This window comes from Kitasatospora sp. NPDC048545, from assembly GCF_040651155.1.
GTDB lineage: Bacteria > Actinomycetota > Actinomycetes > Streptomycetales > Streptomycetaceae > Kitasatospora.
The window spans coordinates 57,321-112,949 of the sequence record NZ_JBEZIQ010000013.1 but is presented as its reverse complement, the minus strand read 5'-3'; the positions used below and the strand labels follow the sequence as shown (position 1 = coordinate 112,949).

Annotated in this window: 54 protein-coding genes and 1 pseudogene (2 of these 55 running past the window's edge); 27 read left to right on the top strand and 28 right to left on the bottom strand. The window is 72.5% G+C overall.

Annotated features, from left to right (window positions below; genetic code table 11):
* From tpiA to AB0D10_RS15300, 3 genes are all read left to right on the top strand, one after another.
* Window positions 1-592, top strand: partial view of a triose-phosphate isomerase gene (gene tpiA, locus AB0D10_RS15310; protein ID WP_360255882.1) — the 3' portion only. 194 nt of this gene lie to the left of the window's left edge; only the last 592 of its 786 coding nucleotides appear in the window; the start codon falls outside the window, past its left edge; it ends in the stop codon at window positions 590-592.
* An 87-nt stretch (window positions 593-679) separates the two neighbouring features.
* Window positions 680-916, top strand: a complete 237-nt coding sequence (gene secG / locus AB0D10_RS15305) for a preprotein translocase subunit SecG (RefSeq protein WP_189916417.1) — start codon at window positions 680-682, stop codon at window positions 914-916.
* Between the two features lie 157 nt (window positions 917-1,073).
* Window positions 1,074-1,409, top strand: coding sequence for an RNA polymerase-binding protein RbpA (locus tag AB0D10_RS15300; protein ID WP_030055963.1), 336 nt, complete (start codon window positions 1,074-1,076; stop codon window positions 1,407-1,409).
* Between the two features lie 70 nt (window positions 1,410-1,479).
* On the opposite strand, the gene pgl is transcribed toward AB0D10_RS15300, so the two are convergent.
* From pgl to tkt, 5 genes are all read right to left on the bottom strand, one after another.
* Window positions 1,480-2,268 (bottom strand): 6-phosphogluconolactonase, encoded by a 789-nt coding sequence (gene pgl / locus AB0D10_RS15295; protein ID WP_360255880.1) that lies wholly within the window; start codon window positions 2,266-2,268, stop codon window positions 1,480-1,482.
* Window positions 2,265-3,353: a glucose-6-phosphate dehydrogenase assembly protein OpcA gene (gene opcA / locus AB0D10_RS15290; protein WP_360255878.1), complete on the bottom strand. Its 1,089-nt coding sequence runs from the start codon at window positions 3,351-3,353 to the stop codon at window positions 2,265-2,267. Before opcA ends, pgl begins: the two co-directional genes overlap by 4 nt.
* On the bottom strand, window positions 3,350-4,906 hold the full coding sequence (zwf, locus tag AB0D10_RS15285; protein ID WP_360256020.1) for a glucose-6-phosphate dehydrogenase: 1,557 nt from the start codon (window positions 4,904-4,906) through the stop codon (window positions 3,350-3,352). Before zwf ends, opcA begins: the two co-directional genes overlap by 4 nt.
* Window positions 4,907-4,967: 61 nt before the next feature.
* Entirely contained in the window at window positions 4,968-6,110 is a 1,143-nt protein-coding gene (gene tal, locus AB0D10_RS15280) for a transaldolase (protein WP_360255876.1), read from the bottom strand.
* A gap of 87 nt (window positions 6,111-6,197) precedes the next feature.
* A complete protein-coding gene (gene tkt / locus AB0D10_RS15275; protein ID WP_360255874.1) occupies window positions 6,198-8,297 on the bottom strand; it encodes a transketolase in 2,100 nt (699 codons plus the stop codon).
* A 465-nt stretch (window positions 8,298-8,762) separates the two neighbouring features.
* Here tkt and AB0D10_RS15270 point away from each other — a divergent pair, with 465 nt between their 5' ends.
* Entirely contained in the window at window positions 8,763-9,710 is a 948-nt protein-coding gene (locus AB0D10_RS15270) for a heme o synthase (protein ID WP_360255872.1), read from the top strand.
* A gap of 71 nt (window positions 9,711-9,781) precedes the next feature.
* Here the strand turns inward: AB0D10_RS15270 and AB0D10_RS15265 are convergent, their stop codons facing one another.
* Window positions 9,782-10,423, bottom strand: coding sequence for a DUF2461 domain-containing protein (locus AB0D10_RS15265; RefSeq protein WP_360255870.1), 642 nt, complete (start codon window positions 10,421-10,423; stop codon window positions 9,782-9,784).
* A 149-nt stretch (window positions 10,424-10,572) separates the two neighbouring features.
* Between AB0D10_RS15265 and AB0D10_RS15260 the strand changes: the two genes are divergently transcribed.
* Window positions 10,573-10,908, top strand: coding sequence for a hypothetical protein (locus AB0D10_RS15260; RefSeq protein WP_360255869.1), 336 nt, complete (start codon window positions 10,573-10,575; stop codon window positions 10,906-10,908).
* A 70-nt stretch (window positions 10,909-10,978) separates the two neighbouring features.
* On the opposite strand, the gene AB0D10_RS15255 is transcribed toward AB0D10_RS15260, so the two are convergent.
* Window positions 10,979-11,926 (bottom strand): COX15/CtaA family protein, encoded by a 948-nt coding sequence (locus tag AB0D10_RS15255; RefSeq protein WP_360256018.1) that lies wholly within the window; start codon window positions 11,924-11,926, stop codon window positions 10,979-10,981.
* 576 nt (window positions 11,927-12,502) lie between these two features.
* On the opposite strand from AB0D10_RS15255, the gene AB0D10_RS15250 reads away from it, so the two are divergent.
* Window positions 12,503-13,216 carry an LAETG motif-containing sortase-dependent surface protein gene (locus AB0D10_RS15250; protein WP_360255868.1) on the top strand — a complete coding sequence of 238 codons (714 nt, stop codon included), beginning with the start codon at window positions 12,503-12,505 and terminating at the stop codon, window positions 13,214-13,216.
* Window positions 13,217-13,351: 135 nt separating this feature from the next.
* Here the strand turns inward: AB0D10_RS15250 and AB0D10_RS15245 are convergent, their stop codons facing one another.
* Window positions 13,352-14,167, bottom strand: coding sequence for an ABC transporter permease (locus AB0D10_RS15245; protein ID WP_360255866.1), 816 nt, complete (start codon window positions 14,165-14,167; stop codon window positions 13,352-13,354).
* Entirely contained in the window at window positions 14,164-15,090 is a 927-nt protein-coding gene (locus AB0D10_RS15240) for an ABC transporter ATP-binding protein (protein ID WP_360255864.1), read from the bottom strand. Before AB0D10_RS15240 ends, AB0D10_RS15245 begins: the two co-directional genes overlap by 4 nt.
* A gap of 170 nt (window positions 15,091-15,260) precedes the next feature.
* Between AB0D10_RS15240 and AB0D10_RS15235 the strand changes: the two genes are divergently transcribed.
* Genes AB0D10_RS15235 through AB0D10_RS15200 form a run of 8 tightly spaced genes read left to right on the top strand, consistent with a single transcriptional unit; the run spans window position 15,261 to window position 22,043 of the window.
* Entirely contained in the window at window positions 15,261-16,112 is an 852-nt protein-coding gene (locus tag AB0D10_RS15235) for a helix-turn-helix domain-containing protein (protein WP_360255862.1), read from the top strand.
* A 9-nt stretch (window positions 16,113-16,121) separates the two neighbouring features.
* Entirely contained in the window at window positions 16,122-17,537 is a 1,416-nt protein-coding gene (gene sufB / locus AB0D10_RS15230) for a Fe-S cluster assembly protein SufB (protein WP_360255860.1), read from the top strand.
* 57 nt (window positions 17,538-17,594) lie between these two features.
* Window positions 17,595-18,824, top strand: a complete 1,230-nt coding sequence (gene sufD / locus AB0D10_RS15225; protein WP_360255857.1) for a Fe-S cluster assembly protein SufD — start codon at window positions 17,595-17,597, stop codon at window positions 18,822-18,824.
* 5 nt (window positions 18,825-18,829) lie between these two features.
* On the top strand, window positions 18,830-19,147 hold the full coding sequence (locus AB0D10_RS15220) for a bifunctional 3-phenylpropionate/cinnamic acid dioxygenase ferredoxin subunit (RefSeq protein WP_360255855.1): 318 nt from the start codon (window positions 18,830-18,832) through the stop codon (window positions 19,145-19,147).
* 6 nt (window positions 19,148-19,153) lie between these two features.
* Window positions 19,154-19,918 carry a Fe-S cluster assembly ATPase SufC gene (gene sufC, locus AB0D10_RS15215; protein WP_063349527.1) on the top strand — a complete coding sequence of 255 codons (765 nt, stop codon included), beginning with the start codon at window positions 19,154-19,156 and terminating at the stop codon, window positions 19,916-19,918.
* On the top strand, window positions 19,915-21,174 hold the full coding sequence (locus AB0D10_RS15210) for a cysteine desulfurase (protein ID WP_360255852.1): 1,260 nt from the start codon (window positions 19,915-19,917) through the stop codon (window positions 21,172-21,174). The genes sufC and AB0D10_RS15210 overlap by 4 nt, the downstream gene beginning before the upstream one ends.
* A gap of 20 nt (window positions 21,175-21,194) precedes the next feature.
* Window positions 21,195-21,647, top strand: coding sequence for a Fe-S cluster assembly sulfur transfer protein SufU (sufU, locus tag AB0D10_RS15205; protein ID WP_360255850.1), 453 nt, complete (start codon window positions 21,195-21,197; stop codon window positions 21,645-21,647).
* 21 nt (window positions 21,648-21,668) lie between these two features.
* Window positions 21,669-22,043: a metal-sulfur cluster assembly factor gene (locus AB0D10_RS15200; protein ID WP_360255848.1), complete on the top strand. Its 375-nt coding sequence runs from the start codon at window positions 21,669-21,671 to the stop codon at window positions 22,041-22,043.
* 316 nt (window positions 22,044-22,359) lie between these two features.
* Here the strand turns inward: AB0D10_RS15200 and AB0D10_RS15195 are convergent, their stop codons facing one another.
* Complete coding sequence (locus tag AB0D10_RS15195; protein ID WP_360255846.1) at window positions 22,360-23,691, bottom strand: MFS transporter; 1,332 nt, start codon at window positions 23,689-23,691, stop codon at window positions 22,360-22,362.
* 326 nt (window positions 23,692-24,017) lie between these two features.
* Between AB0D10_RS15195 and AB0D10_RS15190 the strand changes: the two genes are divergently transcribed.
* Entirely contained in the window at window positions 24,018-25,646 is a 1,629-nt protein-coding gene (locus tag AB0D10_RS15190) for a hypothetical protein (protein WP_360255844.1), read from the top strand.
* 5 nt (window positions 25,647-25,651) lie between these two features.
* On the opposite strand, the gene AB0D10_RS15185 is transcribed toward AB0D10_RS15190, so the two are convergent.
* Window positions 25,652-26,128, bottom strand: a complete 477-nt coding sequence (locus AB0D10_RS15185; RefSeq protein ID WP_360255842.1) for a VOC family protein — start codon at window positions 26,126-26,128, stop codon at window positions 25,652-25,654.
* Window positions 26,129-26,264: 136 nt separating this feature from the next.
* Between AB0D10_RS15185 and AB0D10_RS15180 the strand changes: the two genes are divergently transcribed.
* Window positions 26,265-27,452 (top strand): hypothetical protein, encoded by a 1,188-nt coding sequence (locus AB0D10_RS15180; RefSeq protein ID WP_360255839.1) that lies wholly within the window; start codon window positions 26,265-26,267, stop codon window positions 27,450-27,452.
* Between the two features lie 305 nt (window positions 27,453-27,757).
* Window positions 27,758-29,248: an alkaline phosphatase PhoX gene (locus tag AB0D10_RS15175; protein WP_360255837.1), complete on the top strand. Its 1,491-nt coding sequence runs from the start codon at window positions 27,758-27,760 to the stop codon at window positions 29,246-29,248.
* Between the two features lie 56 nt (window positions 29,249-29,304).
* Here AB0D10_RS15175 and AB0D10_RS15170 read toward each other — a convergent pair whose 3' ends face one another.
* Window positions 29,305-30,906, bottom strand: coding sequence for a helix-turn-helix domain-containing protein (locus AB0D10_RS15170; protein ID WP_360255834.1), 1,602 nt, complete (start codon window positions 30,904-30,906; stop codon window positions 29,305-29,307).
* 143 nt (window positions 30,907-31,049) lie between these two features.
* On the opposite strand from AB0D10_RS15170, the gene AB0D10_RS15165 reads away from it, so the two are divergent.
* From AB0D10_RS15165 to AB0D10_RS15150, 4 genes are all read left to right on the top strand, one after another.
* Window positions 31,050-31,646: a PadR family transcriptional regulator gene (locus tag AB0D10_RS15165; RefSeq protein ID WP_360255831.1), complete on the top strand. Its 597-nt coding sequence runs from the start codon at window positions 31,050-31,052 to the stop codon at window positions 31,644-31,646.
* A complete protein-coding gene (locus tag AB0D10_RS15160) occupies window positions 31,643-32,734 on the top strand; it encodes an FAD-dependent monooxygenase (RefSeq protein WP_360255828.1) in 1,092 nt (363 codons plus the stop codon). Before AB0D10_RS15165 ends, AB0D10_RS15160 begins: the two co-directional genes overlap by 4 nt.
* A 245-nt stretch (window positions 32,735-32,979) precedes the next feature.
* Window positions 32,980-34,608: an L-glutamate gamma-semialdehyde dehydrogenase gene (gene pruA / locus AB0D10_RS15155; protein WP_360255826.1), complete on the top strand. Its 1,629-nt coding sequence runs from the start codon at window positions 32,980-32,982 to the stop codon at window positions 34,606-34,608.
* Between the two features lie 154 nt (window positions 34,609-34,762).
* A complete protein-coding gene (locus tag AB0D10_RS15150) occupies window positions 34,763-35,692 on the top strand; it encodes a proline dehydrogenase family protein (RefSeq protein WP_360255823.1) in 930 nt (309 codons plus the stop codon).
* Window positions 35,693-35,764: 72 nt separating this feature from the next.
* Here AB0D10_RS15150 and AB0D10_RS15145 read toward each other — a convergent pair.
* A pseudogene (locus AB0D10_RS15145) lies at window positions 35,765-36,355 on the bottom strand (Uma2 family endonuclease); the annotation flags it as partial.
* 159 nt (window positions 36,356-36,514) lie between these two features.
* Here AB0D10_RS15145 and AB0D10_RS15140 point away from each other — a divergent pair.
* Window positions 36,515-37,207 (top strand): RraA family protein, encoded by a 693-nt coding sequence (locus tag AB0D10_RS15140; RefSeq protein WP_360255821.1) that lies wholly within the window; start codon window positions 36,515-36,517, stop codon window positions 37,205-37,207.
* A 21-nt stretch (window positions 37,208-37,228) separates the two neighbouring features.
* Here the strand turns inward: AB0D10_RS15140 and AB0D10_RS15135 are convergent, their stop codons facing one another.
* The 4 genes from AB0D10_RS15135 to AB0D10_RS15120 all read right to left on the bottom strand — a co-directional run bounded on the left by AB0D10_RS15135 (window position 37,229) and on the right by AB0D10_RS15120 (window position 41,710).
* Window positions 37,229-37,717 (bottom strand): GNAT family N-acetyltransferase, encoded by a 489-nt coding sequence (locus tag AB0D10_RS15135; protein WP_360255819.1) that lies wholly within the window; start codon window positions 37,715-37,717, stop codon window positions 37,229-37,231.
* Window positions 37,718-37,810: 93 nt separating this feature from the next.
* On the bottom strand, window positions 37,811-38,776 hold the full coding sequence (locus tag AB0D10_RS15130; protein ID WP_360255817.1) for an SGNH/GDSL hydrolase family protein: 966 nt from the start codon (window positions 38,774-38,776) through the stop codon (window positions 37,811-37,813).
* A gap of 126 nt (window positions 38,777-38,902) precedes the next feature.
* Window positions 38,903-40,228 (bottom strand): TerD family protein, encoded by a 1,326-nt coding sequence (locus AB0D10_RS15125; RefSeq protein WP_360256016.1) that lies wholly within the window; start codon window positions 40,226-40,228, stop codon window positions 38,903-38,905.
* A 201-nt stretch (window positions 40,229-40,429) separates the two neighbouring features.
* Window positions 40,430-41,710 (bottom strand): hypothetical protein, encoded by a 1,281-nt coding sequence (locus tag AB0D10_RS15120; RefSeq protein ID WP_360255815.1) that lies wholly within the window; start codon window positions 41,708-41,710, stop codon window positions 40,430-40,432.
* A gap of 331 nt (window positions 41,711-42,041) precedes the next feature.
* On the opposite strand from AB0D10_RS15120, the gene AB0D10_RS15115 reads away from it, so the two are divergent.
* On the top strand, window positions 42,042-42,542 hold the full coding sequence (locus AB0D10_RS15115; protein WP_360255812.1) for an SsgA family sporulation/cell division regulator: 501 nt from the start codon (window positions 42,042-42,044) through the stop codon (window positions 42,540-42,542).
* A gap of 23 nt (window positions 42,543-42,565) precedes the next feature.
* On the opposite strand, the gene AB0D10_RS15110 is transcribed toward AB0D10_RS15115, so the two are convergent.
* From AB0D10_RS15110 to AB0D10_RS15100, 3 genes are all read right to left on the bottom strand, one after another.
* Entirely contained in the window at window positions 42,566-44,005 is a 1,440-nt protein-coding gene (locus AB0D10_RS15110) for a GAF domain-containing protein (protein WP_360255809.1), read from the bottom strand.
* A gap of 147 nt (window positions 44,006-44,152) precedes the next feature.
* On the bottom strand, window positions 44,153-45,271 hold the full coding sequence (locus AB0D10_RS15105; RefSeq protein ID WP_360255806.1) for a M56 family metallopeptidase: 1,119 nt from the start codon (window positions 45,269-45,271) through the stop codon (window positions 44,153-44,155).
* Window positions 45,268-45,723: a BlaI/MecI/CopY family transcriptional regulator gene (locus AB0D10_RS15100; RefSeq protein WP_360255804.1), complete on the bottom strand. Its 456-nt coding sequence runs from the start codon at window positions 45,721-45,723 to the stop codon at window positions 45,268-45,270. The genes AB0D10_RS15105 and AB0D10_RS15100 overlap by 4 nt, the downstream gene beginning before the upstream one ends.
* 170 nt (window positions 45,724-45,893) lie before the next feature.
* Between AB0D10_RS15100 and AB0D10_RS15095 the strand changes: the two genes are divergently transcribed.
* From AB0D10_RS15095 to AB0D10_RS15085, 3 genes are all read left to right on the top strand, one after another.
* Window positions 45,894-46,562, top strand: coding sequence for a DedA family protein (locus AB0D10_RS15095; protein ID WP_360255801.1), 669 nt, complete (start codon window positions 45,894-45,896; stop codon window positions 46,560-46,562).
* On the top strand, window positions 46,562-47,230 hold the full coding sequence (locus AB0D10_RS15090) for a phosphatase PAP2 family protein (protein WP_360255799.1): 669 nt from the start codon (window positions 46,562-46,564) through the stop codon (window positions 47,228-47,230). The genes AB0D10_RS15095 and AB0D10_RS15090 overlap by 1 nt, the downstream gene beginning before the upstream one ends.
* A 167-nt stretch (window positions 47,231-47,397) precedes the next feature.
* On the top strand, window positions 47,398-47,913 hold the full coding sequence (locus AB0D10_RS15085) for a pyridoxamine 5'-phosphate oxidase family protein (protein WP_360255797.1): 516 nt from the start codon (window positions 47,398-47,400) through the stop codon (window positions 47,911-47,913).
* A 139-nt stretch (window positions 47,914-48,052) separates the two neighbouring features.
* Here AB0D10_RS15085 and AB0D10_RS15080 read toward each other — a convergent pair whose 3' ends face one another.
* The 7 genes from AB0D10_RS15080 to AB0D10_RS15050 all read right to left on the bottom strand — a co-directional run bounded on the left by AB0D10_RS15080 (window position 48,053) and on the right by AB0D10_RS15050 (window position 53,865).
* Entirely contained in the window at window positions 48,053-48,544 is a 492-nt protein-coding gene (locus tag AB0D10_RS15080; RefSeq protein WP_360255795.1) for a hypothetical protein, read from the bottom strand.
* Between the two features lie 114 nt (window positions 48,545-48,658).
* Entirely contained in the window at window positions 48,659-48,979 is a 321-nt protein-coding gene (locus AB0D10_RS15075; RefSeq protein ID WP_360255793.1) for a multidrug efflux SMR transporter, read from the bottom strand.
* 7 nt (window positions 48,980-48,986) lie between these two features.
* On the bottom strand, window positions 48,987-49,721 hold the full coding sequence (locus tag AB0D10_RS15070) for an HAD family phosphatase (RefSeq protein WP_360255791.1): 735 nt from the start codon (window positions 49,719-49,721) through the stop codon (window positions 48,987-48,989).
* 50 nt (window positions 49,722-49,771) lie between these two features.
* On the bottom strand, window positions 49,772-50,857 hold the full coding sequence (locus tag AB0D10_RS15065) for an ABC transporter ATP-binding protein (protein WP_360255789.1): 1,086 nt from the start codon (window positions 50,855-50,857) through the stop codon (window positions 49,772-49,774).
* 54 nt (window positions 50,858-50,911) lie between these two features.
* The gene (locus tag AB0D10_RS15060) at window positions 50,912-51,655 is read right to left on the bottom strand and encodes an ABC transporter permease subunit (RefSeq protein ID WP_360256013.1); all 744 of its coding nucleotides are present in this window, start codon (window positions 51,653-51,655) and stop codon (window positions 50,912-50,914) included.
* Between the two features lie 65 nt (window positions 51,656-51,720).
* Window positions 51,721-52,695, bottom strand: coding sequence for an ABC transporter permease subunit (locus tag AB0D10_RS15055; protein ID WP_360255787.1), 975 nt, complete (start codon window positions 52,693-52,695; stop codon window positions 51,721-51,723).
* A gap of 6 nt (window positions 52,696-52,701) precedes the next feature.
* Complete coding sequence (locus AB0D10_RS15050) at window positions 52,702-53,865, bottom strand: extracellular solute-binding protein (protein ID WP_360255785.1); 1,164 nt, start codon at window positions 53,863-53,865, stop codon at window positions 52,702-52,704.
* Window positions 53,866-54,197: 332 nt separating this feature from the next.
* Between AB0D10_RS15050 and AB0D10_RS15045 the strand changes: the two genes are divergently transcribed.
* Window positions 54,198-55,022, top strand: coding sequence for a GntR family transcriptional regulator (locus AB0D10_RS15045; RefSeq protein ID WP_360255783.1), 825 nt, complete (start codon window positions 54,198-54,200; stop codon window positions 55,020-55,022).
* A gap of 43 nt (window positions 55,023-55,065) precedes the next feature.
* Here the strand turns inward: AB0D10_RS15045 and AB0D10_RS15040 are convergent, their stop codons facing one another.
* On the bottom strand, window positions 55,066-55,629 hold the final stretch of the coding sequence (locus tag AB0D10_RS15040; protein WP_360255780.1) for a TauD/TfdA family dioxygenase. Its footprint extends 1,032 nt past the window's final position; 564 of the gene's 1,596 nt are visible here — the last part of the coding sequence; the start codon falls outside the window, past its right edge; its stop codon occupies window positions 55,066-55,068.

The window sequence follows — 55,629 nt, the reverse complement described above, 5'->3', positions numbered from 1 at the left end:
CAAGTACGGCTCGCAGGACATCTCGCAGCACGACGGCGGGGCCTACACCGGCGAGGTCTCCGGCCCGATGCTGGCCAAGCTCCAGTGCACCTACGCGGTGATCGGCCACTCGGAGCGCCGGCAGTACCACGGCGAGAACGAGGAGATCGTCAACGCCAAGGTGAAGGCCGCCTACCGCGCCGGGATCACCCCGATCCTGTGCATCGGCGAGCCGCTGGACGTCCGCAAGGCGGGCACCCACGTCGAGCACACCCTGGCCCAGCTGGACGGCGCCCTCGCGGACGTCCCGGCCGACCAGGCCGAGTCGATCGTGGTCGCCTACGAGCCGGTCTGGGCGATCGGCACCGGCGAGGTGGCCACCCCGGAGGACGCGCAGGAGGTCTGCGCCGCCATCCGCAAGCGGATCGCCGAGCTGTACGACGCCGAGCTGGCCGGCAAGGTCCGTGTGCTGTACGGCGGTTCGGTGAAGTCGTCGAGCGCGGCCGGCCTGATGGCCAAGCCCGACATCGACGGCGGCCTGATCGGCGGTGCCTCGCTGGACGCCGACGAGTTCGTCAAGATCGTGCGCTACCGTGAGCAGGCAGTAGGCTAACGCCGCCGCAGCAACGTAGGCTTTGGGGCCGGACCGCCGTACGCGGCCCGGCCCCTTCGCCGAAGATACGAGAGAGTTGGTCCCGTCGTGGTTCTCGGGTTCTCGATTGCCCTGATCATCTTCAGTCTGCTGATGATCCTCCTGGTGCTGCTGCACAAGGGGAAGGGCGGCGGCCTGTCGGACATGTTCGGTGGTGGCGCGATGTCCACCGGCGGCGGCTCGGCGGTGGCCGAGCGCAACCTGGACCGCATCACCATCGTGGTCGGCCTGGGCTGGTTCGCCAGCATCATCGTGCTCAGCCTGCTGCTGAAGTACAAGAGCTGACACAAGCCTGACGCCCCGTCGCCCGAGCGCCTATCCTGGGACGGTCGGGTGCGGAGGTGGTGGTGGCGGAGGCTTAACTCCTGCTTACACTAGGACGACTTTCGCCACCGACGCGCACCGCGGCGGGTCGGCGCACCAGTACGCAGGGAGTCAGACCGTGGCAAGTGGCAATGCCATTCGTGGCAGCAGGGTTGGGGCCGGCCCGATGGGCGAGGCGGAGCGCGGCGAGTCCGCCCCGCGCAACCGGATCTCCTTCTGGTGCGCCAACAAGCACGAGACCCGGCCCAGCTTCGCCGCCGAAGCGGCGATCCCGGACACCTGGGACTGCCCGCGCTGCGGCTTCCCGGCGGGGCAGGACCAGCACAACCCGCCGGCGCCCTCGCGCAACGAGCCGTACAAGACCCACCTCGCCTACGTCCGTGAGCGGCGCACCGACGCCGACGGCGAGGCGATCCTGGCCGAGGCGCTGGCGAAGCTGCGCGGCGAGATCTGAGTCGACCGGACAACCGAGAAGGGCGCCACCGTCGAGTGACGGTGGCGCCCTTCGGTGTTCCCGGGAACCCCTAGGCCGAGGCCGGCGGGTAGAGCTGCGGCGGGATCCGCTCCGCGGCGGCACGGTCCAGCAGCATCAGCGTGCGGCTGCGACCGAACGCGCCGGAGGCGGGCGCCTGGATCTCGCCGGGGCCGGACAGGGCCAGCGCGACCGCGCCCGCCTTGTCCTCGCCGGCGGCCAGCAGCCAGACCTCACGGGCGGCCCGGATGGCCGGGAGGGTGAGCGAGACCCGGGTCGGCGGGGGCTTGGGGGCCCCGCGCACGCCGATCACGGTCAGCTCCCGCTCCCGAACGCCCGGGTGCTCGGGGAACAGCGAGGCGACGTGGGTGTCCGGGCCGACGCCGAGCAGCAGCACGTCGAAGGCGGGGACGCCGAGCCGGTCGCCCGGCCCGGCCGCCTTCTGCAGCTCCTCCGCGTAGCGGGCCGCGGCGGCCTCCACGTCCGAGCCGTCCACCCCGTCCGAGGCGGGCATCTCGTGCACCCGCGCCGGGTCGAGCGGGACGGCGTCCAGCAGCTCCGCGCGGGCCTGGACGGCGTTGCGGTCCGGGTCGGCGGCGGGCACGAAGCGCTCGTCGCCCCACCAGAGGTCCAGCCGGCCCCAGTCGACCGCGTCGCGCGCCGGGGAGGCGGCGATCGCGGCCAGCAGGGCGTTGCCGTTGCGGCCGCCGGTGAGCACCACCGAGGCGGTGCCGCGGGCGGCCTGGGCGTCCACGATCCGGGTGATCAGCCGGGCCGCGGCCGCCTGGGCCATCAGCTCCTTGTCCCGGTGGACGACCAGCTGCGGGGTCGCGTTGGTCATGCGCCTTCCTTGGTCCCGCGCTTGCCGGCGGCCTTCTTCGCGGCCTTCTTCTCCGACCCGTCGGCGGTGACCGTCTCCGCGTCGGGGGAGGTCACCGCGGCGACCGCCCCGGAGACCTCCCGGGCGACCCGCTCGGCCGCCGCCGTCTCGGCGTTGGCCGGTTCGTGCAGGCGGTCGACGGGCGTGCGCACGGCCGTCGCGTAGATGTCGTCCGGGTCCAGGCGGCGCAGTTCCTCGGAGATCAGCTCCGAGGTCTCGCGCCGCTTGAGCGCCACCTGGCGGTCCGGCGAACCGGGCATGGAGAGCGTGCCCATCAGACCGTCCGGGCGGTCCAGGGTGATCTCCCCCTCCTTGGTGCGCAGGTGCACCGCGGTGATGCCGGGGCCGCCGGTGACGACCCGCTCGACCGGCACGTGCAGCCGGTTGGTCAGCCACAGGCCGAGCAGCTCGACGCTGGGGTTGTAGGACTCGCCCTCGACCACGGCGGAGACTATCTGGGACGGCCGCTGGTCCAGTGCGGCGGCCAGCATCGAGCGCCAGCCGGTGATCCGGGTCCAGGCCAGGTCGGTGTCGCCCGGGGTGTAGCTCTGGGCCCGCTGGGCGAGCTGGCCGACCGGGGACTCGGCGGTGACGGCGTCGGTGATCCGGCGCTGGGCGAGCGAGCCCAGCGGGTCCTGCGCCGGGTGGAGCGGCGCGTTGTCCGGCCACCAGACCACGACCGGGGCGTCCGGCAGCAGCAGCGGCAGGACGACCGACTGGGCGTGCGCGGCGAGTTCGCCGTGCATGCGCAGGACGACGGTCTCGCCGGAGCCGGCGTCCGAGCCGACCAGGATCTCGGCGTCCAGCCGGGTCTCGGCGCGGGCCCGGGGCGAGCGCCCGGCCCTCTTGATCACCGCGAGGGTGCGCATCGGGTGCTCGCGGGAGGCGTCGTTGGCGGCCTTGAGGGCGTCGTAGGCGCTGCCCTCGTCGGTCACGATCACCAGGGTGAGCACCATGCCGGCGGCGGTGGAGCCGCTGGCCCGGCGCGCCTCCATGAGCGCGGCGTTGATCTTGCCGGACGTCGTGTTGGTGAGGTCGATCTTCATGGCCGGCGCCAGCTCCTGCCGTCTCGTGCAAGCATCTCGTCCGCCTCGACGGGGCCCCAGGTCCCCGCCGCGTACTGGGCGGGCTTGCCGTGGGTGTCCCAGTACTTCTCGATCGGGTCGAGGATCTGCCAGGAGAGTTCGACCTCCTGGTGGCGCGGGAACAGGTTGGCGTCGCCGAGCAGCACGTCGAGGATGAGCCGCTCGTACGCCTCCGGGCTGGACTCCGTGAAGGACTCGCCGTAGGCGAAGTCCATCGTGACGTCCCGGACCTCGAAGGAGGTGCCCGGCACCTTGGAGCCGAACCGCACCGTCACGCCCTCGTCCGGCTGGACCCGGATGACCAGGGCGTTCTGCCCCAGCTCCTCGGTCGCGTAGGAGTCGAAGGGCAGGTACGGGGCGCGCTGGAAGACGACCGCGATCTCGGTCACCCGGCGGCCCAGGCGCTTGCCGGTCCGCAGGTAGAACGGGACGCCCGCCCAGCGGCGGTTGTTGATCTCCAGCTTGATGGCCGCGTAGGTGTCGGTCTTGGAGTCGGGGTTGATCCCGTCCTCGTCCAGGTAACCGGGGACCTCCTCGCCGCCCTGCCAGCCGGAGGCGTACTGGCCGCGCACGGTGTGCCGGCCGAGGTCGGCCGGGAGCTTCACGGCGCTGAGCACCTTGAGCTTCTCGGCGACCAGCGCCTTGGGATGGAAGGAGGCCGGCTCCTCGATGGCGGTGAGCGCCATCAGCTGGAGCAGGTGGTTCTGGATGACGTCGCGGGCGGAGCCGATCCCGTCGTAGTAGCCGGCCCGGCCGCCGATGCCGATGTCCTCGGCCATGGTGATCTGCACGTGGTCGACGTACGACCGGTTCCAGATCGGCTCGAACATCTGGTTGGCGAAGCGCAGCGCCAGGATGTTCTGGACCGTCTCCTTGCCCAGGTAGTGGTCGATCCGGAAGACCTCGTCCCGGGGGAAGACCTCGTGGACGACCTTGTTGAGCTCCTGGGCGCTCTCCAGGTCGTGGCCGAAGGGCTTCTCGATGACGGCGCGGCGCCAGGAGCCTTGCGGCGGGTCGGCCAGGCCGTGCTTCTTGAGCTGCTGGACGACGGTCGGGAAGAACTTCGGCGGGACGGACAGGTAGAAGGCGAAGTTGCCGCCGGTGCCCTGGGCCTTGTCCAGCTCCACGATGGTCTCGCGCAGCTTGTCGAAGGCGTCGTCGTCGTCGAAGGTGCCGTGGACGAAGCGCATGCCCTTGGCGAGCTGCTGCCAGACCTCCTCCCGGAACGGGGTGCGGGCGTGGTCCCGGACGGCGTCGTGGACCTCCTTGGCGAAGTCCTCGTCGTCCCACTCGCGGCGGGCGAAGCCGACGAGGGAGAAGCCCGGCGGAAGCAGACCGCGGTTGGCCAGGTCGTAGATGGCCGGCATCAGCTTCTTGCGGGACAGGTCGCCGGTGACCCCGAAGATGACCAGACCGGACGGCCCCGCGATGCGCGGGAGCCGTCGGTCGGAGGGGTCACGAAGCGGGTTGACGGGGGCGGGCGGGAGGTCGTCCGCGTCCGACTCCGAAGTCAACTCTGGGAAATCAGTGCTCACTTGATGGGCTCCGCTTTCGTGCGCTGGCTGTGAGCGGGGGTCACTTCTCGTCGGCGAAGGAGGCGAGCGAGGCGGTGACGGTGTCGAGCAGCTCGTTCCAGGACTGCTCGAACTTCTCGACGCCCTCGTCCTCCAGCACCTGGACCACGTCGTCGTAGTCGACGCCGGCGGCGGCGATCGCGTCGAGCACGGCCTTGGCGTCGGCGTAGTTCGGGACGATGGTGTTGCCGGTGACCACGCCGTGGTCGCCGGTGGCGTCCAGGGTGGCCTCGGGCATGGTGTTGACCGTGCCGGGGGCGACCAGCTCGGTGACGTACAGGGTGTCCGGCAGGGCCGGGTCCTTGACGCCGGTGGAGGCCCACAGCGGACGCTGCGGCTTGGCGCCGGCGGCCTCCAGGGCGGTCCAGCGGGCGTTGCCGGCGGTCTTGCCGTCGACGCTGCCGAAGACCTCCTCGTACGCCTGGTAGGCGAGGCGGGCGTTGGCCAGGGCGGCCTTGGACCGCAGGTTCCTGGCGTCGCCGCCGACCTTGTCCAGGCGCTTGTCGATCTCGGTGTCCACGCGGGAGACGAAGAAGGAGGCGACCGACTCGATCTGGGAGAGGTCCAGGCCCTTGGCCTTGGCGGTCTCCAGACCGGTCAGGTAGGCGTCGATGACGGCCTTGTAGCGCTCCAGCGAGAAGATCAGCGTGACGTTGACGCTGATGCCCTTGCCGATGACCTCGCTGATCGCGGGCAGGCCGGCCTTGGTGGCGGGGATCTTGATGAAGACGTTCGGGCGGTCGACCAGCCACCACAGCTGCTTGGCCTCGGCCACCGTGGTGGCGGTCTCGTGCGCCAGGCGCGGGTCGACCTCGATGGAGACCCGGCCGTCGCGGCCGTTGGAGGCGTCGTACACCGGGCGCAGCACGTCGGCCGCGTCGCGCACGTCGGACGTGGTGATCATGCGGATCGCCTCGTCGGTGGTGACCTTGCGGACGGCCAGGTCGCGCAGCTGGCTGTCGTAGGAGTCGTCGCCGCTGCCGGCGATGGCCTTCTGGAAGATGGTCGGGTTGGTGGTGACACCCACCACGTGCTTGTTCTGCACCAGTTCGGCCAGGTTGCCGGAGTTCAGCCGCTTGCGGCTGAGGTCGTCCAGCCAGATCGCAACGCCTTCGTCGCTGAGGCGCTTCAGTGCGTCAGTCATGGTGCTTCAGTCCCTTGTTCTTCTGCTTCGTGGGGTAGGCGGAGGGGCCGCGCTCCCGCGTGCGGGCGGGTGCGCGGCCCCGGACGGCTAGCGGTTGACGGCTTCGAGGGAGCGCAGGGCGTTGTGGGCCTCGGCCACCACGCGCTCGGCGGTGATGCCGAACTCCTCGAAGAGCACCTTGTAGTCGGCGGAGGCGCCGAAGTGCTCCAGCGAGACGATCCGGCCGTGGTCGCCGACCAGCTCGCGCCAGCCCTGGGCGATGCCGGCCTCGACCGACACCCGGGCCTTGACCGACGGCGGCAGCACGCTGTCGCGGTAGGCCTGGTCCTGCTCCTGGAACCACTCGAAGGACGGCAGCGAGACCACGCGGGTCGCGATGCCCTCGGCCTCCAGCACCTCGCGGGCCTTGACGGCCAGCTGGACCTCGGAGCCGGTGCCGAGCAGGATCACCTGCGGGTCGCCGGTGGAGGCCTCGGCCAGGACGTAGCCGCCCTTCGCGGTGCCCTCGGCGGAGCCGAAGACCTCGCGGTCGAAGGTCGGGACGCCCTGGCGGGTGAGGGCCAGGCCGACCGGGCCGGGGTGGCTGGTGTGGCGCTCGACGATCGTGCGCCAGGCGACGGCGGTCTCGTTGGCGTCGGCCGGGCGGACCATGGCCAGGCCCGGGATGGCGCGCAGCGAGGCCAGGTGCTCGACCGGCTGGTGGGTCGGGCCGTCCTCGCCCAGGCCGATCGAGTCGTGCGTCCACACGTAGGTGACCGGCAGCTTCATCAGCGCGGCCAGGCGGACGGCCGGGCGCATGTAGTCGGCGAAGACCAGGAAGGTGCCGCCGTACACGCGGGTCCTGCCGTGCAGGGCGATGCCGTTCATGGTCGAGCCCATGGCGTGCTCGCGGATGCCGAAGTGGATCGTGCGGCCGTACGGGCTCGCGGACTTCAGCGGGTTGCCCTCGGGGAGGAAGGAGCTGTCCTCGTCGATGGTGGTCAGGTTGGACTCGGCGAGGTCGGCCGAGCCGCCCCACAGCTCCGGGATGACCGCGCCGATCGCCTTGAGGGTGTCGCCGGAGGCCTTGCGGGTGGCGACGTCCTTGCCGGCCGGGAAGGAGGGGACGGCCTTCTTCCAGCCCTCGGGCAGCTCGCCGGCCGTGATCCGGTCGAAGTCGGCGGCGCGCTGCGGGTGGGCGGCGCGCCAGGCCTCGAAGGTCTGCTGCCACTGGTCGCGGTCGGCCTTGCCGCGCTTGATGACCAGGCGGGCGTGCTGGATGACCTGGTCGCTGACCTCGAAGGTCTTCTCCGGGTCGAAGCCCAGGACCTTCTTGGTGGCGGCGATCTCGGCGCCGCCGAGCGCGGAGCCGTGGGCCTTGGCGGTGTTCTGGGCGTCCGGGGCCGGCCAGGCGATGATGGTGCGCATCGCGATCATCGACGGGCGGGAGGTCTCGGCCTTGGCCGCGGCCAGCGCGTCGGCGAGGGCGGCCACGTCGATGTCGCCGTTGGACTTCGGGGTGACCCGCTGGACGTGCCAGCCGTACGCCTCGTAGCGCTTGAGGACGTCCTCGGAGAAGGCCGTCTCGGTATCGCCCTCGATCGAGATGTGGTTGTCGTCGTAGAGCGCGACCAGGTTGCCCAGCTGCTGGTGGCCGGCCAGCGAGGAGGCCTCGGCGGAGATGCCCTCCTCCAGGTCGCCGTCGGAGACGATGGCCCAGATCGTGTGGTCGAAGGGGGACGCGCCGGCCGGGGCCTCGGGGTCGAAGAGGCCGCGCTCGTAGCGGGCGGCCATCGCCATGCCGACCGCGTTGGCGATGCCCTGGCCGAGCGGGCCGGTGGTGGTCTCCACGCCGGCCGTGTGGCCGTGCTCGGGGTGGCCGGGGGTGCGGCTGCCGGCGACGCGGAAGGCCTTGAGGTCGTCCAGCTCCAGGCCGTAGCCCGACAGGTACAGCTGGGTGTAGAGGGTCAGGCTGGTGTGCCCGGGGGAGAGGACGAAGCGGTCACGGCCGACCCAGGCCGGGTCCGTCGGGTCGTGGCGCAGGAACCGCTGGAAGATCAGGTACGCGGCCGGGGCCAGCGACATGGCCGTCCCGGGGTGTCCGTTGCCGACCTTCTGGACAGCGTCCATCGCGAGGACTCGCGCGGTGTCAACCGTGCGCTCGTCCAGATCGGTCCACTCGAATGCGTTCGTCGGCGCAGTGCTCACCCTGTCTCAGGGCTCCTTCCGTATTGAAGAGTGACCCCGTGAATGGGGACCGGGTCGGCCACGGCGCTGTGGTCCCGACGCTGGGTGGTGCCGGTCACGGAGGGTAGATCCCGCTTCTGCGTGCGAGCCTACCGTCCGGGCCGGGGCTCACCCTCCGTGCTGAGACAACCGGGATTTCCGCATGGTGATTCCCACTAGGCCGGTCTGACTGGTTTTGCCCCAGGCTCTCCTGTTTCGTGCCGCTCCGCCGCCGGGGTGGTCGGGACGGGCTAGCGGGGACCGCCGGGGACGGTTCGTGGCTTCACCCAGTCGGTTCACCCGGGGGTGTGCGGTTCGGCCTCGCCGGGGGACCCCGGAGCCGGATGGGATATATGGAACGTCTATGGTGTCGTGGTACGCGCAGAGCGGACGATTTCGGGACCCTTCGTTCCTGGGGACGCCTGCGAGGATTCATCTTCAGTTGGGGTGTTAGTGACCGCCGTCGAAACCCGTCCCGCCGGGGTCACCGGGGCGACGCCTGCGCACCGGCCGATCGGGGCCCGTGTCGGCGCGTTCGTCGCACTGACCAAGCCCCGGATCATCGAGCTGCTGCTGATGAGCACCGTGCCGGTGATGTTCCTGGCCCAGCAGGGCGTGCCGAACATGCTGCTGGTGCTGAAGGTCGTGGTCGGCGGCTACCTCTCGGCGGGCGGCGCCAACGCCCTCAACATGTACATCGACCGCGACATCGACGCGATGATGACCCGCACCGAGCGGCGTCCGATCGTCACCGGGATGGTGTCGCCGCGCGAGGCGCTGGTGTTCGGCGTCGTGCTCGCGGTCGTGTCGACGCTGCTGCTGGGCTTCGGCGTCAACTGGCTCTCCGCCGGGCTGGCGCTGGGCGCGCTGCTGTTCTACGTGTTCGTCTACACGCTGGGGCTCAAGCGGCGCACCTCGCAGAACATCGTCTGGGGCGGCATCGCCGGCTGCATGCCGGTGCTGGTCGGCTGGTCCTCCGTCACGAACTCGGTGTCCTGGGCGGCCGTGATGCTGTTCCTGGTGGTGTTCTTCTGGACGCCGCCGCACACCTGGGTGCTGTCGATGAAGGTGCGCGACGACTACCTGCGGGCCGGCGTGCCGATGCTGCCGGTCGTCAAGGGCAACGTGGCGGTCGGCAAGCAGGTCGTCATCTACTCCTGGGTGATGGTCGCCGTCTCCCTGGCGGTGTGGCCGCTCGGGCACATGAGCTGGCTGTACCCCGTCGCCGCGGTGCTGCTGGGCGGGGCCTGGCTGCGCGAGGCGCACGCGCTGTACTCGCGGGCCAAGGCCGGGATCGTGGGCGCCAAGCTCAAGGAGATGCGGCTGTTCCACTGGTCGATCACCTACCTGTCGCTGCTGATGGTGGTCTGCGCGGTCGACCCGTTCGTGAAGTAAGAGGTACGTGCGCGAGAGCCCCGGTCCGGTGGACCGGGGCTCTCGCGTTTCCGGGGCGGGCCCGGCGGGCTTCAGCGGGCGGGGAGCTCGGAGGGGCCGACGTGGCCGTCCAGCCAGTCCCGCAGCGGGCGGGAGGCGCGCAGGAAACCGGTGATCCGGGTGTGGGCGGCGCGGGTGCCCAGCCACGTCGCCGGCTCCCACTCCTGCCAGGCCACCAGGCCCTTGTGCCGCAGCAGCTCGATCCTGGGGTGGTCCTTGGGGTAGCCGCGCGGGGCCGTCTTGAGGGAGTCCCGGCCGAGCACCTGCGGGCCGTCCCGCTCCACCCGGGCGATCACCCGCTCCAACTCGGCGCCGGTGACGTCCTCGGCGACGGCGGCGCGGTAGCGCTCCAGCTGGTCCGGGGCGAGCCGGTACATGCCGTTGCCGCAGGCCAGGCCGTCGGCGGAGAGCTGGACGTAGCCGCCGCTCTCCAGGTGCGCGCCGATGTGCGTCTTGTAGGGGGACTTGTCGGCGCTGAAGCGGACGTCGCGGTTCGGGCGGAAGATCTTCCCCGGCCCGAACTCCGGCTCCAGGTCGGCGAGCAGGTGCTCCATGGGGGCGCGCACGGCGTGGTCGTACTGCCCCTTGTGGGCCTGCCAGAAGGTCTTCGAGTTGTCGGCCTCCAGGTGCTCGTAGAAGTCGAGCGCCTCGTCCGGCCAGCCTTTGAACGTCACGCCTCCAGTATGTGTCCCGGTGCACAGGGTGCTCCCGTCGCCAGTCGCACTACCGCTGGGTAGCATGCGGGCATGAGCGAGCGAAGTGAGCGAATCATCGAGAGGTGCGCACGGGTGAATGCCCCTGCCGAGCGAAGCGAGGCGGGCGCATGAGCAGCGCAGAGACCGCCGCCGCCGCGCCGGACGCCCGCACCGAGCGCCGCGCCAAGCGCATCGCCAAGAACCTGACCAGCTTCGCCAAGCAGCATGGCGGCAGCGCCGACGCGGTCGTCGAGTACGTCGGCGCCGTGGCCACCCGGATCGTCGTGGTCGGCGCGGACGGCGCCTGGGGCGACCAGGTGGCCCCCAGCTACGCCGTGGGCCGCCGGGCCGCGGAGCTGGCCGGGCTGACCCTGCACGACGACTTCGAGGGCGAGCTGGGCCTCAAGGTCAAGACCGGTCCGTACGAGTGGAAGCGGATGGCCGGCATCCAGCTCGGCGGCTGACGCCCCCGGACACCGCGAAGGCCCGGCTCCCTCCGTGCGGGGGAGCCGGGCCTCCGTCGTTCCGGGCGCCTCAGGCGGTCGCGGTCTGCGGTTCCCGGGCGGGCACCTGTCCGGTGACGGGCAGATCCCCGCGGGTGCGCAGGGCGAGCGGGATGCGGAGGGCGGCGATCCAGGTCAGCGCGGCGAGGAGCATGTGCAGGCCGACCATCAGCTCGGGGGCGTCGGTGAAGTACTGGATGAAGCCGAGTACGCCCTGGAGCACCAGGATGGCGAGCAGTTCCTTGGCGCGGGCCTTGGCGGGCCGGGGGGCCTTCACGGCGGCGAAGACGAAGATCACCGCGATGGCCAGGCCGACCGAGACGAAGGCGAGGTCGGCGTGGAACTGGGCGAGGCGGTCGTAGTCGATCGGGATGCGGGGGACGATCTTGTTGTCCTTGGGCGTACCCGGGTGGTGGCCGGCGCCGGTGACCAGGGTGCCGGCCGCGACCAGCAGACCGATGACCGTCACCAGGACGTACGACAGCTGGTGGATGGGCCGGGCCACCGAGAGCACGGCCGGGCCGTCGCCCTCCTTCGACCGCTCCCACATCAGTAGGGCGACCCAGACCAGGCCCATGGCGGCGATCATGTGCAGTGCGACGGTGTACGGGTTGAGGCCGGTCAGCACGGTGATGCCGCCGAGCACCGCGTTGCTCATCACCAGCCAGAACTGCGCCCAGCCGAGCTTGGTCAGGCTGCGCCGCCAGGGGCTGGGGGCTCCCCCGGCCGAAGGCTGGGGGCGGCAGCGGGCGGCCAGGATCGCCCACCCGACCGCGGCGCTCAGCACGTAGGTGAGCATCCGGTTGGTGAACTCGATGACGCCGTGGAAGCCCATCTCGGCGGTGGGCGTCAGGCTCTCGTCGGTGCAGCGGGGCCAGGTCGTACAGCCGAGGCCGGAGGCGGTGAGCCGGACGGCGCCGCCGGTGACGACGATCACCACGCTCATCACCAGCGCGGCGAACGCGGCGCGCCGGACCATCGCGGCGGAGGGCTGCCAGCGCTCGGCGAGCAGGGAGAAGGGGGTACGCACGGGGTCAATCGTAGGCGGCCTTACAGGCGATCTTGGGGCGGGGCGCGGTGGCGCGGGCGGTGGTGGCCGCGGAGCCGGTGGCCGGGGACGCGCGGATGAGGACGCGCGGACAAAAGAGGCATTCCGCTCGGCCATGATCAATGGTCTTGACGTCGCCGGTGGCGCGACCGTGGTGGCGGCCCGGCGCAAGTCGACCAAGAAGGCCTGATAAGCCTGAAACGCCCGGATGTTCGCCGAGTGACCGAAGCGGAGCCCGCGGTGATTGAACCAGATCACCGGGGGCGCCGTTCTGTCTTGAAGGTGACGAAGTTCATTCAAGTTCGCCGAACTCGCGTTCTGCGAGGTGGCGGCTGTGATGGGCTGGTCATGCACATCAAGGACCGGACGGACAGACGAAATCCGGTCGTGCGGCGGGGTGTGGCGGGATGCGGGGGTGCCGGTAGAGTCCCCCGGACAGTCGTAGCGGGCCACCGCGAACCAGTCAACACGCCTGCTGCACAAGACCGTTCTGAGGGGAACAGCGTAATGGCGCGACAGCAGCGGCACATCGGGATCGGCGCGGCGGCACTTGCCGGCACAGCGGCGGCCGGTTTTCTCCTGCCCCTGGCGCTGGCCACCAACGCCTCGGCGCACGTGCCGAGTTGGTCGGTGACCTGCGACAAGATCGTGATCGATCTGATCAACTACAGCCCCAAGTCTGACGTGAAGAACACCGTCAGCCTCACCATCGACGGCGACAAGGTCCTGGACGCCAAGGCCTTCCCCGCCGAGTTCCACGGCACCTTCCCGGTGAAGGACCACACGGCCCCGATCAAGGCGACTCTGGTGGTTTCCACCTCGGAGAACCCGAACGATAAGGGCTGGAACATCAACGAGACCAAGACCATCGAGCCGTGCCACACGCCGACTCCGACTCCGACCCCGACCCCCACCCCCACCAAGACCCCCACCCCCACGCCGACGCCGACGAAGACGCCGACGCCGACACCCACCGTGACGCCGACGAAGACGCCGACCCCCACGCCGACGCCCACCGCGCCGCCGACCGTGACTCCGCCGGCCACGCCGACCCCGAGCGACACCCCTGTCCCGGCGCCGACCACCAGCGGGCCGGTGCTCGCCCAGACCGGTAGCAACGACGCCACCCCGATCATCGCGGCGGCCGGCGGCGGCGTGCTGCTGGTCGGTGGCGCGCTCGTCCTGCTCGCCCGCAAGCGCCGTGGCAGCAGCGAGGGCTGACGCTCCCGACGGCCGTGAAGCCGCGACGCCCCCCCGGCCGGATGAGGCCGGGGGGCGTCGTGCGTCATGCGGCCCGGGTGCCGTGCGTGCGGCGTCGTCCGTCGCGGTGCCGGGCTTCGCGGGGCGCGGAGCCACTCACTCCCAGCGGAAGAAGCGGGCGGCCGCGGCCAGGCCGAGTACGGACCAGCCGGCCAGGATCCCGAGGTCCGCCCAGGGCACCCCGGCGCCGGTCTGCAGCACCGACCGCAGGCCGTCCGAGAGCGCCGAGATCGGCAGCAGTTCCAGCACCGACCGCACCGCGTCGGGGAACTTGGCGAGCGGCACGACCACCCCGCCCGCGAGCAGCAGCAGGATGAACACCAGGTTGGCGGCGGCCAGCGTGGCCTCGGCCTTCAGGGTGCCGGCCATCAGCAGGCCGAGCCCGGAGAACGCGGCGGTGCCGAGGACCAGCAGCGCGACGACGGCCAGGGCTCCCTGCGGTGTCGCGAGCCCGTGCGGGGACCAGCCGAGTGCCAGCGCGATCACCGACAGCAGCGCGACCTGCAGTGCCTCCGTCACCAGGACGCAGCCGGTCTTGGCGGTCAGCAGCGTCCAGCGCGGGAGCGGACTGGCGCCGAGCCGCTTCAGCACGCCGTAGCGGCGCTCGAAGCCGGTGGCGATGGCCTGCCCGGTGAAGGCGGTGGACATCACGGCCAGGGCGAGCATGCCGGGGGCGAGGAAGTCGACCCGCTTGCCGGGGCCCTCGACCGCGACGACGTCCACGACGGAGAACAGCACCAGCAGCACGGTCGGGATGACCACGGTGAGCAGCAGCTGCTCGCCGTTGCGCCACAGCATCCGGGTCTCGAACGCGGTCTGCGCGAGCAGCATCCGGCCGACCGGGGCGGCGCCGGGCCGGGGGGAGTGGTCGGTGGCGACGGCGCCCGCGGCCGCCTCGCTCGGTGTGCTCATGAGCGGAGCTCCCGTCCGGTCAGGTCGAGGAAGACGTCTTCGAGGCTGCGGCGCTGGACGGACAGCCGTTCGGGCAGGACCCCGGAGGCCGCGCACCAGCCGGTGACGGTGGCCAGCAGCTGCGGGTCCACCGGCGCCTCGACGCGGTAGTTGCCGGGGGCGGTCTCGACGGCGGTGGCGCCCTCGGGCAGCTCCTTCAGCAGCGGGCCGAGGTCGAGACCGGGCGGGCCGTCGAAGCGCAGGGCGTTCTCGGCGCCGCCGCGGCACAGTTCCTCGGTGGTGCCGTCGGCGATCACCCGGCCGCGGTCCACGACGGCGACGCGGTCGGCGAGCTGCTCGGCCTCGTCCATGTGGTGGGTGGTGACGACCACGGTGACGCCGTCCCGGCGCAGGTCGCGGACCAGCTCCCAGGTGGCCCGGCGGGCCTGCGGGTCGAGGCCGGCGGTGGGCTCGTCCAGGAAGACCAGCTCGGGGCGGCCGACCACGGCCATCGCCAGGGCGAGCCGCTGCTGCTGGCCGCCGGACAGCCGCCGGTAGGTGGTCCGGCCGCAGGAACCGAGGCCGAGGCGCTCGACCAGGGCGTCCACGTCCAGCGGGTGGGCGTGCAGCTTGGCGGTGTGCCGCAGCATCTCGACGGCGCGGGCGCCCGCGTACACGCCGCCGGACTGCAGCATGACGCCGATCCGGGGCCGCAGCGCGGCGCCCTGGGTGACCGGGTCGAGGCCGAGGACGCGGACGGTGCCGGCGTCGGGGCGGCGGTAGCCCTCGCAGGTCTCGATGGTGGTGGTCTTGCCGGCGCCGTTGGGGCCGAGGACGGCGGTGATCGCGCCGGCCGCGATGGTGAGGTCGAGGCCGTCGACCGCGGCCTTGTCACCGTAGCGCTTGACCAGCCCGGCGATCTGGACCGCGGGTTCGGAGTGCATACCGGCGAGTGTAAGAGGCGGCTCACGGATCGCCCCCAGGGTGGGGTGGTGCCGAAGGCCTCGATGATCGTTCCCCCAGGCCAGGTAAGGCTTACCTGCGTGATCGATGACACCGGTGAGGCCTGGATCACGGGTTGTCCCGACGGAAGTAATTACGCAACACTGGTGTTGTGAAAAACATGCGCGAGCACGCCCAGCAGCAGGAGGCCGAGTCGGCCTCCCACTGCGACGTGCCCGTGACGGCGGCCGAGGTGCTGCTGGATGGCCACCGCGCCACCCGGGACCGGGTCGCCCGGTCGATCCTGGACCACGGCCCGTCCTCCGCCGCCGACCTGGCGAACCGGCTCGGCCTCACCGCCGCGGCCGTCCGTCGCCACCTCGACGGACTGGCCGCCGCGGGCCTGGTCGAGTCCCGCGAGCAGCGGGTCTACGGCAGCCGCGGCCGGGGCCGTCCGGCCAAGGTCTTCGCCCTCACCGACGGCGGCCGGGACGCCTTCTACCAGGCCTACGACCAGCTCGCCGCCGACGCGCTGCGCTGGATCTCGGACTCGGTGGGCGGCGGCAAGGCGGGCGAGGAGGCGGTCGCCGCCTTCGCCCGGGCCCGTTTCGGCAAGCAGGGCGAGAAGTACCTGGAGGCACTGCGCCTGGCCGGGGCGGGGGAACGCACCGAGGCACTCGCCCAGGCGCTCAGCGCCGACGGGTACGCTGCCACGGTGCGGCGTGTCCCGTCGGCCGCGGCCAAGGCCCCGGCGGGCGCCCAGCTCTGCCAGCACCACTGCCCGGTCGCGCACATCGCCGAGCAGTTCCCGCAGCTCTGCGAGGCGGAGACCGAGGTCTTCTCCCAGCTCCTGGGCACCCATGTGCAACGGCTGGCCACCATCGCCCACGGCGACGGGGTCTGCACCACCTATGTGCCGGCACCCGGTGCCGCATCGTCGTCCGCCCGGCGTTCCGCGGGCCGCGACTCCGATGCAGCGCCGACTGCCGGTACGTCCACCGAAGATTCTGCGTCCGCGCGTTAGGAAGCTCGCATGACTGACACCGTTTCGCACCCGGAGCTCGAGGGCCTGGGCAACTACGAGTACGGCTGGGCCGACCCGGACGCCGCCGGCTCCGTGGCCAAGCGCGGGCTCAGCGAGGAGGTCGTGCGCGACATCTCCGCGAAGAAGTCCGAGTCCGAGTGGATGCTGAACCTGCGGCTCAAGGGCCTGAAGCTGTTCGGCAAGAAGCCCATGCCGACCTGGGGCTCCGACCTCACCGGCATCGACTTCGACAACATCAAGTACTTCGTCCGCTCCACCGAGAAGCAGGCCGAGTCCTGGGAGGACCTGCCTGCGGACATCAAGGCCACCTACGACAAGCTGGGCATCCCGGAGGCGGAGAAGCAGCGCCTGGTCGCCGGTGTCGCCGCCCAGTACGAGTCCGAGGTCGTCTACCACCAGATCCGCGAGGACCTGGAGGAGCAGGGCGTCATCTTCCTGGACACCGACACCGCGCTGCGCGAGCACCCGGAGCTGTTCAAGGAGTACTTCGGCACCGTCATCCCGGCCGGTGACAACAAGTTCGCCGCGCTGAACACCGCGGTGTGGTCCGGCGGCTCGTTCATCTACGTGCCGAAGGGCGTGCAGGTCGACATCCCGCTGCAGGCCTACTTCCGGATCAACACCGAGAACATGGGTCAGTTCGAGCGGACGCTGATCATCGTCGACGAGGACGCCTACGTCCACTACGTCGAGGGCTGCACCGCGCCGATCTACTCCTCCGACTCGCTGCACTCCGCGGTCGTCGAGATCATCGTCAAGAAGGGCGGCCGCTGCCGCTACACGACCATCCAGAACTGGTCGAACAACGTCTACAACCTGGTCACCAAGCGCGCCGTGGCGTACGAGGGCGCGACCATGGAGTGGATCGACGGCAACATCGGCTCCAAGGTCACCATGAAGTACCCGGCCGTCTACCTGATGGGCGAGCACGCGAAGGGCGAGACCCTGTCGATCGCCTTCGCGGGCGAGGGCCAGCACCAGGACGCCGGCGCCAAGATGGTGCACATGGCGCCGAACACCTCCTCGCACATCGTCTCCAAGTCGGTGGCGCGCGGCGGCGGCCGGACCTCCTACCGCGGTCTGATCGAGATCGGCGAGGGCGCGCACGGCGCCAAGTCCAACGTGCTGTGCGACGCCCTGCTGGTCGACACGGTCTCCCGCTCGGACACCTACCCGTACGTGGACGTCCGCGAGGACGACGTGTCCATGGGCCACGAGGCGACCGTCTCCAAGGTCAGCGAGGACCAGCTGTTCTACCTGATGAGCCGCGGTCTGACCGAGACCGAGGCCATGGCGATGATCGTCCGCGGCTTCGTCGAGCCGATCGCGCGCGAGTTGCCGATGGAGTACGCGCTGGAGCTCAACCGGCTGATCGAGCTGCAGATGGAGGGCGCGGTCGGCTGACCCCCGACCGTAGCCGCCGTCCACTGATTTCCGAGGAAGAGAGCACAACGAACAGCCATGGCTGAGCAGAACACCACCGGCTCCACCACCGCCGGGTCGATCGAGGTCGGCACCGCCGGCGCGGGCGCGCAGCTCGCCGGCCCCGGCACCGGCCGGGCCACGGTCCAGCAGCCGATCGACGCGCGCGTCGCGGTCAAGCCGTCCTTCGACGTGAACGACTTCCCGGTGCCGCACGGCCGCGAGGAGGACTGGCGGTTCACCCCGCTGCACCGCCTCGGCGGGCTGCACGACGGGACCGCCGCTGCCGCCGCGCGCGGTGAGGACAAGGTCGAGTTCACCCTCCCGGACGGCGTCACCGCCGAGACCGTCGGCCGCGACGACGCCCGCCTGGGCAAGGCCGGCACGCCGGTGGACCGGGTGGCCGCGCAGGCGTTCAGCGCCTTCGAGCAGGCCCTGGTGGTCACCGTTCCCAAGGACGCGGTGCTGACCGAGCCGGTCAGGATCGACGTGCGCGGCGAGGGCGGCGTCCGCTTCGCCCACGTCGTGATCGACGTCAAGCCGTTCGCCGAGGCCGTCGTGGTGCTCAACCACGTCGGCACCGGCATCCGCGCCGCCAACGTCGAGCTGCTCGTCGGCGACGGCGCCAAGCTGACCTTCGTCTCCGTCCAGGACTGGGAGCGCGACGCCGTCCACGTCGCCCAGCACAACGCGCTGGTCGGCCGGGACGCCACGTACAAGTCCGTGGTCGTGACCTTCGGCGGCGACCTGGTCCGCCTGCACCCGCGGGTCAACTACGCGGGCCCCGGCGGCGAGGCCGAGCTGTTCGGCCTGTACTTCGCCGACGCCGGCCAGCACCTGGAGCACCGCCTGGTGATCGACCACGACACGCCGCACTGCCGGTCGAACGTGGCGTACAAGGGCGCGCTGCAGGGCCAGGACGCGCACGCGGTCTGGGTCGGCGACGTGCTGATCCGCGCCGCCGCGCTCGGCACCGACACCTACGAACTCAACCGCAACCTGGTGCTCACCGACGGCGCCCGGGTCGACTCGATCCCGAACCTGGAGATCGAGACCGGCGAGATCGTCGGCGCCGGCCACGCCTCGGCGACCGGCCGCTTCGACGACGAGCAGCTGTTCTACCTGCAGGCCCGCGGCATCCCGGCGGACGAGGCCCGCCGCCTGGTGGTGCGCGGCTTCTTCGCCGAACTGCTCCACCAGATCGGCGTGGCCGAGATCCAGGAGCAGCTCATGGAGAAGATCGACGCCGAGCTGGAAGCGGCGGTCTGAACGCGATGAGCTTCCTCCGTGCCTGCGCGCTGAGCGACCTCCAGGAGGAGGTGCCCAAGCGCGTGGACCTCAACGGCGTGCCGGTCTCCGTCGTCCGCACCGACGAGGGGGTGTTCGCGATCAACGACACCTGCTCGCACGCGAACGTCTCGCTCTCCGAGGGCGAGGTCGAGGACTGCATGATCGAGTGCTGGCTGCACGGCTCCAGCTTCGACCTGCGCACCGGCAAGCCCTCCGGCCTGCCCGCCACCAAGCCGGTCGCTGTCTACCCCGTAAAGATCGAAGGGGACGATGTGCTCGTCTCCGTCAACCAGGAGTCCTGAGTACACATGGCAACCCTTGAAATCCGCGACCTGCACGTCTCCGTCGAGGCCGAGAACGGCCCGCGCGAGATCCTGAAGGGCGTCGACCTGACCGTGAAGCAGGGCGAGACCCACGCCATCATGGGTCCGAACGGCTCCGGCAAGTCCACCCTGGCCTACTCGCTCGCCGGCCACCCCAAGTACACCGTCACCGGCGGCTCGGTGCTGCTGGACGGCGAGGACGTCCTGGAGATGTCCGTCGACGAGCGCGCCAAGGCCGGCGTCTTCCTGGCCATGCAGTACCCGGTCGAGGTCCCCGGTGTCTCGGTCAGCAACTTCCTGCGCACCGCCGCCACCGCCGTCCGCGGCGAGGCCCCGAAGCTGCGGCTGTGGGTGAAGGAGGTCAAGGAGGCGATGGCCGCCCTCCAGATGGACCCGGCCTTCGCCGAGCGCAACGTCAACGAGGGCTTCTCCGGCGGCGAGAAGAAGCGCCACGAGATCCTCCAGCTCGAACTGCTCAAGCCGAAGATCGCGATCCTCGACGAGACCGACTCCGGCCTGGACGTCGACGCGCTGCGGATCGTCTCCGAGGGCATCAACCGGGTCCGCTCGACCGGCGAGGTCGGCACCCTGCTGGTGACCCACTACACCCGCATCCTGCGGTACATCAAGCCCGACTACGTCCACGTCTTCGCGGGCGGCCGCATCGTCGAGTCCGGCGGTGCCGAGCTGGCCGACAAGCTGGAGAACGAGGGCTACGAGGCGTACGTGAAGGGGGGCGCATCCGCGTGACCCATCCGTTTACCGGACTGCTCGACACCGACGCGATCCGCAAGGACTTCCCGGTCCTGCAGCGGCTGCTGCACGACGAGAAGCCCTTGGTCTACCTGGACAACGCGGCGACGTCGCAGAAGCCGCGCCAGGTGCTGGAAGCGCTGAACGCCTACTACGAGCGGCACAACGCCAACGTCCACCGCGGCGTGCACGTGCTCGCCGAGGAGGCCACCGCGCTGTACGAGGGCGCCAGGGACAAGGTCGCGGCGTTCGTCAACGCGCCGAGCCGCAACGAGGTGATCTTCACCAAGAACGCCTCGGAGTCGCTCAACCTCGTCGCCAACATGCTGGCCTGGGCCGACGAGCCGTACAAGGTCGACGCCGACTCCGAGATCGTCATCACGGAGATGGAGCACCACTCCAACATCGTCCCGTGGCAGCTGCTGTCGCAGCGCAGCGGCGCGAAGCTGAAGTGGTTCGGGCTGACCGACGAGGGCCGGCTCGACCTGTCGAACATCGACGAGCTGATCACCGAGAAGACCAAGGTGGTCTCCTTCACCCTGGTCTCCAACCTGCTCGGCACGGTCAACCCGGTCGAGACGATCGTCCGCAAGGCCCAGTCGGTCGGCGCGCTGGTCGTCATCGACGCCTCGCAGGCCGCGCCGCACATGGTGCTGGACGTGCAGGCGCTGGAGGCCGACTTCGTCGCCTTCACCGGCCACAAGATGCTGGCCCCGACCGGCATCGGCGTGCTCTGGGGCCGCCAGGAGCTGCTGGAGGACCTCCCGCCGTTCCTCGGCGGCGGCGAGATGATCGAGACCGTCACCATGGGCTCGTCCACCTACGCCCCGGCGCCGCACAAGTTCGAGGCCGGCACCCCGCCGATCGCCCAGGCGGTCGGGCTCGGCGCGGCCATCGACTACCTGTCCGGCATCGGGATGGAGAAGATCGCCGCCCACGAGCACGCGATCACCGAGTACGCCGTCGAGCGGCTGCTGGAGGTCCCGGACCTGCGGATCATCGGCCCGCGCACGGCCGTGGACCGCGGTGCCGCGATCTCCTTCACCCTCGGCGACATCCACCCGCACGACGTGGGCCAGGTGCTGGACGAGCAGGGCATCGCCGTGCGCGTCGGCCACCACTGCGCGCGGCCGGTCTGCCTCCGGTACGGAATTCCGGCGACCACGCGGGCGTCGTTCTACCTGTACTCGACGCCGGGCGAGGTCGACGCGCTGATCGACGGCCTGCACCACGTCCGGAACTTCTTCGGCTGACGGGACGGGGCAGGACGACCATGAAGCTCGACTCGATGTACCAGGACATCATCCTGGACCACTACCGAAACCCCCACGGCAAGGGGCTGCGGGACGGCGACGCCGAGGTGCACCACGTCAACCCGACGTGCGGCGACGAGATCACCCTGCGGGTGAAGCTCGACGGCTCGACGGTGGCCGACGTCTCGTACGAGTCCCAGGGCTGTTCGATCAGCCAGGCGAGCGCCTCGGTGCTCAACGACCTGGTGGTCGGCAAGTCCGTGGGCGAGGCGCAGGCGGTCCAGGAGGCCTTCCTGGAGCTGATGCAGAGCAAGGGCCAGGGCGAGGGCGACGAGGAGGTGCTGGAGGACGCGGTCGCGTTCGCCGGCGTCTCCAAGTACCCGGCCCGGGTCAAGTGCGCCCTGCTCAGCTGGATGGCCTGGAAGGACGCCACCGCCCAGGCGCTCGCCCAGCACCCCGCCGTGAACGACTGATCCCGCAGAGGAGGACAGACCATGAGTGACGAGACCACCTCCGCTGCGGAGGAGCAGGCCGGCATCATCGTCGGCACCACGGCCGGCACCGTTTCGGTCGAGGACCTGACCGAGGCCCTGATGGACGTCGTCGACCCCGAACTGGGCATCGACGTCGTCAACCTGGGCCTGATCTACGGCGTCCACATCGACGAGTCCGACGTGGCCACCATCGACATGACGCTCACCTCGGCGGCCTGCCCGCTGACCGACGTCATCGAGGACCAGGCCAAGACCGCCACCGACGGGCTGGTGAAGGACCTGCGCATCAACTGGGTCTGGATGCCGCCGTGGGGCCCCGACAAGATCACCGACGACGGCCGCGAGCAGCTTCGCGCGCTCGGCTTCAACGTCTGACGGACGGGCCTTCGTCAACCTGCTGCCGCGCAAACCTCTCCTTCGAGGGAAAGGTTTGCGCGGCAGTGGTGTATCTGCCAGCGGGTGGCCAGGCTGGTGCCGCGACCTCGGAGGGAGCGAAGCCATGTCGGTAGTTGCGTTCGCGCAGTTGCTTCTGCCTGACTCGCCGTACGCCATGTGGGCCCGGGGGGAACCGGAGGAGTACCTCCGGCTCCCGGACGACGGCACGCGGGTGGAAGTCGCATAGGCCGAAACGCCGCTGCCCGGGACTTCTTCGGAGGTCCCGGGCAGCGGCGTTCGTGCGTGGTGCCGGGGGTCAGGCCGCCGCGGGCTTGCGGGCGACGGCCACCGCCAGGGCGGCGCAGAGGAGCGCCGCGAGGGTGGCGAAGCCGCTGACGGCGGGGAGCAGGCCGTAGGCCTGGACGAGGGCGCCGACGACGACGATGGGCAGGGAGCTGCCGAGGTAGACGATCACCCAGAGGGCGGAGAGTTCGGAGCCCCGGCGTTCCGGGTCCAACGCGGCGACGGCGGTGGTGAACAGGGAGCGGAACGCCACGCCCTGACAGGATCCGCCGAGGACGCTGCCGATGAACAGCAGCGCCGGGGTGCCGGTGTACCCGGCGGCGACGACCAGGGCGAGGCCGGTGGCCAGGCCGGTCATGCCGAGGGCGATCACCACGCGGTCCGAGGTCGGCGGGACGACCAGCTGGGCGGCGGCCGAGGAACCGAGCAGCAGGGCGGCCACGATCGCGCCGGTCAGGTGCGAGGAGGTGTGCAGCAGCTTGGCGGCGAAGGCCGGGGCCAGGCTGAGGTAGACGCCGAAGACCGCGTACGAGACGAAGCCGGCCGAGGCGGCCAGCAGGAACTCGCGGCGGCCGGTGCGCGGCAGCCGCAGGCGCTGCGGGCGCAGGTGGGCCGGGGTGGTGATCCGGGGCGGGGAGGTCGGCGGGCGGTTGCGGCCGGGCATCCGCGGGTGGACGAGGGCCAGCGGCACGCAGAGCGCGAGCAGGGCGATGGCGTGCAGCAGGAAGGGCGTCATCAGCGGGTCCGAGCCGCCGGCCAGCAGGGCGCCGACCACCGGGCCGAGCGCGACGCCGCCGGCGGAACAGGCCAGGGTGAGCTTGGCGGCCAGTGTCGGACGGTCGGGCAGCAGGTCGCCGAGGGCGGCCCCGGCCGCGCCGGTGGACAAGCCGACGGCGATGCCCTGGACGGCCCGGCCGGCCGCCAGCTGCCAGAAGCTGCCGGCGGTCGCGAACACGACGTCGCCCGCGGCGGCCAAGGCGACGGCGGGCAGGATCAGGGCGCGGCGGCCGATGTGGTCGGACCAGTGGCCGACGATGGCCAGCACCGGGACCAGCGCGAACACGTAGATCGTGAAGAGGATCGTGGTGTCGAGGGGGCCGAGCCCGAGACGCTGCTGGAGCAACGGGTAGATCGGCGTCGCCAGGTTGGCACCGATGAGCATGAACAGCAGGGCGGCGGCCACCAGGCCGACGCGGACGCCGCGCAGCGCGTTCCAGCGGCTGATCGCGGCGAGCTGGAGCTGGCCGCGCGGCGCGAGCTCCAGGGGAAGCAGGGCCTCCGACAGTCGGCGTCCGTCGAGCCGCGCGGTGCGCAGGCCGGAGCCGGCGGGGGAGAGGTCCGCCATGTGAGGGGTCTCCTGTGGCAGGGCGCCACCAGGGTCGGCGGGGTAGGCCGGCGCGCCCGTCCTGAGGCGCTGTGGTGGTGGCCGCGGTGCGGGGCTCCCAGGTGGAGCGGATGAGCTGAAGAAGGGGGCTTCGTTGCCCCGGGGCCCGCGCGGGGTTGTGCGCGGTACCCATGCGAAGGATAAGGGGTGGGCGCACGTATACGGCGCGCGCCCCCGTGTGCGCCCCTTGCGGCCGGGCATCGGGGGTGCCACACCTATACGCTGAGGTGGTGGAACGGTACGCGGCGCTGTTGGGCTGACCGCTGGCTGAGGGAGAGCGCACAACGATGGCCGGACGACGTCGCAAGAACACCGGGGCCTCGGCGGGAGAGGGCACGGCCGAGACTGTGCTGCCCGCGGACATGGAGCTGCAGGACCTCTACGGGGCGTTCGCCGCGCACGGGCTGGACGACGAGGACCTCGACGACGCGGCGGTCCTGGTGCCGCCGGTGAAGTTGCCGCCCGAGCAGGAGCTGGCCGACCAGGCGAAGGCCGTCCCGATGTTCGGGTACGCGCTGGCGCTGGCCCGCTGGGCCGCCCCGCACCGGGCGGTGGACGAGTTCGGCGACCTCGTCGAGGCGGACCGGGCGCCCGCGGCGCGGCTGCTGGGCCTGGCCCCGGCCGAGGGCGAGGTGCCGGAGGAGGCCGAGATCGAGGCGCTGCGGGCCTGGTCGCTGGCCTGCGACCTGGACCTGGTGGAACTCGGCACGACCGCGGAGGGCGAGCACGTCGCCGTCCCGGGACCGGACCTGGAGCCCGCCGAAGAGGGCGATCCGGAGATCGTCCTGGAGCTGTGGCTGACCGCCGCCGGGATCGTCCGGGAGCTGGCCGTGGAGGCGGACTCGATGCCGGAGGAGTCGGCGGAGGGGGCCGACGCGGAGGCCGGGGCCGAGCCGGGCGAGGAGGACGAGGACGGGCTCTCCGAGGTCGAGGAGGCCCGGGACGAGGCCGCCGAGCTGCTGGACGAGGCACTGCAGGTGCTCTACGAGACCACCGCCTTCGCCGAGCCGGGCAACGAGACCGTGCCGCTGGGCGTGCTGGCCGCGCTGCTGGTGGTGCCGGAGGGCGAGGAGCCGAGCGAGGAACTGCTGGGCGACATCACCGACGTGATGGTGTCGCTGGACCCGATGCTGGGCGACCTGGCCGAGCTGGGTCTGCTGGACTACCGCCCGATCGACCCGGAGCTGTTCGACGAGGAGGAGGGCACGGAGCCCGCCGTCGTCGGCGAGGAGCCGCTGGACGAGGAGGAGTCGGCCCGCTTCGGGCTGGTCCGGCTCACCCCGCTCGGCCAGTACGGCATCCGGCAGTGGCTGCTGGAGGACGGCTACGACGCCCCGCTGGTCGGCGAGCTGGCCCAGGGCGACGCGGCCGAGCTGCTGCGCGCGGTGTGCGAGTCGGTCAACGTGCTGCCGGACGAGGAGCTGCGGGTGTGGACCACCGGCCGGGAGCCGGTGGCCGCCGCGCGCGAACTGCTCGCGGCGGCGCGCGGCAGCGACGCGTACGGGCCGCTGCGGCGGATGCTGTGCGTCTCGGCGCTCGACCTGCTGGGGGCGGACGCCGGGCCGGCCGTCCGGGAGGTGCTGGACGACCCGGAGCTGGGTGGCGCCGCGCGGGCCTGGCTGACCGCGCGGGGTGCGACGGACGTGCCGGCGCCGGACCGGACGATGACGCTGTGGACGGTGGTCGACACCTTCGCCGCCCAGCTGCTGGACAGCGGCGGCGACGCCGGGCTGCTCCGCGAACTGATCATCGACCTGCCGGTGAAGGGCGATCCGGCGGCCTGGTTCGGCGAGCTGTGGCGGGTCGACCACCCGTACACGGCGGACGTCCTGGAGGCGATCGGGGAGCTGCACCTGGACCGGGCGGTGGCCAAGGAGGCCCGCAAGGCGGCGTTCAAGGCGCGCTCCAAGAGCTAGGCGGTTCAGGGCAGGTCCAGCGAGCCGTCCTCGGTGAAGCGGAAGAACGGGTTGTGGGCCAGCTCCCAGAGGTGGCCGTCCGGGTCCTCGAAGTATCCGGAGTAGCCGCCCCAGCTCGTCGGGACCGGCGGCTTGACCATCACGGCGCCGGCCTCGACGGCCGTCTTCATCGCGGCGTCCACCAGCGCGGGGGACTCCAGGTTCACCGCGAGGGTGACGCCACGGAAGGACGGTTCGCCGGTGGCGGGAACGCCCGCGTCGGCGGCCAGCTCGTCGGTGGGGAAGAGGCCGAGCGCCGAGTCGGCGGTGCGGAACCAGACGATCTCCGGGCTGGAGGCGGTGGAGCGCCGCCAGCCGAGGTCCTCGTAGAAGCGGGCGCTGCGGTCGAGGTCGGAGATGCCGAGGGTGACGATGCTGATCCGGGCGGGGACGCCGTTCGGCGACCCGGTTCCGGCCTCGATGGTGCTGCTCTGTGCTGTCATGCCGCCAGGTTAGGGAGCGCGGCTGACAACCGGACGTCCTGACACGGCCACCGTCCCCGTCCGGCAGCCGGGCTGATGACCCGGCAGCTGCGGGCACGTAAGGTGGCGTCAGCGGTGCGGGCGCGAGGAGTCGGGGGTGCGGCACAGGATGGTGCGGGAGAACGGCGGCAGGCCCCAGGAGTGGAACACCGGCCCCGCGGGCCGCTTCCCGGTCCCGGACCGGCCGGGTCAGGAGGATCGTTTCGCCGACCAGGAGGACTTCTCCCGCCGGACCCTCGCCTCGGTCGACTTCCCCGTGTACGGCGTGGCCGCCGGGCCGGCCCGCACCGGTGAGGCGCTGTCCGCCTTCGAGACCTCCGGCGGCCGGCTGCGCTGGGTCGAGGTGCAGTGCGGCGACTGGCGTTCGACGGCCGGCCCGTACGTGACCGTGCGCACCTACCGTCCGGGCGCCGAGAGCTGCGAGCCGCTGCCCGAGCTGGAGGACGTGGTCGAGGACGAACGGGACCGCGTCTACGAACAGTTGGGCGTCGACGAGGGCGACGGGCCGGGCCGGGTGCGGGCCCTGCGCGAGTGGATCACGGTGGAGGGCGAGCCGCGCGCGGTGGAGGTGCACGAGGACCGGCCGGTGCTGCGGCCCGGGGCCGGGGCGGCCGTCGGGCCCGAGCCGGTGTGGGCCGGACGGCTGCGGATCGGCGGGCTCACCGTGACGGTCTGCGGGCGCGGGGTGGCACCCGACGGGGTGGAGCTCGGCGGGATCGGCGACTTCGAGCGGTACCTGCGCGGGCGCGCCGACCTGCTGCGCGACCTCGCCTCCCGGCAGGCCCGGTACGTCCCGGTGGAGGAACGCGAACTGCCGCCCGCCGTCGGGCTGGAGGCGCACCGGTCGCTGGTCGCGCAGAGCATCGCGGAGACCGCCGCGATCGATGCGCAGGTCCGGGCCGGGCGCACCCCGAGACTGCCGCGCGGACTGCGCGGGGACGCCTGCGCGGTGCGCTGGGAGGCGGCGGTGCGCCAGCAGGTACGGCTGGCCACCGAGACCCGGGAGGAGGCCGGGGCGGCGGTGACCTCGATGGTCAACCACCTCAACCGGCTCTCCCAGCAGACGCAGTGGCTGGTCGGCACGGCGGAGGGGGCGGCGGCCGTCGAGGAGGTCGTCCGGTACACGGTGTTCGCGAGCGAGGTGGCGAGCCTGCCGGCGCAGCGGGCCTGGGAACAGCTGTGGCGGGAGCGGCCCGGCGGCGGGGCCGGGGTCCGGGAGGAGCACCGGCTGGCCGAGCAGCTGTGGCTGGCGGCGTGGGAGCAGTGGCGGGCGGCGCGGCGCTGACGAGCCGGCGGTCCGGTGGTTCGGGGGTCCAGAGGTCCGGGGGTTTGGCAGCTTGCGGGGTCCGAAGGTCCGGCGGGCGGTGCCTGCGGTGCCTGCGGATCGGCGGTGCCTGCGGTAGGCGGTGTCGTGGATTCTGGCAGGGCCGGCGGCGGCTTGGCAAAGCGGAGGTCATGTGTCGGTCATCGGTCGGCAAATGGCCGCCCCGATGTGAGGTGGGCTTCATGCCGGGTTCACCCGCCCGGCGGAGCCTGCTGGGCGTCGGCATCCCGCCCCGACACCCGCTCATCCCCTCAGGAGTTGCTGCCATGTCGCTGTCCCGCCGGGACTTCGTCAACCGTTCCACCCTCGTCGGGGCCGGCGTGCTGATCGCCGGCGGCGCCGAGGCGCTGGCCAGCGCCCCCGGTGCGATCGCCGCCCCGGTCGGCGGTGAGGCGCCGGTCGCCGCGGCCGCCGGCACCAACGCCGCAGGCGGCACCGCCGTCGGCTACGGCACGCTGGTCCAGGACCCGGCCGGGCTGCTGTCCCTGCCGAAGGGCTTCTCGTACCAGGTCCTCAACCGGGCCGGCGTCACCAAGCTGCGCACCGGGGAGTTCACCCCGAGCAACCACGACGGCACCTCCGCCTTCGAGGACGAGCGTGGCGGCAACTACATGGTCGTCAACCACGAGCTCTCCGGTGCCCGCGCCAACTGGCCGTACCCGGTGCCGCTGACCGAGGGCCACGTCTACGACCCGGGCGCGGCCGGCGGCTGCACCATCGTGCACGCCAAGCGGGACGGCTCGGTCGAGCAGTGGGTCGGCATCGCCGGCACCGCCACCAACTGCGCCGGCGGCGTGACCCCGTGGGGCACCTGGCTGTCCGGCGAGGAGACCGAGGACAAGGCCGGCAAGAACGGCTTCACCAAGGACCACGGCTACATCTTCGAGGTCGACCCCTTCGACGACGACTACAACTGCGACCCGCAGCCGGTGAAGGCCTTCGGCCGCTACGCGCACGAGGCCGTGGTCGTCGACCCGAAGCGGGGCCAGGTCTACCTGACCGAGGACGCCTCGAACCCGAACGGCCTGCTGTTCCGCTGGACCCCGCCGGCGGGCTTCAAGCACGGCCGCCACCAGCTGCGCAAGCTGGCCGCCGACGCCGGCGTGCTGGAGGCCTTCAAGGTCTTCGACGCGCAGGGCAAGTTCGTCGACGACCTCTCCCGCGCCACCAAGGTCGGCACCACCTACGGCGTGGACTGGGTCAAGGTCCAGGACCGCGACGCCAGGACCGTCTCCGTCCGCAAGCAGTTCAAGGACGGCGAGGTCACCCGCGCCCGCAAGCTGGAGGGCATGTGGTGGGGTGACGGCGGTTTCTACTTCGTCTCCAGCTACGCCCGCTCGGAGAGCCCGCTGCAGCACGACGGCCAGGTGTGGTTCTACAACCCGGCCCGCCGCACCATCACCCTGAAGGTCCTGCTGGGCGTCAACACCGACGTCTGGGGCGACCACGACAACTTCGACGGCCCGGACAACATCACCGTCTCGCCGTACGGCGGCATCGTGATCTGCGAGGACGGCGAGGGCGTGTCGCACCTGTTCGGCGCCACCGAGGACGGGCTGGTCTACCCGATCGCCCGCAACGAGCTGAACATCGGCACCGCCGAGAAGCCCGAGTTCAGCGAGTTCACCGGGGTGACCTTCTCGGACGACGGCAGGACCCTGTTCGCCAACATCCAGACCCCGGGCATCCAGCTGGCCATCACCGGCCCGTGGCGCCGGCTGAACGAGCACAAGCGCGGCCAGGGCTACGGCGAGTGACGCACCGTCAGGTCTGAACCCGGCCTGAACCCCACGGTCGACCGGCTGTCCGCGGACTACTCGTCCGCGGGCAGCCGCAGTTGCAGCATCGCCAGCAGCCGCTGCTGCGGCTGGGCGAGGTCGATGCCGGTCAACTGCTCGGCGCGGCGCACCCGGTAGCGCAGGGTGTTGGGGTGGATGTGCAGGGCGTCCGCGGCCACCCGGACCTCGCCGAGCGCGTCCAGCCAGGCCAGCACCGACTCTGCCAGCCGGGTGCCGTGCCGGCGGTCGTACGCGGTGAGCGCGGTGAGCCGCGGGTCGCGCAGGCCGGTGCGCTCCTGCAGCAGCGCCACCATCTCGCTGACCAGCACCTCCGCCTGGACGTCGATCAGCGCCGCGACGTCGAGGTCCACCCCGCCGCGGCCCATCGCGTCCAGGATGCGGTCTGCCTGCGCGCGGGAGTCGGGCACCTGGGCCAGGGCGTCGACGGTCGAGCCGATCGCGGCGCGCAGCGGGACGCCGAGGTGCTCCCGAGCGGCCGTCACCACCTCGGAAGCCCAGTCGCGCACGGTGGTCATCGGCAGGCCCGGCGGCAGCTCGGGCAGCAGCACGTACACCCGGGACTCGATCGGGGCGAGCAGCGCGGTGCGGTGCCGGGCGGCGGTGTGCACCGAGATCAGGCCGGTCACGTCGGAGCGGTGCAGCGCCCCCGCGGTGTGCGCGCCGTACGCCAGTACGGTGGCCGGGCGGCGCAGGTCCAGGCCGAGGTGGGTGGCGAGCGACTGGGGGCCGGTGGAGCCCTCCAGCAGTCCGGTGAGCAGGGTCTGGGTCAGCCGGACGTCGGCGGACAGTTCCCGGCGGCGGCGCACCAACTGGGCGGCCGCGACACGGGCGGCGCCGACCAGCGCCTGCTCGGCGAGCGGCGCCAGCGGCTGCGCGCCCTCCTGGACCCAGATGGTGCCGAGCGGCTGCGCCCCGGCCCGGATGCCGACGGCCAGGCGGCGGCGCAGACCGAGCTCGGGGTGCGGCTCGACCGCGATCGGGGCGTCCGAACTGCGCAGGTGCTGGAAGATGCCCCACTCGCGGAGCTTGGACAGGTACGGCTCCGGGCCCTGCCAGCCGAGGATGGACAGCCGGCGAAGGTCGTCGACCTCGTCGGAGTCGGAGGAGCGGGAGTAGGCCAGCACCCGGCTGGAGGTGTCCTCGATCGAGACGATGCCGTTGGTGAGTACGGCGACGGTCTGGGCGAGGGAGAAGAGGTCGCCGGCGTTGGGTTCGGGGGCGCCGGGCGCGTCGGGGGCGTCCGGGCCGGCGATGATCGCCCGGGCCAGCGAGTCCAGGTGCTCCCAGCGGGCCTCCCGGCGTACCGACAGCAGGGCGACGCCCGCGTCGGTGGCGGCCTCGCGCAGGGCGTCGGCCTGGCCGGGAACGTCCAGCTTGACTGCGACGGCGGCGGCCCCGGCCCGGCCGGCGGCGCGCAGGGCGGGGAGCGCGGCCCGGCCGCGGGCGCCGATCGCGAGGACGAGTTCGCCGGGGGCGGCGGTGGGCGGGTCCTCCGGGTCGAGGATCGCGACGTCGCGGACGGAGACGTCCAACCCCTGTGGGGCGGCCTGGAGTTCGACCAGCGGTTCGCCCAGGGACATCAGCAGCTGGCGGAGCGGGAGGCCGGGGGTGGTCACTCGGGCCTCCTTCATCCGCTCGGACAACGCCGTGTGGTTGATTTTAGCCGGGCGGACAGAGTTCTGGTTCGTCACTCGTAAATAGTTGACTCTGACTATTCAAGAGTGGATAGTCAGTACTGACCAAGAGATGAGGATGTCTCGTGGCGAAGCGACGCAAGGTGTCGAACCCGCTGGCACTGGCGGTCCTGGCCGAACTCCTGGCCGAGCCGATGCACCCGTACGAGATGGGGCGCCGACTCAAGGAGCACGCCAAGGACCGCAACATCAAGTACAACCGCAGCTCGCTGTACATGGTCGTGGAGCAGCTACGGAAGGCCGGGTTCGTCGCCGAACGGGAAACCGTCCGCGACACCCAGCGGCCCGAGCGCACCGTCTACGCCCTCACCGAGGAGGGGAAGGCGGAGCTCTTCGACTGGATGCGCGAACTCGTCGCCGAACCGCAGCACGAGTACCCCGCGTTCGGGGTCTCGCTGTCGCTGCTCATGGTGCTCCCGCCGGCCGAGGCCGTGGAGCTCCTGGGGCGGCGGCGGGCCGCCCTGACCGCCGAGGTGGCGGCCATCCGGGCGACGCTGCGCAAGGCCACGGAGGAGGGCGTCGGTTGGCTCTTCCTGATCGAGGAGGAGTACCGGGTCGGCGGACTGGAGACCGAGATCGCCTTCGTCGAACGCCTCGTCACACAGCTCCAGGAGCCGGACTTCATCCGGACCTGGCAGGAGTACTTCGGGAGTCTGCAATGAGTGCACCGCGTACACCCAGGAAGGCCCTGGTCATCGGCGGCGGCATCGCCGGACCGGTGACGGCGCTGGCCCTGCGAAGGGCCGGCATCGAGGCGGAGGTCTTCGAAGCCTACGGGACCTCCGCCGAGGGCATCGGCGGAACCTTCATGATCGCCCCCAACGGGCTGGCCGCGCTGGCCGCCGTCGGCCTGGCGGAGCAGGTCGACGGCGTCGGCCAGCTGATCGAGCGGATGGTCATGGAGGACGGGAAGGGCGGCACCTTCGCCGAGTTCCCGGTGGGCGGCCGGGCGATGCGGCGCGCCGAGCTCTACGAGGTGCTCCAGCGGAGGCTGCGCGAGGAGGGCCTGTCCGTGCGGTACGGCAAGCGACTGGTCGGCGTCAAGGAGAGCCCGACCGGCGTCACCGCCCGCTTCGCCGACGGCAGCACCGCCGACGGCGACCTGCTGATCGGAACCGACGGAACCCGCTCCGTGGTCCGCGAGCTGATCGACCCGGCCGCGCCCGGCCCGCAGTACACCGGCCTGATCGGCGTCGGCGGCTACAGCGCGCACCGGCTGGACGGGGCGCGCGGGCGTGGTGAGACCATGCACTTCGCGCAGGGCGGGCAGGCGTTCTTCGGCTTCTGGGCCCTTCCGGACGGCGCCGGCACGGCCTGGTTCAGCAACATCCCGCAGCCCGAGCAGCTGACGTCGGAACAGGCCCGGAGGGTGTCGCAGGAGGACTGGTTGGCGCTGGCGCGCAAGGTGCACGCCGAGGACCTGCCCGCCCGGGACGTCCTGGCGGAGGCGGACGCCGCGACCGTCGAGGTCTTCCCGCGGCTGGAGATCATGCCGTCCGTGCCGCACTGGTACCGGGACCGGCTGGTGCTGGTCGGCGACTCGGTGCACGCCCCGTCCAACAGCTCCGGCCAAGGGGTTTCACTGGCCGTCGAGAGCGCGGTCGAGCTGGCCCGCTGTCTGGAGTCGCATCCCGGGCTGCCGGGCGCCCTCGCGGCCTACGAGGCGGCACGGCGGCCCGTGGTGGAGGAGGTCGCCGCGAAGGCCGCAGCCGTCAACAACCGGAAGGCGAGCGCCGGGGCGGGGGTGTGACGGGCGGTGCGAAGGCCCGACGGGGGGAGAACGGCGGCCGGGGGTGCGGGTGCTGCGCTGCGGGGTGAAGGCCGGTTCGTGACCGCAGCGTGACCCCCTTCGTCGGGCCGGACAACGCCGTACGGGGGAATTTAGCCGCCAGGCCAATCAAGTGGCCCCGCGGCCAGGAATAGCGTTCGTGCTGTGGCCGGCGTGCGACCCACGTCGGCAATCCCCCGCATTGAACGAAGGAGAGCGTGCGCTCTATGGACGCTGTGACCCAGGTCCCCGCGCCGGTGAACGAGCCGGTCCACAGCTACGCCCCCGGGAGCCCGGAACGGGCCCGTCTGGAGGCCAAGCTGAAGGAGCTGGGCGGCCAGGAGCCGGTCCAGCTGACCATGACGATCAACGGTGAGCGCCGGATGGGCGGCGGCACCGAGATCCACGTCGTCCAGCCGCACAACCACGCGGCTCGGCTCGGCACCCTGCGCAACGCCACCCAGGCCGACGCGCAGGACGCCATCGACACTGCCCTGGCCGCTGCCCCGGCCTGGCAGGCGCTCTCCTTCGACTCCCGCGCCGCGATCTTCCTCAAGGCCGCCGACCTGCTGGCCGGCCCCTGGCGCGAGACCCTGGCCGCCGCCACCATGCTCGGCCAGTCCAAGACCGCGCAGCAGGCCGAGATCGACACCCCCTGCGAGCTGGTCGACTTCCTGCGCTTCAACGTGCACTTCGCCCGCCAGATCATGGCCGAGCAGCCGATCTCCTCGGACGGCGTGTGGAACCGCAGCGACCACCGCCCGCTGGAGGGCTTCGTCTACGCGATCACCCCGTTCAACTTCACCGCGATCGCCGGCAACCTGCCGACCGCGCCCGCGCTGATGGGCAACGTGGTGCTGTGGAAGCCGTCCCCGACCCAGCAGTTCTCCGCGCACCTGCTGATGCAGCTGCTGGAGGAGGCCGGCCTGCCCAAGGGCGTCATCAACATGGTGACCGGCGACGGCCTGGCCGTCTCCGAGGTCGCGCTGAAGCACCCGGCGCTGGCCGGCATCCACTTCACCGGCTCCACCGCGACCTTCCAGCACCTGTGGCGCGAGGTCGGCACCAACATCGCGGGCTACCGCACCTACCCGCGGATCGTCGGCGAGACCGGCGGCAAGGACTTCCTGGTCGCCCACCCGTCGGCCGACCCGAAGGTCCTCAAGACCGCCATGACCCGCGGCGCCTTCGAGTTCCAGGGCCAGAAGTGCTCGGCGCTCTCCCGCGCCTACGTCCCCGCCTCGCTGTGGGCCGGGCTGAAGGACGAGTTCGCGGCCGAGGTCGACGGCCTCACCATGGGCGACGTCACCGACCTGTCCAACTTCATGTCGGCCGTCATCGACGAGCGCGCCTTCGCCAAGAACAAGGCCGCCATCGACCGCGCGCAGGCCGACTCCTCCGTCGAGGTCCTCGCCGGCGGCACCTACGACGACTCCGTCGGCTACTTCGTCCGCCCGACGGTCCTGGTCTGCCAGGACCCGGCGAGCGAGTACTTCAAGGACGAGTACTTCGGCCCGATCCTCGCCGTGTACGTCTACGAGGACGAGAAGTACGAGGAGATGCTGGCCCAGATGGAGTCGGTGTCCCCGTACGGCCTGACCGGCGCGGTCATCTCCCAGGACCGCGCGGCGGCCCAGGACGCGATGCACAAGCTGCGCTTCGCCGCCGGCAACTTCTACATCAACGACAAGCCGACCGGCGCCGTCGTCGGCCAGCAGCCCTTCGGCGGCGGCCGGGCCTCCGGCACCAACGACAAGGCCGGTGCCAAGCAGAACCTGGCGCGGTGGACCTCGACCCGCTCGGTCAAGGAGACCTTCGTCCCGCCGACGGACTACCGCTACCCGCACATGGGCTGACCGGCCCCTCCGACCGATCCGCTCCAGTAGCCACCGGTCACCCGCGACGCCCGGCCCCGCAGCCGGGCGTCGCCCGCCGGGGCGGCGGGCCACCCCCGTACCGCCGCCCCGGCCCTTCTGCCACCCTTGGAAACATCAGCTCCAGGAGTTCACGATGCTCCGTTCCGCCCTTCTCGCGGCCTCCCGGTCCCCGCAGGTCCGCACCGTGGTCGAGAAGTTCCCCCCGACCCACGCGATAGTCGAGCGCTTCGTCGCGGGCGAGGCCCTCGACGACGCCGTCACCGCCTGCGACGACCTGGTCGCCACCGGCCGCAAGGTCACCCTGGACCACCTCGGCGAGGACACCCAGGACGCCTCCCAGGCCGCCGGCACCGCCGAGGCCTACGAGCACCTCCTCAAGGCCCTCAAGGAGACCGGCCTGGCGGCCGGCTCCGAGGTCTCGGTCAAGCTGTCGGCCGTCGGCCAGTTCCTCCCGGTGGACGGCGAGAAGATCGCGCTGGAGAACGCCCGCCGCATCTGCGAGGCCGCCGCCGACGCGGGCACCACGGTGACCCTCGACATGGAGGACCACACCACCACCGACTCCACCCTCGCCATCGCGCGCGAGCTGCGGGCGGACTTCCCCTGGCTTGGCGTCGTGCTCCAGGCCTACCTGCGCCGCACCGAGGCCGACTGCCGCGAGTTCTCCGGCGCCGGCTCGCGCGTGCGCCTGTGCAAGGGCGCCTACAAGGAACCCGAGTCGGTCGCCTTCCAGGGCAAGCACGAGGTCGACCTCGCGTACGTCCGCGCGCTGAAGGTCCTGATGGCCGGCGAGGGCTACCCGATGATCGCCTCGCACGACCCCAACATGATCAAGATCGCCGGCCAGCTGGCCGAGTGGAACGGCCGCAAGCGGGACTCCTTCGAGTACCAGATGCTGTTCGGCATCCGCCCGGAGGAGCAGCTGCGCCTCGCCGGCGAGGGCAACACGATGCGCGTGTACCTCCCGTACGGCCAGGAGTGGTACGGCTACTTCATGCGCCGCCTCGCCGAGCGCCCGGCCAACCTGACCTTCTTCCTGCGGGCCATGGCCACCCGCGGCTGACGCGGCCGGCGCCACGACCAACGGCTCGTACCCCCTGTGTGGGAGGGGGTACGGGCCGTTCGGCGTTCCCTGGAGGAAGTCCTTGGTGTCCAGCTCGAACTCGAAGGGGGCGGGGAGGGCGAGGGGCTCGCCGAAGGCGGCGAGGTGGACCTCGGTGTACTCGTCGCGATGCGGCTTGCCGAAGAGGCTGATCTGCGACTTCTCCCGGTCGATGAGGAGGTACAGCGGGATGCCGGCCCGGGCGTAGCAGTGCCGCTTGGTGATGCGGTCCTGGTCGGGTTTGGCCGAGGTCACTTCCGCCACCATGGCGACGCCGTCGGGCTCCATCCACGGCGGGGCGCCCCGGAAGTGGCGGAGTTCTCGGGGTGCGAACGTTGCGTCCGGGATGACGTGGTTCTTCGGACAGAGTCCGCCGCTGACCAGACGTAGGCCCTTGCCGCCGGAGACCTGCATGTGGACCTTGGACTTCGCTCTCACCTGGTCGATCAGCAAGTCGATTCAGTCCTCGTGATCGCCGTCCGGCGGTGGTGCCACGATGATCTCTCCCTCGATCAGCTCGGCTCGGAAGCCTTCGGGGGAGTGCAGGCTCAGGAAGCTCTCCAGCAGGATGTCGGCCTGCGACGGGGAGTCCGCGATCGGTTGCTCATGCGCCACAGCACTCATGATGCCCCTCCTTCGGATGGGCGTCACGCTATTCGTCGCCGGGACGGGTTCTGCAGTACACGGCCGACCTTCACTCGATGGTGTGAGTTCAGGGCCGGGCAGAGGATTTCGGTTCTGGTGAACTGGGCTGAACTGGGCTTTCATCGGAAGGAGTTGGGGATGCTGAAGGGTTTTGAAGGGCTGTCCACGCCGTTGGTGGCGGACGCGTGCGTGCGGCTCGGGGTGGAACTGCGGGCGGCGCCGACGGGGGTCGTCGGGGTGGTGGCCGGGGCGCGGGTGGCCGGGCGGGCGCTACCGGTGCGGCACTACGGGAGCGTGGACGTGTTCCTGGAGGCGTACGGCGCCGCCCGGGACGGGGACGTGCTGGTGATCGACAACGGCGGGCGGACGGACGAGGCCTGCATCGGGGACCTCGCGGTGCTGGAGGCGCGGGCCGCCGGGGTGGCCGGGATCGTGGTGTGGGGGCTGCACCGGGACACCCCCGAGCTGCTGGAGATCGGGCTGCCGGTCTTCAGCTACGGTGCGCTGCCGCTGGGGCCGCTGCGGCTGGACGGGCGGGAGCCGGAGGCGCTGCTGTCGGCGCGGGTCGGGCCGCACACGGTGACCGCCGGGGACGTGGTCCTCGCCGACCCGGACGGGGTGCTGTTCGTGCCCGCCGACCGGGTCGAGGAGGTTCTGGCGGCGGCCGCCGGGATCGCCGTCACCGAACGGGCGCAGGCCACGCGGATCGCCGCCGGGGACACGCTGCGGAAGCAGACCGGGTTCGAGGAGTTCCTGGAGCGGCGGGCCGCGGACCCGTCGTACAGCTTCCGGCAGCACCTGCGACGGGTCGGCGGGGCGATCGAGGAGTAACCGGCCTGCCGGGTGGGCGACTTACAGGGGCCGGTACATGACGTGCAGGCCGACGTAGCCGTCGACCGGGTGGTGGAAGGCCTCGGGGACGGTGCCGACGACCTCGAAGCCGAGCGACTCGTAGAGCTTCACGGCGTGGTGGTTGTTGGCGACCACCGCGTTGAACTGCATGGCGCGGAAGCCCGCCCGGCGGGCCCAGTCGAGGGTGTGCTCGACCAGGGCCCGCCCGATGCCCTTGCCGTGGTGGGCCGGGTCGACCATGTAGCTGGCGCTGGCGACGTGCCCGCCGTTGCCCGGGCGGTTGCGGTTCATGGTGGCGGTGCCGACGACCGTGCCGTCCTCGCCGACGGCGACCACCGTCCGGTCGGGCGCCGAGTGCATCCACCACTCCATACCCAGCTCGGAGGTCATGTCGAGGGGGTAGGGGAAGGTCTCGCCGGCGGCGACGATGGCGTGGAAGAACGGCCAGATGGCCGGCCAGTCCTCGGGGGTGGCTTCGCGGATGATCATCCGCTCAGGATGGCCCGCGGCGGACCGGGCGGGCCAGCGGTTTTTCCGGCCGCCGCTCTTCTGGCCGCCGGTCTTCTGGCCACCGGTTTCCGGTCAGCCACCGAGGACGGCGCGCTCGACCGCGGCGGCGGCGCCGGCCTGGCCCCGGGCGTTCGGGTGCACCAGTCCGTACCGCAGCGGGAGGACGCTGGTCAGGATGCCGTCCAGCCAGTGGTCGGGGTCGCAGACGCTGTGGCCGGCGGAAGCGGGGTAGAGGTCGACGAAGGTGTCGCCGTGGTCGGTGCTGCTTCGAGCGATGACCGCGTTGAGCGGCTCCAGGATCGCGGTGCGGGCCCAGGCGAGGTCGCCGGTGGTGACGGTGGCGAAATGCAGCAGGTTGCCGTACTGGCAGTGGGTGGCGTCCTCGGGGATCAGGTGCGGGTAGCCGACGGTGATCACCTTGGCGGACGGGGCCTTCGCCTGGAGCGCGGTGAGCATGGCGGCGTAGTCGGTGCGCAACTGGCCGAGCCGGCTGGGCAGTTGGGTGTCGTACTTGTCCTTGCAGGGGGTGCCCTGGCCGAGGTGGGTGGCGCCGAGTTCGATGCAGTCCAGGAGGATCTGGCCGAAGCCGAGGTCGTTGCCGCCGACGCCCACGGTGATCAGGTCGGTGTCCGGGCCGGCGGAGTCGATCTGCGGCGGGACAGGCGGGTAGGGGGCGTTCGGGTCGGTGCCGAGCGGTGGGAGCGGGCGGCCGAGCGGGGAGAGCTTGGTGGCACGGACGTTCTCGGTGGTGGCGCCGCTGCAGCTGACGTTGCGCAGGTCGGTCAGGGCGCCGAGGTCGCGGCGGATGATCTCGGGGTAGGACTCGACGGTCCGGGCGCAGCCGTCGCGGGGCTCGGTCTCGGCGCCGGTGGCCTCGATGACGCCGGCGGTGAAGGAGTCGCCCATGGCCACCCAGGACAGTGCCCGGGCGCGTTCGGCGGGCTTGGCGGCGGCAAGCGCGGCGGTGGGGCTGGTCAGCCCGGCGGCGAGGACGACGGCGGTGCCGGCGACGGCGAGGCGGGACAGGAGGCGGGGCACGGTCTCTCCTCAGCGGGTGCGGGGGAGAGTGCGGTTTCACCCCCCTGAGAGTCAATCGAGTCGGTGTGTGGACGACTTGATCCCTCAGGAGGGTGAAACCGCGGGTGCCGGCGTGACGGCGGGGAGCTACAGCAGCGCGGCGGAGGGCTCGATCATCGCCCGGGCGGTCTTGCCGTCGACGTACTCGCCGAGCGCGGTCATCTCCCACTCGCCGCCGGGGCGGCGGACCAGCTTGCACATCACCACACCGGTGCGCGGTTCGGAGTGGGTCAGGTCGAAGCGGACCAGTTCCTCGTTGGTGCCGGCGTCCAGCAGGCGGCAGTAGGCGTTCTTGACGTCCGTGAACTTCTGGCCGGAGAAGGAGTTGACGACGAAGACCAGCCCGTGGACCTCGGCCGGCAGGCCCTCCAGGTGGACGGTGATCAGTTCGTCGTCGCCGTCGCCGCCGCCGGTCAGGTTGTCGCCGGAGTGGGCGATGGCGCCGTTGAAGATGTTCAGCTTCATGAACCAGGCCGTCTCCAGCCGCTTGTGGCGGGCGTCGAAGGCGAGGCAGGAGGCGTCCAGGTCGACGCTGCGGCCGCGGGCGGCGGGCTCCCAGCCGAGTGCCATCCGGACGGAGGAGAGGAAGGGGCGGCCGTTCTTGACCAGGGAGACGGAACTGCCCTTGACCAGGCTGACCCGGCCCTTGTCCAGGGTGATCTTCGCGGGCGCGGCCGGGGCCGGGGGAGCGGCGGGCGGTGCGGGCGGGACCGGGGGCATCGGGTGCGAGCCGGTGGTGAGGGCGATCCGCGGGTCGACCGGGGTGGTGGCGGGCGGAGCCGCGGGGGGCGCCGGCGGAGCGGTCGGCGGGGAGGGGAGCTGGAGGGTCGGGTCGGCCGGGGCCGGCGCGGCGGCGACGGGGGCGGGCGGCGCCGCCGGGGCCTGCGGGGCGTTCCGGGCCGGGGCGGCCGGGGCCGGGGTGTCCTCGACGCTGACGCCGAAGTCGGTGGCGATGCCGGCGAGGCCGTTTGCGTAGCCCTGGCCGACCGCGCGGACCTTCCAGGCGCCGTTGCGCAGGTAGACCTCGACCACGATCAGCGCGGTCTCCAGGCCGAGCCGGGGCGGGGTGAAGGTGGCCAGGACCTCGCCGCTGTCGGCGTCGCGGACGGTGGCGGTGGGCTCGGTCCCGGCGAAGGTGGAGACCTGGTCGGCGGGGCTGGCGGTGACCACGATCTTGGTGATGTCCGCCGGGACGGCCCGGGTGTCGACGGTGATCGCGTCGGGAGCGCCGGCGGTGGCCGGGCGGTGGCTGACGCCGGGGCCGTTCGGGGCGTTGAAGAAGACGAAGTCGTCGTCCGAGCGCACCTTCCCGGCGTCGGTCAGCAGCAGGCCGGAGACGTCCAGCGCCTTGGGCGCGGTGACCTCGACGGTCACTCGCGCGGCGGTCAGCGGTGCGTTGCCGCCTTGGGTCAGGACGGTGGACACGGACTCCTCCTCGGGTGCGGAACGACAGCCCCGGTCAGGGGCCGTTGGGGCGCCCGGCCGGGTGCTGCCCACAGTAACGAACGAGGGTGCGGGGATGCGCCCGTCCGGGCACGTCAGCTGTCGGACAGTCGGAACGTTGTCGCGACATACCGCCGGAGGGCGGCCGTGTCCGCCCGGCGGCCGGGGTGTTCAGCGGGGTGCGGGGGCCGCCGGGCCGCCGGGGTCCTGGGGAGCGGCGGGCGGCACCGGATCGGTCGCCGGGGTGGGGCCGAAGCCGCCGAGCGCGGCCACCGCGCGCGGCCGGTCGAGCGCGAAGGCGGAGGCGCTCCAGCTCTCCGCCCCGGCCGACTTGCGGACCGCGGACGGGTCGGCCGCGGCCGGACGGGCCCCGCGCACGCCGAAGGTGTAGTGACCGGGCCGGACGTCGGTGCCCGGCGGCGTGGTGAAGCGGTACACCAGCGTGCCGCGCTCCTGCAGGACGGTGACCACGGCTCCGGGCAGGTCGGTCCAGGCGGTGCCGGTACCGGCTGCCGCGTCGCCGGGGACGAGCCGGAACTCGGTCTGCAGGGCGGTGACCGGCTCGGTCACGGTGAGGCCGAGTTCGTGCCGCAGGCCGTCGCGGCCCAGCGGGGCGACCAGGGCGGCGCCGGACAGGGCGTGGTCGGTGTCCGGGTCCGGGGTGCCGGGGTCGGGGACGGGTGTGCCCGTGGGCGCGCCGGGGTCGGGCGTGCCGGAGCCTGGCGCGCCGGGGCCGGGTGTGCCGGTGCCGCCGTCCGGGTCCGTCGGGGACTGGCCGTCCGGGGACCCGCCGGTGCCCGGGCCGGTCCCGGTGGGCGGCGGGACGGGGCTGGTGGGCGCGGTGGGCTTGATGCCGGGCAGGTTCGGCGAGTGGCCGCCGGTGGGCTGTCCGGTGGGCTGGTCGGTGGGCGGGGTCGGGGCGGCGGGCGAGGGCCCGGCCGGAGCCGGTGCGCCCGGTTCGGTGCCCGCGAGCTGGGTGCCGGAGGGCGGTGCGTCCTGGTCCGCCGCGCTCCGGCCACCGGTCGGGGCCGCGAGGGGGGTGCCCGGGTGGGTCGGGTGGTCGGCGGGCGGGGTGGCCGCGACCGGCGCGGCCCCGGTGGGGTGGGTCGACGGGTGCGCCGGCTGCCGGGCGGTGGACGGCCCGCCGGAGGCCGGGGTGGTGGTCGGGGTCCGGTCGGAGGCCGCCTCGGCCTGGTCGGTGGCGCCCGGGGTGGGCGGCGGGGTCGAGCCGACCCGGGCCACGCCGGCCCGACGGCCGATCCCCTGCTGCTCGTTGAGCAGGAGGGTGGTGGCGATGCTGATGCCGACCACGGTGGACATCGCCATCGCGGCGCCGGAGAAGCGCAGGGTGGGGAGTCGCAGGCGGCCGCCGAACGGGCGTGGCCGACCGTGCCGGTTGTGCCGCTCGGGCTCGTGCCGAACGTCCAGCGCGGTGTCCTCGCGCACAGCCACCGGACCCCTCCCTCCCCGAAGTCGCCGTCGCGTCGCCGTATTCTCCCACGCGCTGCCGCCGGGCCCGGCTCCGGCCGCCGGGGGCCGGTCTCCGCCGCGGGCCCGCGCCGGGGAAGGGGGAGAGCGTACCAGCGGGGGGTCGTACCGTGGACGGTTTCCATCCATTTCGTGGACATCCGTTCGATGTGCGGAAGCTGACGTTCCGTCCGACAAGAGCGGTAAGGGGCGGTTGCCCCGGACGGGGGTTATTGCAACCCCCTTGCAACCCTTGCCCACCCGGCACACCGTGGCGCAGGCTGAGGACATCCCACGCCGTCCCGGAGAGACCGTCATGCCGCCCGACCCGCTGTCCGCAGCCTCCAGTGCACCCATCGCCGCCACCCCCACGGGCGGCGATGGGGACGGCTCCACCGCCGCTCCGGCGGCGGTGGAGGAGGTGCTGACCCTGCGGATCTCGCTGGGCGAGGAGGTGGTCGGCGAGGTGCGCACCCGGTTCCGGTTCGACGCCGCCCACCCGTACGAGGTGCTGCTGACGTTCCACCTGGGGCGGCCGGACGAGGCCGACTGGGTGTTCTCGCGCGAACTGCTGCGCGACGGCCTGCGCACGTTGAGCGGTCAGGGCGACGTCAAGCTGTGGCCGGCGTACTGTCCGTGCCACGGCTCGACGTTGCACCTGGCGCTCGAATCGCCCCACGGCAGTGCCCTGCTGGAGGCCCCCAAGCCCCGGGTGCAGGCCTGGCTGGACCGGACCTACGTGCTGGTCTCCGAGGCGCGGGAGCGCGACTGCGGCCCCAGTGACGCCGACCTGGCCGCACTGCTCGCGGGCGGCTGACGGCCGGCCACCGGCGGCGGGCCTCAGCAGCCGCGCGGGGCCTCCCCGGGCGTGCGCGGCGGTGGGACGGGCACCGCGCCGGGCAGTCGCACCGTCCCCGCCGCCAGCGCGGCCCGCAGCCTCCGGACGGCCGGGGCCGAGGAGGCGGGCAGCAGGTCGTACGGGTCGTCCGGCCCGTCCACGGTGACCAGCACCGATTCGGCGATCCGGTACGGCCGGTGGGCCAGCAGGCCGCCCAGGTAGCGGCGCAGCCGGGACAGTTCGGCGCGGACCGTGACCGTCCGGCCCGCGTCGCCGAACAGCGCCTCGGCGAGCTGGGCGGCGGTGCTGCCCTCGCGCCCGGTGGCGAGCAGGAGCAGCAGTTCGGCGTGGCGCGGACTGAGCGGGTGGGACCAGCTGTCGGCCGCGCCGCGGACGGACAGCTCGGGGCGGTCCGCCCGGCGCAGGTCGAGCCGGAGCCCGGCGCCCTCGGCCTGTTCGGTGCTCACCGTGCCGGAGTCGTCCTCCGTGGGCGGCCGGACCGGGCGCACCAGCCAGCCGTCGGCGAGCGGTTCCAGGACGCACTCGCCGAGGCCGGGCACCCAGTGCACGGCTGCGGGTGCCCAGCCCTCGCTGGGCACCCGCAGCCGGTTGGGCGGCGGCAGTCCGGCCGCGGCGGCGGTCCAGCCGGCCGCGTCCACCACCAGGGCCGGGCCGCCGACCCGGGCGAGCAGCGGGGCGGCCAGGGTGCGCAGCTGGTGCAGGGCCTCCAGCCGGTGGGCGCGCAGCTCGGTCTCGGCGAGCCGGGCGGCGGTGGCGGTGAGCTGGAGCAGGTACGGGCGGATGCTGTGCGCGGGGCCGCTCAGGTTGACGGCGCCGACCAGTTGTCCGGTGCCGGGGTCGTGCACGGGGGCGGCCACGCAGGTCCAGGAGTGGTGGCTGCGCAGGTAGTGCTCGGCGGAGTGGACGTGCATCGGGCGTCTGGCGCGCAGGGCGACGGCGATGCCGTTGGTGCCGACGCTCTCCTCGATCCAGCGGGCGCCCGGGATGAAACCGATCCGGTCGGCGCTGCGGCGCAGTCCGCGCTCGCCCTCCTGCCAGAGCACGTGGCCCTCGGAGTCGGCGATGGCGAGGATCAGCGGGAGCGCGTCGGTGGGTTCCAGCAGGGTCTGGCGCAATATTGGCATGACTGCGTCAAGCCCGCTGGTGCGACGGCGCTGTTCGATTTCGCCCGGGCCGAGCAGAGCGGTCGCGGCGCCGGTGTCCGGGTCGAGGCCGAGCCGGCGCAGCCGGGCCCAGGAGTCGCCGATCTCGGGGCGCGGCTGGAGCAGGCCGGGGGCGCCGCCCTCCTCGGGGACGGCGGGCCCGCCCAGCTCCCGGGCGGCGGCGTCGGCGAGCGTGCGCTCGTGGACCTTGGCCAGCTCCGTCGCGGTGGGCGGGGTGCGGCGCTCTGGTCGTCGGGACTGCCGTCCGGTCTGCCGCACTCGGTCCGCTCCTCGCCGCCGTTCGAGGTCGCGCCGGGGCCGACGCGCTGACGAAAGCGTACGGGTGAGCCGGGTCCGTGGGGACGGGGTCTGCCAACTCGGCATACCGGACGGTACGGACGGGGGCGGCCCCGGGTGCGGAGGGCCTCAGTGCTGCGCTCCCGCGCCCTGCTGGGCGGCCTCGACGGTGTGGTGCAGGTCGGCGGTGGCCTCCAGGGTGGCGCCGGTGCTCAGCGCCAGGCAGACGGCCAGCGCCAGGGCGACGGCCCGCAGCCGGGTGCCGGGGGTGGTGGCCGGGCGGGGCTGGAGCAGTGCGGCCACCCGGCGCGGGACCGGCCCGGAGTGGGCGGCGGGGGCCAGCCGGGGCCGGTCCGGCCGGGGCGAACGGCTCGCGGCGAGGGCGGCCCGGCCGACGGCGCGCGCGGTCACGGTGCGGTCGCCGACCCGGGCGGCCGCCACCTCGTCGGCCCACCGCTCCAGGTGGTACCCGAGGGGCGTGCGCAGTGCGCGCAGGGCCGGGTGGACGTGGGCGGCGTGCTCGGCGAAGGCGAGGAAGACGTGGTGGCGGGCGGCCAGGTGGGCCCGCTCGTGGGCGAGCAGCGCGGAGCGCTCCGGCCCGCTGAGGGCGCGCAGCATGCCGGCGGTGACCACGATCCGCCCGGGCTCGCCCGGGCGGCCGGGGCGGGGCAGGCGGCCGGGCAGGGCGAAGGCGTCGGCACGCTCGTCGTCCAGGACGGCGAGCGGGGGTTCGGCGGGGCGCAGGAGGGTCCCGAGCGCGGCGCCGACGGGCCGCAGGAGGGCGGGGAGTGCGGCCCTGGCGGACCGGGGCGGGACGGCGGGGCACTCCGGGGTGCGCGCCCGGCGCATGGTGACGTGCGGGGGGCGCATGTCCGGATGCTGGTCACCGGGCGGGAGGGCGGCCCGGGCCGTGCGCAGCTCCAGCCGGCGGCGACGGGCCGTGCGCACCGCCAGCGCGGTGAGCGCCACCAGCGTCAAGGCGGCCGCGGCCGCGGCGAGCGGGGCGTCCGGCGCGGCCGCGGTGAGCCAGCGCAGCGAGAGGTGGCCGAGGGCGGCGACCGGCGGCAACTGGAGCAGGCCGGCGGCGGCGAGGAGGCCGAGCGAGCAGAGGGTGCCGCCGGCCAGGACGGCGGCACTGCCGGCCAGCATCCAGGCGGCGGCCCGCGGCGACAGCGCCTCGGCGAGGCGGCGGGCCAGTGGCGCGGCCAGGAAGGGCAGCAGCAGCGGGGCCCAGACGGCGAGCATCATCGGCCGGCCGCTCCCCGGGCGCCCGGTCGCGGGTGGCCGTCGCCGATGGCTCCCGGGCCGTCCGCCGAGGCGCCGGGGGCTTCGGTGCCGTCGCCGAGCAGTGCGCGCAGCAACTGCTCGTCCTCGGCGGAGAGGTCCGAGACGAAGCGGGCCAGCACGGTGGAGCGGTCGGCCTCGCGGCCCAGTTCGGTGTGCATCCGGCGGGCGGCCAGCCCGGCGGTGTCCTGGACGGTCGGCGTGTAGGCGTAGGCGCGGCCGGCCCGGGTGCGCTCGACCGTCCCCTTGTCGTGCAGCCGGGCCAGGATCGTCGCGATGGTGGTGCGGGCGAGGTCCCCGCCGAGCGCCGTCTGGACGTCCTGCGGCGTCATCGGCTGCCGGGCCGACCAGAGGGCGGCCAGCACCTCGGCCTCCAGCTCCCCGGCGGGCCGGCGGGCGGGCGGTACGTCGGACATGGCGGCGGTTCCTCCAGTTTTCGTCTACAGTCATGTAGACCGTCTACGTTACTGTAGACGGTCCGGGTGGTCCTGCCGTGAACAGCCGGCCCCGGCGGACCACCGTGCACCGGCCGGTCCGGGCGGCCCCGTCGGGAACCGCCCTCCAACGTACGGGAGGTCCGCCAGCCTTGCTCCAGTTCCCCGTCGATCCGGCCGTTCACCTCGCCGTGAACCCGCTGGACGCGTCCTCACTGCTCGCCGCGTTCGGCGCGCTCGGCATCGCCGCGGTGCTGTTCGCCGAGACCGGCCTGCTCGTGGGCTTCTTCCTGCCCGGCGACTCGCTGCTGTTCACCGCCGGACTGCTCTGCGTGCCCGGCGCGACCCGCGGGCCGCAGCTGGAACTGTGGCAGGTGATCCCCGCCGCCCTGGTCGGAGCCCTGGCCGGAGCCCAGGTCGGCTACCTGATCGGCCGGCGCGGGGGCCGGGCACTGCTGCGCCGCACCAAGCGGAAGAGCCTGCTCAAGGGCGCCGAACGGGCCGAGGAACTGCTCGCGAAGTACGGCCACGGCAAGGCGATCGTGCTCGCCCGCTTCATCCCCGTGGTCCGAACGGTGCTGAATCCGCTGTGCGGCGTGCTGGAGGTGCCGGTCCGCTCGTTCACCCTCTGGCAGGTCGCCGGCGGTGCGCTCTGGACCGTCGGCGTGGTGCTCGCCGGGTACGCGCTCGGATCGTCCGTACCCGGGATCGACCGATATCTGCTGCCCGTCATCGGTCTGGTAGTAGTTGTCTCCGTGCTCCCCATTGTTCTCGAACTGTTTCGCGCCCGTAAGGCGCCACGTCACGGAGGTGACGCGTGATGCCTTCCCGGGCCCTGGCCGTCTACGACGGCAGCGGCATCGACGGCAGCCTCTACACCCGGGTCAACGGGTGGGCGCAGTCGGCCCCGCACTGGCTGGACGAGCTGATCAAGGTCTGGTCGGCGATCGGCCTCGGGCTGTTCGCGGTCTTCATGCTCTGGGCGTGGTGGCGGGCCCGCGGCGCCGACTCCGCGGTGATGGCCAAGGTGCTGGCCTCACCGGTGATCGTGGTCGTCGCGTACGGCGTCAACTCCGTGTTCAAGGGCCTCGTCGAAGAGGTCCGGCCCTGCGCGCAGATCCCCGGCAGCGTCTCCCTGGAGACCTGCCCGGGCACCGGGGACTGGTCCTTCCCGAGCAACCACTCGGTGATCGCCTTCGCCGCCGCGGTCTCGCTCTGGTTCGTCAACCGGAGGCTCGGACTGGTGGCCGTCCTCTTCGCCGCGCTGATGGCCGCCTCCCGCGTCTGGGTCGGCGTGCACTACCCGCACGACGTGGCCGTCGGCGCGCTCGTCGGCCTGCTGGCCGCGGTGCTGCTCGCACCGGTCGCCGGGCGCTGCGGGCCACTGGTCGACCGGATGCGGACCGGCGCGCTGCGGCCGCTGCTCGGGCCGGGCGAACCGCCGCTGGTCAGCCGCGGGTACGCGGGCTACGAGGCGCAGCAGCGCTGACACCGACACCGGCGCCGTCGGCGCCACCCGTTCCGCAACCCTTGTTCGGCCGGGGTGTCGGGTAGAGCATGTGAGCCGGGCGTGGGGCCTCCGCAGGAGGTGCCCGCCCGGCTCAGTCGTGCTCGGGGCGCGAGGGCGCCGGGCGTGCCAGCGGAGGGGAGTGCCGAATGCCGTACAGACTCGACATCACGCAGGGGGACTGGCCGGGCGACCTACTGCACAAGGGCGTCGAGGGCCTGCTCGCGGAAGCCATGGTGCTCACCCTCGCCACCGCCGGCCACGAGCACGGACCGCACGCCAACCTGGCCTTCTTCGCGTACGACGACGACCTCGTCCTCTACTTCGTCAGCGAGCGCTCCACCCGGCACAGCCACCACCTCGCCGAGGAGGCCCGGGCCGCCGCCACCGTCTTCCTGCCGCCGCCGGTCTTCGGCGAACAACTGCGCGGCCTGCAACTGACCGGCAGCGCGGGCGAAGCCTGGGGCCGGCAGGCCGAGGCGGCGCTGGCCGCGTACCAGGGGCGCTACCCGTCCTTCGCGCAGGACGAGGACATCCGGCGGCAGTTCCTCACCGGCGGCGGCGCGGCCGCGCTGTACCGCTTCCAGGTGGAGGAACTGACGGCGGTCGACGAGCCCAACTTCGGCCGGCGCAACTACCTGCGGGCCCGGGTGGCGCGCTCGTAGGCGGCTCCGGGCTGCTGCCGTCGGGGGCATCGCGCGGATCTGCTCGTATGTCGGCAGCGTCTCCGGGTCGCTCCGTGCGGCGTAATCCGCTCGGAGGCTCCGGGTGGTTCCTGACCCTGTCGTGGGGTGAGTGGTGGCGTCAGCGGCGCCAGAAGCTGCGCTTCTTCGGGGTGACGAGGCCGACGACCGAGGCGGCGAAGAGTTCGGCGACGGGGGAGGGGCCCTGGCCGTGGTTGAGGTGGCTCTCGGCGGTCCACTCGCCGAGGACGGTGCCGGGGCTGCCGTCGAAGGGGCTGAAGGCGTGTTCCAGGGTGACGTAGCGGACGGTCTTGCTGCCCCGGGGGTGGACGGCGGCGGCGAAGTGGGCCTCGGTGGCGCCGACCGGGGTGGGGAGGGTGACCAGCAGCATGGGGTGGCCGTCGACCGACAGGTGGCGGCAGTCGAGGCCGTGGGCGGGCAGTCGTTCCTCGGGCGGGAGGGTTCGGCCGAGGTCGTCCCAGATCCGGGTGACGACGGGCAGCAGGCTGCCGCCGTCCGGTGCCGGGGTGGCCACGCGCGGGCCGAACTCCAGGACCTGGCGGGCGAGCTCGCGGTGGACGAAGCGGTAGTGGTGGGGCCGGGGGTCCGTCATGGGGGACACCGTAGCGAACGGCCCGGAGCGGGAAGTCGGCCAGTCCGACTTCCCGCTCCGGCAGGTGAGTTGAGCAGCTGTTGCGCGAACTGACGGTTCGTCGGGCCGGTGTGGTCAGTGGCTGCCCTTGAGGTTGAGTACGACCACTCCGACGATCACCAGTGCGAGCCCCAGCCACTGCAGCCGCCCGAGCGACTCCCCGAAGGCGACCACGCCGATCCCGGCGACCGCCGCGGTGCCGGCCCCCGACCAGACCGCGTAGGCGACCGAGACCGGGATGTGCTTGAGCGCGCGGCCGAGCAGGTAGAACGAGAGCGCGTAGCCGATGCCGACCCCGATGCTGGGCCAGAGGCGGGTGAACCCCTCGGTGAGTTTGAGGCAGCTGGTGGCGCAGACCTCGCTCAGGATGGCGAGGGCGAGCAGGACGTAGGGCATGTCGGGATCAAACCGCCGGAGCGGCGGTGAGCTTCCCGAGCAGCACGAGGTCGGCCTGCTCCAGGCTGGCGAGCAGGGTGATCCGCTCCCCGTCCGGCATCGGCGTCGCGGTGGACGGCACGGCGAGCACGGCGCAGCCGGCCCCGGCGGCGGAGGCGACCCCGGTCGGGGTGTCCTCGACGGCGACGCAGAGCGCCGGGTCGAGGCCGAGGAGTTCGGCGGCGGCGAGGTACGGGTCGGGGGCGGGCTTGGTGCGCGGGGTGTCCTCGGCGGCGAGGGTGACGGCGAACCAGTCCCGGCCGATGGCGGACAGCACGAGGTCGACCACCCGGCGCGGGGAGGCGGAGACCAGTGCGGTGGGCACCCGGGCGTCGCGCAGCGAGGCCAGCAGGGCGAGCGCGCCGGGGCGGGGCACCGTCTCGGCGGCGACCTTGCCGGCGAAGGACTCGCCGAGCCGGGCGGCGAGTTCGGCCTCGCTGAGGGTGGTGCCGCTGACCCGGTGGAGGTGGGCGGCGGTGTGCTCGACGGCCTGGCCGAGCACCTCGGGGGCGTCCCGGTCGGTGAGCGGGTGGTGGAGTTCCTCGGCGATCTCGGCGGCGGTCTGCCACCACAGCTGCTCGGTGTCGACCAGGGTGCCGTCCATGTCGAAGAGGACGGCGGCGGGCAGGGCGGTCCCAAGCTGTACGGACTCGGGCTGTCCGGACTCGGACGGGACGGATTCGGGCTGTACGGATTCAGGCATGGCGGTACCTTCGGCGGTTCTCAGGGTCGGAGCAGGGACGTGCAAGGCTCTCAGGCCGGGCGGCGGTCCACCGGCACGGGGCGCTCCGGCAGGGTGAGCTCGGCGCGCGAGCCGGCCGGCAGCGCGGCGGTGGCCTCGGTGGGCAGGTCGGCCTTGACCTCGGTGCCGTCGTCGAGGCGGACGGTGAGCCGGGTGACGGCGCCCAGGAAGGACGCGGAGACCACCAGGGCGGGGCCGGTCTCGGCTGGCGCCAGCGAGACGTTCTCCGGGCGGACCAGCACGTGCAGTTCGCCGTCGGCCGGGATCCCGCCGTCCACGGCGTGGCGGCGGCCGAGCACCTCGACGCCGTCCGGGGTGCGGGTGCACGGGATGCGGCTCATGGTGCCGACGAACTCGGCGACGAAGGCGGTGGCGGGCCGGCCGTACAGCTCGGACGGGGTGGCGCACTGTTCCAGCCGGCCCGCGCGCAGCACCGCGACCCGGTCGGCCATCGACAGCGCCTCCTCCTGGTCGTGGGTGACGAACAGGGTGGTGATGCCCAGCTCCTGCTGCAGGCGCCGGATCTCCTCGCGCAGCTGCAGCCGGACCTTGGCGTCCAGCGCCGACAGCGGCTCGTCGAGCAGCAGCACGCGCGGCTGCAGGGCGAGGGCGCGGGCGAGCGCGATGCGCTGCTGCTGGCCGCCGGACATCTGGTGCGGGTAGTGCTCGGCGCGGTGCGGCAGGCCGACCAGCTCCAGCAGTTCCAGGGCGCGCTTGCGGCGGTCGGCCTTGCCGGTGCCGCGCATCCGCAGCCCGAAGGCGACGTTGTCCAGCGCGGTCAGGTGCGGGAAGAGGCTGTACGACTGGAACACCATGCCGGCGTCGCGCTTGTGCGCGGGGATCGCGGTGATGTCCTGGCCGTCGACCAGGACCTCGCCCGAGTCGTGCTGCTCGAAGCCGGCCAGGATGCGCAGCGCGGTGGTCTTGCCGCAGCCGGACGGGCCGAGCAGGGCGAGCAGTTCGCCCGGGTGGACGGTGAGGTCCAGGCCGTCGAGGGCGGTGGTGGCGCCGAACGAGCGGCGCAGCGAGCGGAACTCGACGGTGGCGCTGCCGGGGGCGAGCGCGACGCCGGTGACGGGGGCGGGGGCCGTGGTCATGGCTGGTGACTCCTGGAAAGCGTGGGGTGGTTCAGGACCGTACGGGCGGTGCGCTCAGGAGCGCGCGGTCTTGCGGCCGCGGCCGACGGCGGACATCAGCAGCAGGACGAGCCAGACGATCAGCAGGCTGAGCATCGAGACCGCGACGGACATCTGGCCGTCGCTCTTGCCGTTGGAGTTGATCCACACCGAGAAGGGGGCGAAGCCGAGGATGGAGGCGGTGGTGAACTCGCCGAGCACCAGGGCGACGGTGAGCACGGCCGCGTTCAGCAGCGCGCTGCGCAGGTTCGGCAGGACGACGGTGAACACCGCGCGCAGCCAGCCCGCGCCGCAGTTGCGGGCGGCCTCGACCAGGGTGACGACGTCCACGCCGCGCAGTCCGGCGTCGATCGCCCGGTAGGCGAAGGGGAGAGCCATCAGCACGTACGCGATGACCAGGACGATCGGGAAGGCCGGGTCCTGGATCGCCACGATGGTCTGGAAGAGCGGGGTGTCCTGCAGGTAGTCCGGGCCCCAGCGCAGCACGCCGATGATGCCGGTGGTGAGCGCGACGACGGGGACGACCAGCGGCATCGAGCACATCACCTCGATCACCGGGCGCAGCCTGGGCGCGCCGAGCCGGGCGGCGAGCATCGCCGGGACGAGCAGGAGCAGCAGCACCGCGACGGTGACGCCGGCCAGTTCGAGGCTGAGCACCAGGCTGTCGGTGAAGCCGGGGGCGTTCAGCAGCTCGGTGTAGGCACGGAAGGTGGTGCCGCCCTTGTTGTCGTCGACGCTGAACCACAGCGAGGCGGCCATCGGCACGGCGAAGTAGACGCCGCAGAGCAGCAGGACCAGGCCGCGGCCGAAACGGATGCGATCGATCAGGCGAGCCACTTGGCACTCCGGCGCTGAAGGGGCAGGTAGACGGCCATCACCAGGCAGGCGACCACGATCATGTCGAGGCCGAGGGCGAGGGCGAGGTTGCCCTGGCCGACCAGGACGTTGCCGGACAGCGCGTCGCCGATCTGCATCGAGATCAGCGGCACCGAACTGCCCACCATGGCTTCGGCGGTGGCGTACGCGGCGAAGGAGGCGCCGAACAGCAGCACGAAGCCGCCGAGCAGTGAGGGCAGCAGGACCGGCAGCGCGACGTGCCGCCAGTACTGTAGCGAGGTGGCGCCGTTGTTGTAGGCGGCCTCGCGCCACTGGACGCGCAGGCCCTCCAGGGCCGGGGTGATGGTGATGACCATCAGCGGGACCAGGAAGTAGAGGTAGACCACCGAGAGGCCGGAGAAGGTGTAGAGGCTCCAGCCGTGCGCGGTCAGGCCGAGCTTCTTGGTGACCTCGCCGGAGTTGCCGAGGGTCGCGACGAACATGAACGCGAGCGGTACGCCGCCGAAGTTGGCGAGCACGCCGGAGGCCGACATCACGGCCTCGCGGAACACCCGGAACCGGGAGGTCGCCACGGCCTGGGCCAGCGGCAGGCCGACCACGGTGGCGATCAGCGCGGTCAGCAGCGAGAGCTTCACGCTGCCCCACAGGGCCGTCCAGTAGGCGCCCTGGAGGGAACCGGTGAGGTTGTCGGTGGTGAAGGTGCCGCCGCCGTCGGGCGCGTCCGAGGAGGTGGTGAACGCGCCGATGGCGATCGCGACGGCGGGCAGGCCGAAGCCGATCAGGAAGAACAGCAGCAGGGGGAGGGCGGCGAGCCAGGCTCGGCCGCCGGTCCGGCGCCTGCCGGGGCGGGGGGCCTTGGCCGTGCGGGCCCGGGTCGTGGTGGGGGAGACGGGGCCGGGGTCGCCCCCGCCGCTCTGGGCGGCGGAGGCGGAGGCCGGCACCGGGGTGGGAGCCGTGGTCATCTCAGGTCAGCCCGCGATCGCCTTGGCCCAGTTCTCGGTCACGGTCTTCTTGGCCGCGTCCGTCTGGTCCTGGGTCGGGAAGGTGGTGAAGGGCTTCTCGACCGGCGGGAGCTTGGCGGCGGCGGCCGCGTCCAGCGTGCCGGCGGTCTTCATGGCGTCGAACAGCGCCGGGGTGGCGTAGCCGCCGAGGAAGCCGTTCTGGCCCTGGGCGCTGTAGAGGTACTCCTCCCACAGGCGGGCGGCCGCCGGGTGCGGGGCGTCCTTGTTGATGGCCTGGTTGTAGTACTGCGCGTAGGAGCCGTCCGAGGGGATGGCGACCTGCCAGTCGATGCCCTTGTCCTTGAACTTGTCGGCGTAGCCGGCGTTCAGGTACGACCAGTCGATGCTGATCGGGGTCTCGCCCTTCTCGATGGTCGCCGGGGTGACCTCGACCGGGTTGAAGTTGCCGGCCTGCTTGACCTTGCCGAAGAAGTCGATGCCGGGCTGGATGTTGTCCAGCGAGCCGCCGTTGGCGAGCGCGGCCGCGTACACGGCGCCGAAGGCGGCACCGGCCTTGGTCGGGTTGCCGTTGAGGGCGACCATGCCCTTGTAGTCGGGCTTCAGCAGGTCGGCGAAGGTCTTCGGGCAGACGGACACCTTCTTGGCGTCGCAGCCGATCGACATGTAGCCGCCGTAGTCGTTGTAGTGGCGACCGTCGGCGTCCTTCATGGTGGCCGGGATCTTGTCGAAGTCGGTCACCTTGTACGGGGCCAGCAGGCCCTGCTTGGCGGCGCTCAGCGCGAAGGCCGAGCCGAGGTCGACGACGTCGGGGGCGCGGTCCTGGCCCTTGCGGGAGGTGACCGCGTTGATCTCGTCCTGGCTGGAGCCGTCCGGGTTCTCGTCCTCGATCTCGATGCCGTACTTGGCCTTGAAGTCGTCCATCAGCTTGCCGTAGTTCGCCCAGTCGCGCGGCAGCGTGATGACGTGCAGCTTGCCCTCCTTCTTGGCGGCGGCGACCAGGCCGTCCATGCCGCCGAAGTCGGCGACCGAGGTGGCGGTCTTGGCGCTCTTGCCACCCGCGGCGTCGCCGGACTTCGCGGAGGAGCCGGCGGAACCGCAGGCGGTGAGGGAGAGCGCGGCGGCGGTCAGGACGGCCGCGAAGGCGGCGGTACGGGCGCGGTGCACGGACACGGGTCAGTCTCCTGAGAAGGGGGAACTGCGAGTGGGCGTCTCGATCGGGGGATCTGGCGAGTGGCGGTCCGGAGTCGTCCACGCTTCGGTGCTGTTCGGAACCGTCCGAGTTGACTAGCCAACTTCGCTGACGGGGGTAAGTACGCCGGAGTCCGGTGACGGGAAGGTGAACGGACGGCCCGGAACCGGGGTCGGCTGCGGGAACGGTGGAATCCGGCCATCGGAGCGTGATCCGTTCGGTGCGATGCTTCGAAGACGCAGCGGGATATGGTCGGGCAGTCCGCGCCGTCAGCGCTGCGCAGGACACCGCCCCAGGAGGGACATTGACTGACGTGGCAACTGAGCCCCAGCGCCCCGAGGCCCAGGGGCGCCCGGCCGCCGGGGACCGCCCGGCGGCGGCCGAGGAGCGAGGCTCCGGCGCGCTGTACCGGAAGGTGGCCGCCGACCTCCGCGAGGCCATCACCACCGGCGCGTACGGCGAGGCCGGCCGGCTGCCCGCCGAGGGCGCGCTGGCCGAGCAGTACGGCGTCTCCCGCGGCACCGTCCGTCAGGCGCTCGCCGTGCTGCGCTCCGACGGGCTGGTCACCTCCCGCCGCGGCACCCGCCGGGTCGTGCTCGGCGGCGCCCGCGTGCAGAGCTTCTCCGAACTGCTCAGCTTCACGCACTGGGCGTACTCGATGGGCGAGGAACCCGGCGGCATCCTGGACTCGCTGGTGCACCGCCCGGCCGACGCCGCCGAGCGCGAGCAACTGCGCTTGGAACCGGGCGCCGAGGTGTACGTGACGGTCCGGCTGCGGACGCTCTCCGGCACGCCCGTGATGGTCGAGCGCACCGTCTACCCGCCGCGGGTCGGCGAGATCGTCGCCGAACTGCCGCCGGACGTGGTCTCGCACACCGAGGTGCTGCGCGAGCACGGCATCCTGTTCACCGACGCCGACCACACCATCGACATCGTCGCCGCCAACGCGGAGGACGCCCGGCTGCTCGGCTGTCGCCGGGGCGGCCCGCTGCTGCGCGAGCGGCGACGCACCACCGACCCGACGGGCACCCCGGTGGAGTGGTCCCAGGACCGCTACCTGCCCGGGACGGTGGCCTTCAGCGTGCACAACTCGCTGGCCACCTCGGCGCTCTCGCGGCACGCGCGGGAGATGGACTGAGCCTCCCCCCGCGCGTGCGGGTGCTCTCGCGCGTCCCCGTGCGCTACCGCATGAGGGCGGCGAGCAGCGGCCGGTAGTGGTCGAATCCGGGGACCGGCGCGCCGGCCACCTTCGCCTGATCGTCCCAGCGCCGGACGGCCACCGCGTCGACCGCGCCGGTGAGTTCGGCGAAGGCGGCGGCCTCGGCGTCGGACATCGGGCCGCCCTGGACGGTCAGCGTGTACTCGGAGGCCGCGGAGAGCCGGTCCCGGTATCCGGGCTCGACCGCGCACAGGTAGCGCTTGGCGGCGACGTGCAGCCGGACCGGCTCGGTGACCTCCGGGCCGAACCAGCGGGCCAGCCAGTCGGCGCCGGTGTCGCTGTGCCGGTTGTCGTTCCCCTGCATCAGGTCCCGTCCGTGCAGGGCGCCCCGGCTGTGCTCATCGGAGAAGTGGCCGACGTCGTGCAGCAGGGCGGCGGCGACCAGGTGGTCCGGCGCGCCGGCGGCCTCGGCGGCAGCGGCGGCCTGCAGCATGTGCTCGGCCATGGTGACCTCCTCGCCCAGGTACTCCCCGGCGCCCTCGCCCGCGAACAGCCCGGCGACCGCGTCCAGGGCGGCGGCGCAGCC

Excerpts from the sequence above, each read along its gene's own strand:
- AB0D10_RS15200 (WP_360255848.1), top strand. The coding sequence starts at position 21,669 with ATGAGTGACGAGACCACCTCCGCTGCGGAGGAGCAGGCCGGCATCATC.
- opcA (WP_360255878.1), bottom strand. The coding sequence starts at position 3,353 with ATGAAGATCGACCTCACCAACACGACGTCCGGCAAGATCAACGCCGCG.
- AB0D10_RS15255 (WP_360256018.1), bottom strand. The coding sequence starts at position 11,926 with ATGGTCCGGCGCGCCGCGTTCGCCGCGCTGGTGATGAGCGTGGTGATC.
- AB0D10_RS15090 (WP_360255799.1), top strand. The coding sequence starts at position 46,562 with ATGCCTTCCCGGGCCCTGGCCGTCTACGACGGCAGCGGCATCGACGGC.
- sufB (WP_360255860.1), top strand. The coding sequence starts at position 16,122 with ATGACTGACACCGTTTCGCACCCGGAGCTCGAGGGCCTGGGCAACTAC.
- AB0D10_RS15250 (WP_360255868.1), top strand. The coding sequence starts at position 12,503 with ATGGCGCGACAGCAGCGGCACATCGGGATCGGCGCGGCGGCACTTGCC.
- AB0D10_RS15160 (WP_360255828.1), top strand. The coding sequence starts at position 31,643 with ATGAGTGCACCGCGTACACCCAGGAAGGCCCTGGTCATCGGCGGCGGC.
- AB0D10_RS15245 (WP_360255866.1), bottom strand. The coding sequence starts at position 14,167 with ATGAGCACACCGAGCGAGGCGGCCGCGGGCGCCGTCGCCACCGACCAC.
- AB0D10_RS15070 (WP_360255791.1), bottom strand. The coding sequence starts at position 49,721 with ATGCCTGAATCCGTACAGCCCGAATCCGTCCCGTCCGAGTCCGGACAG.
- AB0D10_RS15150 (WP_360255823.1), top strand. The coding sequence starts at position 34,763 with ATGCTCCGTTCCGCCCTTCTCGCGGCCTCCCGGTCCCCGCAGGTCCGC.
- AB0D10_RS15190 (WP_360255844.1), top strand. The coding sequence starts at position 24,018 with ATGGCCGGACGACGTCGCAAGAACACCGGGGCCTCGGCGGGAGAGGGC.
- tal (WP_360255876.1), bottom strand. The coding sequence starts at position 6,110 with ATGACTGACGCACTGAAGCGCCTCAGCGACGAAGGCGTTGCGATCTGG.
- AB0D10_RS15175 (WP_360255837.1), top strand. The coding sequence starts at position 27,758 with ATGTCGCTGTCCCGCCGGGACTTCGTCAACCGTTCCACCCTCGTCGGG.
- AB0D10_RS15195 (WP_360255846.1), bottom strand. The coding sequence starts at position 23,691 with ATGGCGGACCTCTCCCCCGCCGGCTCCGGCCTGCGCACCGCGCGGCTC.
- AB0D10_RS15260 (WP_360255869.1), top strand. The coding sequence starts at position 10,573 with ATGAGCAGCGCAGAGACCGCCGCCGCCGCGCCGGACGCCCGCACCGAG.
- AB0D10_RS15080 (WP_360255795.1), bottom strand. The coding sequence starts at position 48,544 with ATGACGGACCCCCGGCCCCACCACTACCGCTTCGTCCACCGCGAGCTC.
- AB0D10_RS15135 (WP_360255819.1), bottom strand. The coding sequence starts at position 37,717 with ATGATCATCCGCGAAGCCACCCCCGAGGACTGGCCGGCCATCTGGCCG.
- sufD (WP_360255857.1), top strand. The coding sequence starts at position 17,595 with ATGGCTGAGCAGAACACCACCGGCTCCACCACCGCCGGGTCGATCGAG.
- sufU (WP_360255850.1), top strand. The coding sequence starts at position 21,195 with ATGAAGCTCGACTCGATGTACCAGGACATCATCCTGGACCACTACCGA.
- sufC (WP_063349527.1), top strand. The coding sequence starts at position 19,154 with ATGGCAACCCTTGAAATCCGCGACCTGCACGTCTCCGTCGAGGCCGAG.
- AB0D10_RS15060 (WP_360256013.1), bottom strand. The coding sequence starts at position 51,655 with ATGGCCGCCTCGCTGTGGTTCAGCGTCGACGACAACAAGGGCGGCACC.
- AB0D10_RS15075 (WP_360255793.1), bottom strand. The coding sequence starts at position 48,979 with ATGCCCTACGTCCTGCTCGCCCTCGCCATCCTGAGCGAGGTCTGCGCC.
- pruA (WP_360255826.1), top strand. The coding sequence starts at position 32,980 with ATGGACGCTGTGACCCAGGTCCCCGCGCCGGTGAACGAGCCGGTCCAC.
- AB0D10_RS15065 (WP_360255789.1), bottom strand. The coding sequence starts at position 50,857 with ATGACCACGGCCCCCGCCCCCGTCACCGGCGTCGCGCTCGCCCCCGGC.
- AB0D10_RS15100 (WP_360255804.1), bottom strand. The coding sequence starts at position 45,723 with ATGTCCGACGTACCGCCCGCCCGCCGGCCCGCCGGGGAGCTGGAGGCC.
- AB0D10_RS15240 (WP_360255864.1), bottom strand. The coding sequence starts at position 15,090 with ATGCACTCCGAACCCGCGGTCCAGATCGCCGGGCTGGTCAAGCGCTAC.
- AB0D10_RS15085 (WP_360255797.1), top strand. The coding sequence starts at position 47,398 with ATGCCGTACAGACTCGACATCACGCAGGGGGACTGGCCGGGCGACCTA.
- AB0D10_RS15220 (WP_360255855.1), top strand. The coding sequence starts at position 18,830 with ATGAGCTTCCTCCGTGCCTGCGCGCTGAGCGACCTCCAGGAGGAGGTG.
- AB0D10_RS15115 (WP_360255812.1), top strand. The coding sequence starts at position 42,042 with ATGCCGCCCGACCCGCTGTCCGCAGCCTCCAGTGCACCCATCGCCGCC.
- AB0D10_RS15055 (WP_360255787.1), bottom strand. The coding sequence starts at position 52,695 with ATGACCACGGCTCCCACCCCGGTGCCGGCCTCCGCCTCCGCCGCCCAG.
- AB0D10_RS15105 (WP_360255806.1), bottom strand. The coding sequence starts at position 45,271 with ATGATGCTCGCCGTCTGGGCCCCGCTGCTGCTGCCCTTCCTGGCCGCG.
- AB0D10_RS15140 (WP_360255821.1), top strand. The coding sequence starts at position 36,515 with ATGCTGAAGGGTTTTGAAGGGCTGTCCACGCCGTTGGTGGCGGACGCG.
- pgl (WP_360255880.1), bottom strand. The coding sequence starts at position 2,268 with ATGACCAACGCGACCCCGCAGCTGGTCGTCCACCGGGACAAGGAGCTG.
- AB0D10_RS15185 (WP_360255842.1), bottom strand. The coding sequence starts at position 26,128 with ATGACAGCACAGAGCAGCACCATCGAGGCCGGAACCGGGTCGCCGAAC.